Source organism: Streptococcus sp. SP8, from assembly GCF_030440045.1.
GTDB lineage: Bacteria > Bacillota > Bacilli > Lactobacillales > Streptococcaceae > Streptococcus > Streptococcus parasanguinis_I.
Map to the genome: position 1 here is coordinate 456,955 of NZ_JAQFJL010000001.1, position 57,671 is coordinate 514,625.

Annotated in this window: 46 protein-coding genes (2 of these 46 only partly in view); 8 read left to right on the forward strand and 38 right to left on the reverse strand. The window is 41.7% G+C overall.

What is annotated here, in order from left to right; translation table 11 throughout:
* The 12 genes from atpA to PCY11_RS02470 all read right to left on the reverse strand — a co-directional run.
* Positions 1-1,205, reverse strand: the 5' portion of a protein-coding gene (atpA, locus tag PCY11_RS02415) for a F0F1 ATP synthase subunit alpha (RefSeq protein ID WP_003006447.1). It extends 301 nt beyond the left edge of the window; the window shows 1,205 of its 1,506 coding nt (coding positions 1-1,205); it begins with the start codon at positions 1,203-1,205; the stop codon falls past the left edge of the window.
* A gap of 15 nt (positions 1,206-1,220) precedes the next feature.
* Positions 1,221-1,757 (reverse strand): F0F1 ATP synthase subunit delta, encoded by a 537-nt coding sequence (locus PCY11_RS02420; RefSeq protein WP_301362419.1) that lies wholly within the window; start codon positions 1,755-1,757, stop codon positions 1,221-1,223.
* Positions 1,757-2,251, reverse strand: a complete 495-nt coding sequence (atpF, locus tag PCY11_RS02425) for a F0F1 ATP synthase subunit B (protein WP_004219970.1) — start codon at positions 2,249-2,251, stop codon at positions 1,757-1,759. Before atpF ends, PCY11_RS02420 begins: the two co-directional genes overlap by 1 nt.
* A 19-nt stretch (positions 2,252-2,270) precedes the next feature.
* The gene (gene atpB / locus PCY11_RS02430) at positions 2,271-2,984 is read right to left on the reverse strand and encodes a F0F1 ATP synthase subunit A (protein ID WP_024055550.1); all 714 of its coding nucleotides are present in this window, start codon (positions 2,982-2,984) and stop codon (positions 2,271-2,273) included.
* A 33-nt stretch (positions 2,985-3,017) separates the two neighbouring features.
* Entirely contained in the window at positions 3,018-3,218 is a 201-nt protein-coding gene (locus PCY11_RS02435) for a F0F1 ATP synthase subunit C (RefSeq protein ID WP_003006433.1), read from the reverse strand.
* A 227-nt stretch (positions 3,219-3,445) separates the two neighbouring features.
* Positions 3,446-9,400 (reverse strand): ZmpA/ZmpB/ZmpC family metallo-endopeptidase, encoded by a 5,955-nt coding sequence (locus PCY11_RS02440; RefSeq protein ID WP_070845435.1) that lies wholly within the window; start codon positions 9,398-9,400, stop codon positions 3,446-3,448.
* 233 nt (positions 9,401-9,633) lie between these two features.
* A complete protein-coding gene (glgA, locus tag PCY11_RS02445; RefSeq protein WP_070845434.1) occupies positions 9,634-11,061 on the reverse strand; it encodes a glycogen synthase GlgA in 1,428 nt (475 codons plus the stop codon).
* Positions 11,061-12,197 carry a glucose-1-phosphate adenylyltransferase subunit GlgD gene (gene glgD / locus PCY11_RS02450; protein WP_070465609.1) on the reverse strand — a complete coding sequence of 379 codons (1,137 nt, stop codon included), beginning with the start codon at positions 12,195-12,197 and terminating at the stop codon, positions 11,061-11,063. Before glgD ends, glgA begins: the two co-directional genes overlap by 1 nt.
* On the reverse strand, positions 12,187-13,329 hold the full coding sequence (locus PCY11_RS02455) for a glucose-1-phosphate adenylyltransferase (RefSeq protein WP_021152896.1): 1,143 nt from the start codon (positions 13,327-13,329) through the stop codon (positions 12,187-12,189). The genes glgD and PCY11_RS02455 overlap by 11 nt, the downstream gene beginning before the upstream one ends.
* 50 nt (positions 13,330-13,379) lie before the next feature.
* Positions 13,380-15,287, reverse strand: a complete 1,908-nt coding sequence (glgB, locus tag PCY11_RS02460; protein ID WP_070845433.1) for a 1,4-alpha-glucan branching protein GlgB — start codon at positions 15,285-15,287, stop codon at positions 13,380-13,382.
* Between the two features lie 327 nt (positions 15,288-15,614).
* Positions 15,615-17,348 (reverse strand): phosphoenolpyruvate--protein phosphotransferase, encoded by a 1,734-nt coding sequence (gene ptsP, locus PCY11_RS02465; protein ID WP_003006414.1) that lies wholly within the window; start codon positions 17,346-17,348, stop codon positions 15,615-15,617.
* Between the two features lie 4 nt (positions 17,349-17,352).
* On the reverse strand, positions 17,353-17,616 hold the full coding sequence (locus tag PCY11_RS02470; protein WP_003006411.1) for a phosphocarrier protein HPr: 264 nt from the start codon (positions 17,614-17,616) through the stop codon (positions 17,353-17,355).
* A 475-nt stretch (positions 17,617-18,091) separates the two neighbouring features.
* Here PCY11_RS02470 and nrdH point away from each other — a divergent pair, with 475 nt between their 5' ends.
* From nrdH to nrdF, 3 genes are all read left to right on the forward strand, one after another.
* Complete coding sequence (nrdH, locus tag PCY11_RS02475) at positions 18,092-18,310, forward strand: glutaredoxin-like protein NrdH (RefSeq protein ID WP_003006408.1); 219 nt, start codon at positions 18,092-18,094, stop codon at positions 18,308-18,310.
* A 114-nt stretch (positions 18,311-18,424) separates the two neighbouring features.
* On the forward strand, positions 18,425-20,584 hold the full coding sequence (gene nrdE / locus PCY11_RS02480; protein ID WP_031573442.1) for a class 1b ribonucleoside-diphosphate reductase subunit alpha: 2,160 nt from the start codon (positions 18,425-18,427) through the stop codon (positions 20,582-20,584).
* Between the two features lie 123 nt (positions 20,585-20,707).
* Positions 20,708-21,667, forward strand: coding sequence for a class 1b ribonucleoside-diphosphate reductase subunit beta (nrdF, locus tag PCY11_RS02485; RefSeq protein WP_023026617.1), 960 nt, complete (start codon positions 20,708-20,710; stop codon positions 21,665-21,667).
* Between the two features lie 371 nt (positions 21,668-22,038).
* Here nrdF and alaS read toward each other — a convergent pair whose 3' ends face one another.
* The 10 genes from alaS to PCY11_RS02535 form a co-directional block, all read right to left on the reverse strand.
* The gene (gene alaS, locus PCY11_RS02490) at positions 22,039-24,657 is read right to left on the reverse strand and encodes an alanine--tRNA ligase (RefSeq protein WP_070845430.1); all 2,619 of its coding nucleotides are present in this window, start codon (positions 24,655-24,657) and stop codon (positions 22,039-22,041) included.
* Positions 24,658-24,680: 23 nt separating this feature from the next.
* A complete protein-coding gene (locus PCY11_RS02495; protein WP_003012021.1) occupies positions 24,681-25,166 on the reverse strand; it encodes an LURP-one-related/scramblase family protein in 486 nt (161 codons plus the stop codon).
* A 253-nt stretch (positions 25,167-25,419) separates the two neighbouring features.
* Positions 25,420-26,364 (reverse strand): peptidylprolyl isomerase PrsA, encoded by a 945-nt coding sequence (prsA, locus tag PCY11_RS02500; protein WP_301362422.1) that lies wholly within the window; start codon positions 26,362-26,364, stop codon positions 25,420-25,422.
* 72 nt (positions 26,365-26,436) lie between these two features.
* A complete protein-coding gene (locus tag PCY11_RS02505; protein ID WP_301362423.1) occupies positions 26,437-27,156 on the reverse strand; it encodes an O-methyltransferase in 720 nt (239 codons plus the stop codon).
* Between the two features lies 1 nt (position 27,157).
* Positions 27,158-28,960, reverse strand: coding sequence for an oligoendopeptidase F (pepF, locus tag PCY11_RS02510; RefSeq protein WP_301362424.1), 1,803 nt, complete (start codon positions 28,958-28,960; stop codon positions 27,158-27,160).
* Positions 28,961-29,032: 72 nt separating this feature from the next.
* Positions 29,033-29,983 carry a competence protein CoiA family protein gene (locus tag PCY11_RS02515; RefSeq protein ID WP_070845428.1) on the reverse strand — a complete coding sequence of 317 codons (951 nt, stop codon included), beginning with the start codon at positions 29,981-29,983 and terminating at the stop codon, positions 29,033-29,035.
* 73 nt (positions 29,984-30,056) lie between these two features.
* Positions 30,057-30,638: a lipoprotein gene (locus tag PCY11_RS02520; RefSeq protein WP_070586536.1), complete on the reverse strand. Its 582-nt coding sequence runs from the start codon at positions 30,636-30,638 to the stop codon at positions 30,057-30,059.
* Between the two features lie 167 nt (positions 30,639-30,805).
* A complete protein-coding gene (locus tag PCY11_RS02525) occupies positions 30,806-31,978 on the reverse strand; it encodes an MFS transporter (RefSeq protein WP_070845427.1) in 1,173 nt (390 codons plus the stop codon).
* Positions 31,979-32,048: 70 nt separating this feature from the next.
* Positions 32,049-33,395 carry a DUF1958 domain-containing protein gene (locus PCY11_RS02530; protein ID WP_049490513.1) on the reverse strand — a complete coding sequence of 449 codons (1,347 nt, stop codon included), beginning with the start codon at positions 33,393-33,395 and terminating at the stop codon, positions 32,049-32,051.
* A 188-nt stretch (positions 33,396-33,583) separates the two neighbouring features.
* Positions 33,584-34,291, reverse strand: coding sequence for a glucosamine-6-phosphate deaminase (locus tag PCY11_RS02535; RefSeq protein ID WP_049499268.1), 708 nt, complete (start codon positions 34,289-34,291; stop codon positions 33,584-33,586).
* 307 nt (positions 34,292-34,598) lie between these two features.
* On the opposite strand from PCY11_RS02535, the gene queA reads away from it, so the two are divergent.
* Together queA and PCY11_RS02545 are read left to right on the forward strand one after the other, a co-directional pair.
* Positions 34,599-35,627: a tRNA preQ1(34) S-adenosylmethionine ribosyltransferase-isomerase QueA gene (gene queA, locus PCY11_RS02540; RefSeq protein WP_003006367.1), complete on the forward strand. Its 1,029-nt coding sequence runs from the start codon at positions 34,599-34,601 to the stop codon at positions 35,625-35,627.
* 11 nt (positions 35,628-35,638) lie between these two features.
* Entirely contained in the window at positions 35,639-36,109 is a 471-nt protein-coding gene (locus PCY11_RS02545; protein WP_003006364.1) for an arginine repressor, read from the forward strand.
* A gap of 479 nt (positions 36,110-36,588) precedes the next feature.
* On the opposite strand, the gene PCY11_RS02550 is transcribed toward PCY11_RS02545, so the two are convergent.
* From PCY11_RS02550 to PCY11_RS02615, 14 genes are all read right to left on the reverse strand, one after another.
* Positions 36,589-37,923 carry a dipeptidase gene (locus tag PCY11_RS02550; RefSeq protein ID WP_129299547.1) on the reverse strand — a complete coding sequence of 445 codons (1,335 nt, stop codon included), beginning with the start codon at positions 37,921-37,923 and terminating at the stop codon, positions 36,589-36,591.
* Between the two features lie 17 nt (positions 37,924-37,940).
* Positions 37,941-39,452, reverse strand: coding sequence for a YfcC family protein (locus tag PCY11_RS02555; RefSeq protein ID WP_049486413.1), 1,512 nt, complete (start codon positions 39,450-39,452; stop codon positions 37,941-37,943).
* A gap of 124 nt (positions 39,453-39,576) precedes the next feature.
* On the reverse strand, positions 39,577-40,521 hold the full coding sequence (gene arcC, locus PCY11_RS02560) for a carbamate kinase (RefSeq protein WP_045759240.1): 945 nt from the start codon (positions 40,519-40,521) through the stop codon (positions 39,577-39,579).
* An 85-nt stretch (positions 40,522-40,606) separates the two neighbouring features.
* Positions 40,607-41,623, reverse strand: coding sequence for an ornithine carbamoyltransferase (argF, locus tag PCY11_RS02565; RefSeq protein WP_003006350.1), 1,017 nt, complete (start codon positions 41,621-41,623; stop codon positions 40,607-40,609).
* 84 nt (positions 41,624-41,707) lie between these two features.
* Entirely contained in the window at positions 41,708-42,937 is a 1,230-nt protein-coding gene (arcA, locus tag PCY11_RS02570; protein ID WP_003006347.1) for an arginine deiminase, read from the reverse strand.
* Positions 42,938-43,173: 236 nt separating this feature from the next.
* A complete protein-coding gene (locus PCY11_RS02575) occupies positions 43,174-43,863 on the reverse strand; it encodes a Crp/Fnr family transcriptional regulator (RefSeq protein WP_003006344.1) in 690 nt (229 codons plus the stop codon).
* 159 nt (positions 43,864-44,022) lie between these two features.
* Complete coding sequence (locus PCY11_RS02580; protein WP_003006341.1) at positions 44,023-45,090, reverse strand: serine hydrolase; 1,068 nt, start codon at positions 45,088-45,090, stop codon at positions 44,023-44,025.
* A gap of 98 nt (positions 45,091-45,188) precedes the next feature.
* Positions 45,189-46,661, reverse strand: coding sequence for a helicase HerA-like domain-containing protein (locus PCY11_RS02585; RefSeq protein WP_301362425.1), 1,473 nt, complete (start codon positions 46,659-46,661; stop codon positions 45,189-45,191).
* A gap of 210 nt (positions 46,662-46,871) precedes the next feature.
* Entirely contained in the window at positions 46,872-47,477 is a 606-nt protein-coding gene (gene sodA, locus PCY11_RS02590) for a superoxide dismutase SodA (protein ID WP_301362426.1), read from the reverse strand.
* An 88-nt stretch (positions 47,478-47,565) separates the two neighbouring features.
* Entirely contained in the window at positions 47,566-48,600 is a 1,035-nt protein-coding gene (gene holA / locus PCY11_RS02595; protein ID WP_049474295.1) for a DNA polymerase III subunit delta, read from the reverse strand.
* Between the two features lie 23 nt (positions 48,601-48,623).
* Complete coding sequence (locus PCY11_RS02600; protein ID WP_049474294.1) at positions 48,624-49,226, reverse strand: DUF805 domain-containing protein; 603 nt, start codon at positions 49,224-49,226, stop codon at positions 48,624-48,626.
* A gap of 75 nt (positions 49,227-49,301) precedes the next feature.
* Complete coding sequence (locus PCY11_RS02605; protein ID WP_301362427.1) at positions 49,302-51,548, reverse strand: DNA internalization-related competence protein ComEC/Rec2; 2,247 nt, start codon at positions 51,546-51,548, stop codon at positions 49,302-49,304.
* Positions 51,529-52,197: a helix-hairpin-helix domain-containing protein gene (locus tag PCY11_RS02610; protein WP_049486406.1), complete on the reverse strand. Its 669-nt coding sequence runs from the start codon at positions 52,195-52,197 to the stop codon at positions 51,529-51,531. The genes PCY11_RS02605 and PCY11_RS02610 overlap by 20 nt, the downstream gene beginning before the upstream one ends.
* Before the next feature lie 67 nt (positions 52,198-52,264).
* Entirely contained in the window at positions 52,265-53,011 is a 747-nt protein-coding gene (locus PCY11_RS02615; protein WP_070660119.1) for a 1-acyl-sn-glycerol-3-phosphate acyltransferase, read from the reverse strand.
* Between the two features lie 173 nt (positions 53,012-53,184).
* Between PCY11_RS02615 and PCY11_RS02620 the strand changes: the two genes are divergently transcribed.
* Entirely contained in the window at positions 53,185-55,524 is a 2,340-nt protein-coding gene (locus PCY11_RS02620; RefSeq protein WP_301362428.1) for a cation-translocating P-type ATPase, read from the forward strand.
* Between the two features lie 31 nt (positions 55,525-55,555).
* Here PCY11_RS02620 and PCY11_RS02625 read toward each other — a convergent pair whose 3' ends face one another.
* Complete coding sequence (locus PCY11_RS02625; RefSeq protein ID WP_021152864.1) at positions 55,556-56,086, reverse strand: DUF4352 domain-containing protein; 531 nt, start codon at positions 56,084-56,086, stop codon at positions 55,556-55,558.
* A gap of 139 nt (positions 56,087-56,225) precedes the next feature.
* Between PCY11_RS02625 and PCY11_RS02630 the strand changes: the two genes are divergently transcribed.
* Positions 56,226-56,972, forward strand: coding sequence for a tRNA1(Val) (adenine(37)-N6)-methyltransferase (locus tag PCY11_RS02630; protein ID WP_070465559.1), 747 nt, complete (start codon positions 56,226-56,228; stop codon positions 56,970-56,972).
* The gene (locus PCY11_RS02635) at positions 56,962-57,225 is read left to right on the forward strand and encodes a GIY-YIG nuclease family protein (protein WP_045759230.1); all 264 of its coding nucleotides are present in this window, start codon (positions 56,962-56,964) and stop codon (positions 57,223-57,225) included. The genes PCY11_RS02630 and PCY11_RS02635 overlap by 11 nt, the downstream gene beginning before the upstream one ends.
* 16 nt (positions 57,226-57,241) lie before the next feature.
* Here PCY11_RS02635 and PCY11_RS02640 read toward each other — a convergent pair whose 3' ends face one another.
* On the reverse strand, positions 57,242-57,671 hold the 3' portion of the coding sequence (locus tag PCY11_RS02640; RefSeq protein WP_301362429.1) for an aldose 1-epimerase family protein. It continues 464 nt past the right edge of the window; the window shows 430 of its 894 coding nt (coding positions 465-894); the start codon falls outside the window, past its right edge; its stop codon occupies positions 57,242-57,244.

The following is a 57,671-nucleotide window of genomic DNA, read 5'->3' on the forward strand; positions in this document are numbered from 1 at the left end:
AAGTCACTACCAAATTTCGTGAAGGCTTCCAATTCACGGTATGAAGCGAGGTCGATACGAAGAGTACCCGCAACTTTCTTCATAGCCTTGATTTGGGCAGCTCCCCCTACACGGGATACAGAAGAACCTGCATCAATGGCCGGACGAATACCAGCATTGAACAAACTATCTTGCAAGAAGATTTGTCCATCTGTGATCGAAATCACGTTGGTTGCGATATAAGCAGAAATATCTCCTGCTTGGGTTTCAATGATTGGAAGAGCTGTAATAGAGCCACCACCCAATTCATCTGAAACTTTAGCTGAACGTTCCAACAAACGGCTGTGGAGATAGAAGACATCCCCTGGGAAGGCTTCACGTCCTGGTGGACGACGAAGAAGAAGGGACAATTCACGGTAGGCTACGGCTTGTTTTGACAAATCATCATAGACGATCAAAACGTGTTTACCGTTATACATGAACTCTTCTGCCATGGCAACCCCGGCATAAGGTGCCAAGTAGAGCAATGGAGACGGTTGGGAAGCCGAAGCGGTTACCACAATCGTATAATCCATGGCTCCGTATTTACGAAGAGTTTCTACTTGCGTACGAACTGTTGATTCTTTTTGACCAATCGCCACATAGATACAGATCATGTCTTGACCCTTTTGGTTCAAGATGGTATCGATGGCAATCGAAGTTTTCCCTGTTTGACGGTCCCCGATAATCAATTCCCGTTGGCCACGTCCGATTGGAACGAGGGCATCAATGGCTTTCAAACCAGTTTGTAGGGGTTCTGAGACAGATTTCCGTTGCATAACACCAGGAGCTGGTGTTTCAACTGGACGGAATTTATCTGTTACAATCTCACCCAAACCATCTACTGGTTGGCCAAGTGGGTTGACAACCCGACCAATCAAGGCATCCCCTGCAGGGACTTCCATGATTTTACCTGTACGACGGACAGAGTCTCCTTCACGAATATCCGTGAAATCACCCAAGATGATGATACCGACATCCGTTGTCTCTAAGTTTTGGGCCATCCCGTATGAGCCATTTTCAAAGATCAACAACTCACCACTCATGGCATTTTCAAGACCATGAGCACGGGCAATCCCGTCACCAATGTAGGTTACAACACCTGTCTCAGTGACGTCAAAGTTTGGCTTGAAATTTTCAATTTGTTGCTTAATTAAAGCGCTGATTTCTTGTGCGTTAATCGCCAAAATTCACACCACTTTCTATTTCAATTTAGATTTTATAACTTGCAATTGGTGTTTGAGACTGGTATCCAACGTTTTATGATTGGCTGTCACGACAAAGCCACCAATTAAATCTAGATCGATCTTTTGTTGGATCGAGCGAACTTGAATCCCAAATTTTCTTTCGATAATGGGGATTAGCTTTTGCTCTTGAACAGGATCCAAACCAGCAACCGTCGTAACAGTGACGACAAAAGCGTTGCTCAACAGTTGAATCTGATCCAAACAAATCGTTACAATGTCATAAAATAAGGCTTCACGATGATTGAGAATAACCACTTCAATCAAATGGTCGAGTAATTGTGAATCCGAGGGTTGAAAAAGTCTGAGACTTTTTGCTTTCTCTTCATCCTCTACACCGATATGAGCTAAGAAGTTAGCAAGTCCAGTCTCTTCAAAAATACCCTTGATTTGAGTCAATTTTTCAAAGACTAGGTCTTGTTCTCCTTTTTCAAAGACCAATTGAACAAAAGGCTGGGTATATTTCTCAATCACCATCAGTTGCTTTTTGTCCATTAGGCTTCTCCTAATTCATCAAGATAGCGATCGATCAGTTGGCGTTGACCTTCAGCATCCAGCTGTTGGCTCAACAATTTGCTGGCAAGATTGACAGTGAGATCTGCCACATCACCTTTGATACTGTTCAATGCTTCTTCTTTGTTATGCGCAATTTCTTGTTGCGCTTTTTCTTTCAAACGTACTGCTTCTTGAGTGGCTTCTGAAAGGATCTGAGATTTATTCTTTTCTGCAGTTTCCTTTGCATTTTCGACGATAGACGCAGCTTCTTTGCGGCTACCTGCCAACTCTTCTTCACGTTTACTTGCTAGTTCCTCAGCTTTTTGACGAGCTGATTCTGCTCCATCAATATCATCTGTAATCTTTTTGGCACGCGCTTCTAAAATTCCATTGATATTGTTCCATGCAAATTTCTTTATTAAAAAGATTAATAATAGGAAGGAACCAGCAATGAGAATAAAGTTACCAATAATTTCACTCATTGATACATGCATTCTTCTACTCCTCCTCTACTTACTCTTCACCATTAATTTTCTTACCAATATAAATTGATGACAACATGGTAAACACATAGGCTTGGATACATGAAATGAAAATCGAAAACGCTGTCCACGCCATGCTTCCAATAAAGGCAAATGGATACCAATAAACAGCTTGATGCGACAAAGTCACAAGCAAGCTTGCTAGTACCTCACCCGCAAAGATATTTCCGAAGATCCGAAGTGCCAAGGAGGCAAAGTTCGTTAATTCTTCCAAAATATTCATGGGGGTCATAAATCCGGGTGTCACAAAAGCCTTTAAATATTCCTTCACACCACGTCTGCGAATTCCTTCTACATGGGCGATTAAGGTGATCAAAAATGAAAAGGCAAAGTCATAACCCAGGTTAGCGGTTGGTGATGTCCACAAATTGTAACCATTGGTCGTTTCGATTTTAGCCATCAATCCAATGTTATTGGCTACTAAAAGAAAGAGGAAAAGAACAAACAAGAACAAGGAATAGTCCTTTATGTAATGTTCCCCAATATTTCCTTTTGTAAAGCCTACGACAAAGTCATATGCGTATTCCAGCACATTTTGTTTGCCTTTTGGTCGGATCGACATTTTTCGACTGGCCCAATAAATGAAGCCAAAAACGGCGAAAACAGAAATCAGGGTCATAGCAAGTAGGGTCAAATTAAAAGATACAGGTCCAAGAGTAATCGTTGGATTGATACTTTCTTCCAAGGTTTGACACCTCCTTTTCTAAAATAGAAGCGTCTATTTGATAATGAAGGCCATAACCAAGGTTACGAAGAAAGTACCTTCGACAAAGGCAACACCAAGAATCAGGAGGCTACGCAATTGACCAATAATTTCTGGTTGACGAGACGCAGATTTCAATAAGCTGCTCATCATCAAACCTTCTGCCAGTGATACACCAAAACAGGCTAAACAAAGACCTAAAAATGTTAAATTCATGATGAATTCTCCTTTTATTAATTTTACCTCCTTAGTTTACTCCTAAAAGATATAATAGTCAAATATTTCCTAGAAAAGAAAGCGTTTTTGTTAAATTACGTTATTTTTTAATATGATAAATTTTCAGATCTACGATTGATTTCTTTTAATTTTTAGATACTTTGTCCACCTCTATTCATTTTTTCTTCTAAAAAACTCTCACCTGCTCAGCAGATGAGAGAATTCAATTATTTAAAGATAGACGTTTTAAAACTATCTGTTTGTTGGAGCAATTTCTTAAAGATTTTTTCTTTCAGTGCAACCGTATTGTCAAATTTGACAGAACCGTTACTTAGAGTAGCCTTATCTTTATCCACTGCTTCAGCAAATGCACGTTTCAAGTCTTCATAGCTATTGTAGGTCTTCCCATCGATATCAATAGCCTGAATTCCACTTTTGGCACTTGTCACAACTTCATTGAAGTAAGCTTTCTTCCAGTCTTCAAGGGTACTGAATCTTCCATCAGAAATCTTCTGAATGACGAAGTCATCTCCTAGAGTGGCAAGTCCAGCTTGTTTGGACTCTTGTTTATACTTGTTCGAAGCATAACCTAGGAAGCCTTTTTCATAGCCATAATAGCCCCAAATCCTGAAAGTATTGTGTTTGAAGGACATTGCTCCAGGAGCCCCTTCACTGGTATTCCCACCATAGATCCCTGTCATCATCGGCACCGTCACATAGGCGGAGCCAAAGTCAGATGGATTATAGACGCCATTTCCAGGACCACGGTTGGTCATAAAATTATTGGTGATGAGGTCATCTACTGTATGTAAAGCAATCGCTTTTTCCTCATCACTCAAAGGACGCACCTTATCGAATTGATTCTTGGTGTTCGCTCCTCGGTATTGTTTATCAACCTTCTTGAACCAAGCATTGTTTAAGTCCTTACTATGTTTGTCCAATACAGCTTCTCCTTCAAGATAATCCAGAAGCATGAGCGTATCGTTATAACCTTTCATGTAGCGATCAATCTCATCACGTGATTGAAGATCGTTTGGATTGGTATTGTACCATTGATTGCCATCGTTAGGACGTTCATAGGCCATGTTGAGCCCTAAGGCTTTGTATTCCCCATTTGGATTGGATACAGATGGTGTTTGGAGCATTCCTTGGGCAAAGGCTTCAATATCTGTTCCTTCGCGGTGTCTCCAACCACCTAAGTAAACCATACGGTCATTGACGTGCGTCGTTTCGTGCGTGAAGGCAGAAACGCCAAAGTCACTGATCATATCGGTCACCATGAAGAAGACAGAGTCATCTTTATATGGATTTCCATAAATTCGCGCCACAGCCCCCATGCGCCAATCTGTCGCATGGTAACGATCGGTTGGACCATACAATTCACGGATTGGAGCCACATCTTTGCCACTGTTGGTATGTCCATAACGGTCTGTACTAATACCCTTGTAGTTTTGATTATCAAGGACAGGGGTCGGCACCATATTATTGCTCTTCAAGAGTTGATTGCGAACCTTATCCGTTGCTAGACGTGACCAGAAATCTAGGTAATTCTGTTGTCCTTTTGCCACCTTATCAATTTCGGCTTTGAAGGCATTGCGTTCTGCTTCCGTGTTCTTGCCATATTTCTCGAAGGAACTATAGGCCATGGTATTGTAGGTTGAAATCAAGAACATATGAGCATCTTTTAAGTTCAAGAGTGGCAAGATCATTTTACCGTGAACATCATTGTTTAAGCCCTCATAGGCTCTGTGTTTAGCAGACGCGAATGCTGGATTGGTCGTCTCAGGTTCCACAATATAGACATTGTCTTTGGTTGCTTTGATGAACCAATCATTTAAGTCTCTATCACTTGTAAAGAGCTCCATATTGTATTTCAGGAAGTCATTTAAGTTACCAGAAAGAGTCGATTTAGCCACAACTTCACGGAAGGCATCGTGGGTACGAGTCCCTTTGATGTAGTCTTCTTTTGAACCAATTTCAATCAAACGGTCTAAGACATCAACATTCTTCCCATAGAAGTCTGGCTTGAACAACATGAGCTGCTTAAGATTGACATCATCAAACTTCACTCCATAATAGCGGTTGAGGTAAGAGAGACCCAAAAGAACAGCGGCCTTGTTGTCATCAACTTTCTTGATAAGGGCCCGTTTGGCAGACTCATCTGTATTTAATTGATGGTCTTGGTTTTCAACCAGTTGTTTGACAAAGTGAGTCAGATTGTCCTTGACTGCTTGGAAACTTTCTTCAAGGTAAAGGTTCTTAATGGCATTGACTTTGTTAGGTCCTGTTCGACCTAAGTGAGTGTAGATTGGATCTGATTGTAATTCGACAGGGCTTAATTTTTCAACGATCGCACCAATGAGATCGCTCCGGTCTTTGTCCACCATATTTGGCGTGTAGACCACTTCACCGAGCTCCGCTACACTGTACTCTTTGACTTGTTTAACTTTAGAGTCTTTCGGTGTCATGCTAAAGATATCTTTTGTCTTATCGGCATAATGGATCAGGATGTGATCAGCATCAGCTAGTTCCGTGACAAAATCATTGCCCTTCATAGCGGTCACAGACAAGACTTCCTTGGTCAAGAGAGGACTCGTTGCAGCCAGTTTATTCCCCTGGTCGACAATCCATTCTTTGTTGTAGAATGGTTGCAATTTAGCAATATTGCGGTAAGCTAGCTCACGAGTCGCATCGTAAGCAGTGATGGCCTTGTATTGATCGTCTTTGCTAACAAGGTGATTGAGCGTATCTTCAATCGGTTTGCTGCTGGTGAATTTATCAGCAGTTATTCCCATTGCTTCGATTTTCTGCTCAGCTTCTGCCAGCGAGATGCTTGGGATTTTACGGGAGTTGTTAAAGGTTTTCTTCCCTTCACTCACGCCTTCCACACTGTAATTGCGCTTGGTTCTTGAATAGGTGAAGTAATCATCAGCGTCGATATCCGAATGTCCAAAGACCATCTCACCAGTTTTGACTTTCATCATGGTGATGTTGTCTTCAATAGTCCCCAAGGCCCAGTTGGTCCCTAGTAATCCACCAGATTGAACCGCTTCTTTGAGTTCAATTGAACCTTTAGCAACTGAATTTCTAAGGACTCCTTCTTTACCTACTGTGTGGTTATTTGCTCCATTTTGAGAGGAATAAACTAAACCTGCAGCTTTGGCTTTGTTCCCAGTGATTTCAGCATCAACGTAAGCTTTTTCAACAACACCTTTCCAGTTCTCGCCAACAACACCCGCTAGATAGCCACCTTTGTTACCCGCAGCGTGCAGTTTCCCGATAAAGGCGACATTACTTACTTTCCCACTGCCATCAATTTTATTGACAATTCCTGCTACGTCATTGTTCCCGACAACACTTCCTGTTACTTTAACGTTCTCAACAGTTGCATTGTTTTTGATGACACCTGCGATTGGTGCTACTCGATCTGTCCCAGGTAGATCAATATTGACATTTTCAAGCAAGAGATTCTTAACCGAGCCACCTTCGATGTTCCCAAATAATGGTCTTGTAATGTTATGGATGGCAAATTTATTTCCATCCATACTTTCCAAAATTCCCTTGAAGGCATTGGTCACATAGGATTTCCCTGCTGGCTGGACATTAGCCGCATTCATATTGCTACCCAGTTTAAAGGTACCAGTCGGATTGGCTTGCATAGCTTTTACAAGTTCGTTGAAATTGTAGTAGATATCACCTTCATGTGCTTTGGGTTTCGCAATATAGTGGACATAGACCTCACTGAACTGGTTGTCCGCAGTCCGTTGAATGAGATCAGGAGCTTTGGCTGTTACTTTGTAGAGGGTCACGCCATCTACCGTTACTTCTTCAATTTTATCAACGGCTAGTTTTGTAACCTTATTATCATAGGTAGTGACCTTTAAGTAGTAAGGCTTCACATCTGATGGTGTTTCAGACAAGAGGCTGCTATCGGTCTCAAGACCTTGGTCATCCACGCTAATCAGACTGGTTTCCTTGATATTTTTGATTTCAACTTTTTTAAGATCAATTCTCAGTGGTTCTTCCTTGAGAACTTCTTCTTCATCCCCATTTCCACGGTCATAGACCATGGTCGTTGCGAGCGTATAATCCTTGTAGTAGTCCAAGTCCGCTAAAGCAGCTGCCAAGTCCGTCTCTGAAAGGGTCAGGGTTTTCACCACTTGATCACCCTTCTTCAATACAGCCTGGATGGACTTGATGGTCACACCGTCTGGTTTATCCAAATGATAAGTAGCTTTAGCACTGCGCTTCAATTCTTCCTTATCGACCTGGGTCAAAGTCAAGGTTGGCTTGTCAAGTTCTTTGGTCCCTCTTTGAATGATCTGATCTTGGGCTTGTTCAACTACTTCCTCAGAAACAGTAGGAGCATCCGCCGTTTTAACCCCCTTGATGGTCTTGTAAACCTTGGTGATTTTCTTCTTCCCATTTTTACCGGCTTGAGAAACCCTTTCTGATCCTTTTAGCAAGGTGGCATCTTGTTCGGTTACCGTCTTAAATGGAATTTCCTCATACGAAACATCCTCTGTTTGGCCTTCAATCGCCTTAGTCCCACGACTAATTTTTTCTGTCACAGGAGCTTTTACCGTTTCAGTTGTCGTGCTCACGGGCTCGCCAATCTTCTCACCATTGACCGTCTTATAAACACGACGAATCTCCTGACTACCAGCCTCGCCTTTCTGAAGAAGGCTTTCTTCATCTGTGTAATGATTGGCATCCGCTACATACTCGGTTTCATATGGAAGGATTACCGTTTCTGTCTCTGTTACCGTCCCTTCCGTTACTTGATAGGTTGGGTTCTCCGGTTGAACAGGAGCTTCTCCCACATGGCCTTCTTCTTGTGTCCCTTTGGCTTCCACCACACCTGTATAGGCTGGGTTCTCCGGTTGAACAGGGGCTTCGCCGACATGGCCTTCTTCCTGTGTCCCCTTGGCTTCTACTACACCTGTATAGGTTGGGTTCTCCGGTTGAACAGGAGCTTCACCGACATGACCTTCTTCCTGTGTCCCCTTGGCTTCCACCACACCTGTATAGGTTGGGTTCTCCGGTTGAATAGGGGCTTCGCCGACATGACCTTCTTCTTGTGTCCCCTTAGCTTCCACCACACCTGTATAGGCTGGGTTCTCTGGTTGAACAGGAGCTTCGCCGATATGGCCTTCTTCTTGTGTCCCCTTAGCCGTTACAACTGGAGAAGGGCTGGGTTGAGGGGTTGGTTGGGCATCTTCTTTTGTCCCGACAGCAAGAATTTGTGAAACTGGTTCTTTAGTGACCTTGCTTTCAACGACTCTGCGAACTTCTTGTCCATCTACCACACTCACTTCCGTCAATAGGGTCCGCTCCCCATTTTGGCCAGCAGTCAGCACCTTGGTTTGCCCTTTAGGTAATGTAGGATCAGCTTGCTTGACGGTTTCAAATGGTACAGGCTCAGTAGAGACTTCCAGGCTTGGTTTTTCAACTTGAGGAAAGGCTGGAGCGACTTCTGGGGTTACACGCGCTTGTGCTTCCACTTGTGGAATCCCTGTACTTGTTTTGATCGTTCCTTCTACAGAAGGTTTCGTTTCCTGCATAGCCTTTGGCTCTTGTAAGCTCGTCTTTTGGACTGACGGGTAGCGCAGATAGCCAACATAGTCATAGCCGTCAATTTGAATCACACCATTTGCAAGATCTTTGCTCGATGCGATCGCAAGATCCTGGTTATAAGCGCGCAAAACTTGATTTTGTAGGGCTGCGACTTCAACTGGAAGTAGAAGACTTTGTCCCATGGCTCCAATCAAAAGGACGCCCATGACCTTCTTCCGGTGCTTTTTAGAGAGTAAGAGGACCGCAAAGGAAGCAGTGGCTAGACTTAGCCCAAAAAGGGCGACTTCCTGATTTCCTGTTTGAGGAAGAACCGACTGAATTGCTTCCTTCTTCTTATAGACGAGATAGAAAGTATCTTCATTTTGATACTCTTCAGGGATTGCATGAATCACCTGTGCTTTTTCTTCAGCGGTCAGCTCTTCTTCTGTCACATATCCTAAGTGCACATGATCAGGTAGGGTCACCTGATCTGCTTGGACAGGACGAGCTCCTAACAAGCTTCCTCCTAATAAAAAGGCTCCAATGGCTACCGGACCAACACCGACAGATAATTTTCGAATCGAATATTTGGTCATTTTTTCAAACGTTTGTTTCGCTTTTTTCATCCTAAAATTCCTATATAGTAATATTTAACCCTCGAGCAGGGACCTGATTATTTTTAGAGAGGATGGGATCCTTTCCAGAAATAAGAACCTTCCCGGGATTTTTTACCTTTACCTATCTTATCTTTTTTCTTCTATTTTAGCAAGCTCTAAAACTCAAAAAAATAAACCGTTTTCTTTATAGGAAGAAAGCAACACAAAAAACGCCTCGAAAGGCGTTTGTATTATAGATCTATTTATAAGGATTGGTACAAATCATTGTATCGTTGACTAGCCGTATCCCATGAGAAGTCACGCGTCATAGCTTGCTCTTGGAGACCATACCAAGCCTGTTTGTCATTGTAGTAGACAGCCAAGGCTTCATCAACCGCCCAGTTAAACCAATAACCAGACAAATTATTGAAGCTAAAGCCTGTTCCACTTCCATCAACAGCATTAAACGGTTGAACGGTATCACGAAGTCCGCCGACTTCATGCACCAAAGGAAGGGTTCCATAACGCATGGCCATCATTTGAGAAAGGCCACACGGTTCAAAGCGACTTGGCATCAAGAAGACATCCGACGCTGCATAGATTTCTTGAGCCAATTGGACATCAAATGTGATATTCGCTGAAAGTTTATCTGGGTAGGCTTGACCAAACCAAGCAAAGGCATTTTCAAATCCAGGATCTCCTGTACCGAGCAAGACAATCTGAATATCCTTTTGCAAAAGTTGATGCAACTCTTCTACCACCACATCAAAACCTTTTTGACGTGTCAAACGAGAGACGATCCCAAACAAAGGAACATCATCGCGAACAGATAGACCAACACGTTCTTGAAGAGCTCGTTTGCTGGCTGCTTTACCTGAAAGATCTGAGAGACTGAAGTGATGAGTCAAGAGTGGATCCGTTTCAGGATTATACAGATCCGCATCAATCCCGTTAACAATTCCGGTCACCTTGCCAGACTCCATTCGAAGGATCTGATCCAAGCCACAACCATATTCAGCAGTCATAATCTCATGCGCATAGCTAGGAGAAACGGTTGTTACACGGTCAGCATATAGAATACCGGCTTTCATCCAGTTCAGGCAATCATTCCATCGAAGTGTTCCATCTGCATAGCGTTCAAATCCAACTCCGAAAAGATCCCACAACATTCCTGGGTCGAACTGACCTTGGAATTCCAAATTATGGATGGTCAACACTGTCTTAATTCCATGATAAGCTTGAATCCAACGGTATTTTTCCTTCAGCAAGAAAGGAATCATCGCTGTATGGTAATCATGGGCATGAAGAACATCTGGAATGAAATCAACCCGTTCCATCGTTTCTAAGGCCGCGAGCTGGAAGAAGGCAAAGCGTTCGCCATCATCGAAGTCACCATACACATGGCCCCTAAAGAAATAATGTTGGTTATCAATAAAGTAAAAGGTGACTCCATCGCGCACAATGCGTTTCACACCAACATATTGACTTCTCCAGCCAACCTTGGTCTCAAAATGCAAGACATCTTCGATTTGATCTCCAAACTTAGCCTCTACCATATCATAGTAAGGGAGGATCACGCGCACATCATGACCACTTTTCGCTAAGGATTTAGGAAGAGCGCCAATAACGTCTCCCAAACCACCTGTTTTAGAAAACGGTGCTCCTTCAGCTGCAACAAATAATAGTTTCATTAGACAATATCCTCTGTAACAATCGTTCCTTTTTTAACCACGACAGGTGTTTCCTCTGTACCACGAATCGTCACGCCAGCAGCCACTTCGACCCCCTTATCCAGGATAGCATGTTCAACGATTGCATTTTCACGAACCACTACACCAGGGAAGAGAAGACTACTGCGGACCTCTGAACCTTCATGAAGGCGTACCCGACGTGAAACAATGGAACGTTCAACGGTTCCTTCTACAATACTACCTGAAGCAAATTGAGACGTTTTAATATGTGATGTCTTGGAATAATACGTTGGTTCTTCATTCTTCACTTTCGTATACACTTTTTGATTTGGTGAAAAGAGCTTCATGAATTTTTGGTTTTCCAACATATCCAAGTTTGCATGGTAGTAAGATTCAACTGAATGAATATTGGCTAAGTAACCTGTATATTCAAAGGCAAAAGCATTGTATTCCACCGCCAAATCACGCAAGATATAGCGCAATTTTTGTGGGTATTCTTTCTTAGCTTCTTCTTCAATTTTTTCAATCAACCAAGGAGTGTCCACAATAAAGACATCTGTTGACATGTTGTAGACTTCATCCGGATTCTTACCATCAAAAAGTTTTTGATCTGTAACATGGTCTGATTCATCAATTTCCAAGACAGCATTGACTTCAGAGATATTTTGAAGATGCAACTTCTTATAAACCACTGTAATCGGACGATCGATGGTATTATGAAGGTGGAAAATCTGATTGAGGTCAATATTCATCAAAACATCACAGTTTAAAGCAACTGTTTGGTTGGAACCAGACCGTTTCAAATAGGTCAATAATTGTTGGTAGTATTCTGGCCCTACCGTTGTATTTTCAACTGGAGTATTATAGATTCCGAGGTAATAGTGGCTCAATAAAGTAGACAAGCCCCATTCACGACCTGAACGAATATGGTCAAAGACCGAACTAATATTTTCTTGTTGGAAAATCCCAAAAACACTACGAATACCAGCATTCGCAAGACTAGACAACGGGAAGTCAATCAAGCGGTATTTCCCATCAAATGGTAGGGATGCTACCGGACGATGGCTGGTCAAAGTGGACATATCATGATACCCAACTGTATTTCCTAAAATGGCTGAATATTTATCAATCTTCATCTGTTGCTACCCCCACTTTTTCATTGTAACCGACAACTTGTACTTCCTCTGTTCCATCAATCACGACACCTTCTGCAATGACTGCGCCTTCTCCGATAATCGCGCGTTTCACAACAGCTCCTTTACCGATAATGGCATTGCTCATCACGACAGCATCTTCGACAACTGCTCCTTCACGAACTTGAGCTTCTGTTGATAAGATGGAGTGTTTGACTGTACCGTCTACCGAACAACCATCGACGACAAGAGAATCTTCGATGTGGCCATGTTCCCCAAAGAAGTTCGGTGGAGAAATGAGGTTGCGTGAATAGATTTTCCAGTGACGATCGCGACTATCCAAGGCATTATTTGGATCGATATATTCCATATTGGCTTCCCAAAGAGACTCAATTGTACCAACGTCTTTCCAATAGCCGTTGAATTCATAAGCATAAACACTTTCGCCTGATTCTAGATAAGTTGGAATGACATTTTTACCGAAGTCTGACATATCGATATCACTCTTTTCAGCAGCAACCAACATATTGCGCAGACGAGCCCAGTCAAAGATGTAAATCCCCATTGAAGCCTTAGTTGATTTTGGTTCAGCTGGTTTTTCTTCAAATTCGACAATCCGATTATTGGCATCTGTATTCATGATTCCAAAACGGCTTGCTTCCTTCAAAGGTACATCTAGGACTGCAACAGTCAAGCTTGCGTTATTATCCTTGTGTGCTTGAAGCATGTCATCGTAATCCATCTTGTAGATATGATCCCCAGATAGAATCAAGACATATTCCGGATTGATGCTGTCGATATAGTCGATGTTTTGGAGAATCGCATGACTAGTTCCTTCGAACCACCGATTTCCTTCACTAGCTGAATAAGGTTGGAGAATAGACACACCCGTATTGATTCCATCCAAGCCCCAGCTGGAACCATTCCCAATATGGCTGTTAAGGGCAAGTGGTTGATACTGTGTAATCACACCAACATTGTGAATTCCTGAGTTGGCACAGTTTGAGAGAGCAAAATCGATAATCCGATAGCGCCCACCAAATTGAACCGCAGGTTTCGCGATGTTTTTGGTTAATTTTCCAAGACGTGTTCCTTGCCCTCCGGCAAGAATTAAAGCGAGCATTTCATTCTTCATTGACTACTTCCTCTTTTTAAAGCTTGGACTCCCTTAGAGTCAACCGATCATCATTTTTTATCTGATGTTTTAGATTTCGTTTTGCGAACCTTCCGTTTCACCTTCCAAATGCTAGCTCCTAAAGCCGGCAAAGTAAAGGTCAAAGTTTGTTCATAATCCTTCCACAGTCCATCTTGAGACTGAACTGTCGGATTGTGCTCTTTCCAGACACCTCCCCATTCTTCTAATTCTGTATTCCAAATTTCTTCATAGACCGCTGATATAGGCACACCAATCGTAAAGTCCTTGCGTTCTACTGGTGCCATATTAAAGACGCACACCAAAAGATCGCCTTTACGATTTTTCCGGATCATAGACAAGACGCCCTGATCCCGGTTATCTGCATCAATAATCTCTAAGCCATCAAAGCTATCATCAATCTCCCACAATTCCTTGTGTTCTTTGTAGAAATGATTGAGCTGAGAAGTGAAACGACGCATCTTCGCATTCATTTCATCCTCTAGATTGCCCCATTCCAGTTGCTCTTCTGACTTCCATTCCAAAAATTGACCAAATTCTGAACCCATAAAGAGTAATTTCTTACCTGGATGGCAAATCTGATAGGTCAAGAGGTTACGGAGTCCAGCAAATTGATTGTAACGATCTCCCCACATCTTATGCATCAAACTCTTCTTACCATGCACCACTTCATCATGTGAAAATGGTAGTAAGAAGTTTTCAGAAAATGCATACATGAAACTAAAGGTTACCAGGTTAAAGTCAAATTTCCGGTAGATGGGATCTTCTTCGTAGAATCGAAGGATATCATTCATCCACCCCATATTCCATTTATAGTCAAAGCCTAGACCACCTTCTTCTTCAGGACCCGTGATCTTTTGACCAGCAGAACTTTCTTCTGCAATCATCATGACATCTGGGTGTTCGTTCTTGATAATCGCATTCAAACGTCTAAGGAAATGAACGCCTTCGTAGTTGAGGTTTCCACCATCAATATTTGGTGTCCATGGACCACTATCGTAGTCAAGATAGAGCATATTGCTCACAGCATCGACCCGAATCCCATCTAAATGATAGGTATCAATCCAAAACTTCAAACTAGAAATCAAGAATGACTGGACTTGATTCTTCCCTAAATCGAAGTTCAAGGCTCCCCATCCGTAGTTATGCGCACGATGTTCATCCTGGTATTCAAAGGTTGGTGTTCCATCATAATAAGCCAAGGCATCATCATTGATAATGAAATGTCCGGGTACCCAATCTACGATCACTCCGATATTGTTGAGGTGGCATTCTTCCACGAAGTCTTGAAACTCTTCTGGGCTACCATAAGTCTGCTCGAGTGCAAAATATCCCATGAGCTGATAGCCCCAACTCAAGCCCAATGGATGAGCCATCACTGGCATAAATTCCACGTGGGTGTAGTTCATCTCCACCAAATATGGAATCAATTCTTCCTTTAGTTGTTTGAAGGTATAGGAACTGTGATCCTCATTACGTTTCCACGATCCTGCGTGAACCTCATAAATATTAACAGGTCGTTCCTTAAAACCAAGTTTTTTGCGGCGTGCTCTCCAGAGACCATCTTTCCAGTTTTTCTCTGGAATGGTCTTAATAATAGATCCTGTATTGGGTCTCTTTTCCATCCATAACGCTAGAGGATCGATTTTTTGCACCTGATGACCATTTTGTCGAGTCACCAAATACTTGTATATATCTCCCTCTTTTGCATCGGAACAGAAGACTTCCCAGACGCCTCCTTCATTACGAACCATTGGAATTTTACGAGCTTCCCAATCAGTGAAATCACCAATCAGATCCACCGCCTGAGCATTGGGAGCCCAAACACGGAAGGTAAAGCCTTCTTGTTCCCCCCTTGTTTCCTTGTGAGCTCCTAAGTACTCTTGAAGATGGAAATTATCCCCTCTTCCAAATGTCCATAAGTCTGTGCTTCTATCCATATACTCACCTCTTTGCTTTTGAAAGCGTTTTCTATTTGTTTTTATTTTACTATAAAATCACTTAATTTTCAAGTTGATTCCTGTAAAATCATGTAAAATTATCAGGAAAAGTTTTTCCATTTTCTTTCCCGAACCTTTTCTATCCTTCCTTGGTCATCCTCCTTATCTTACTTACGATTATACTATATATACGAGGAAAATCAAACAAAAACCGAACATTTAAATCACTATTTTTATTACTAACTAGTTTATTACGAATAAAATGAACATTTTTATGAACAATGTAAAAAAAGACTAAGACAGATTTGTCTTAGTCTTGTTGAATTCTTAGTCTACGTTCACGTATTCTTTTGAAAGTTCAAGAACTTCTTCCATTGTTGAACATTCAGTAAGAGCACGGTTAGCGTATTCTTGCATTTTAGCTGTGTCGAGTTTCTTCATCAAGCTACGTGTACGAAGGACAGATGTCGCTGACATAGAGAACTCATCCAAGCCCATTCCGACAAGAAGTGGAACGGCAGTTTGGTCACCGGCCATTTCACCACACATACCTGCCCATTTGCCTTCAGCGTGCGCCGCTTTGATCACGTTGTTGATCAAACGAAGGATAGATGGGTTATATGGTTGGTAAAGGTATGAAACTTGTTCGTTCATACGGTCAGCAGCCATTGTGTATTGGATCAAGTCGTTTGTACCAATTGAGAAGAAATCAACTTCTTTAGCAAATTGATCCGCAAGCATTGCTGCAGCTGGGATTTCAATCATGATCCCAACTTGGATATCGTCTGCAACAGCAACACCTTCCGCAAGCAATTTAGCTTTTTCTTCTTCAAGAATACCTTTAGCTGTACGGAACTCAGTCAACAAAGCAACCATTGGGAACATGATCCGCAATTTACCGTGAACAGATGCACGAAGCAAGGCACGCAATTGTGTACGGAACATTTGGTTACCTGTCTCAGAGATAGAGATACGCAAAGCACGGAAACCTAAGAATGGGTTCATTTCTTTAGGAAGATCAAAGTAAGGGAGTTCTTTATCCCCACCGATATCCATTGTACGAACAACCACAGGTTTACCATTCATACCTTCAAGAACTGCTTTGTAGGCTTCGTATTGGTCATCTTCAGTTGGGAAGTCTTGAGAATCCATGTACAAGAATTCAGTACGATAGAGACCAACAGCTTCTGCACCATTATCGTTTACACCTTCAACGTCTTTAGGTGTACCGATGTTGGCAGCCAATTCGAAGTGTTTTCCATCAGCAGTCACTGTTTTCGCATCTTTAAGGAGAGCCCATTCAGCTTTTTGTTTGGCATAAGCTTCACCAGCTGCTTTGAACTCTGCGATTTGTTCTTCAGTAGGGTTGATCACCACTTCACCAGTGATCCCTGAAACAGCCAAAACATCGCCATCTTTGACAAGTTCTGTGATGTTATTTGTACCAAGAACAGCTGCGATTTCAAGTGTACGAGCCATGATAGCTGAGTGACTTGTACGTCCACCGATATTCGTGACAAAAGCTTTTACATACTTTTTGTTCAACTGTGCTGTATCAGATGGAGTCAAGTCATGCGCAACCACGATTGCTTCTTCATTGATAGAAGCAGGGTTTGGCAATTTCTTACCAAGCAAGTTGGCAAGGACACGTTTGGTAACGTCACGAATATCTGCTGCACGTTCTTGCATGTAAGGATTGTCTTCCATTCCTTCAAAGATCGCAATGAACATGTCAGTGACTTCTTTCAAGCCAGCTTCTGCATTGATTTTTTTCGTACGAATCGTTTCTTTGATCTGACCAATCATTTCAGGGTCAGCAAGAACCATCATATGCGCATCAAAAACTTGCGCTGCTTCTTCACCAAGGCTTGCTACTGCATTCTCCCGAATAAGAGAAAGCTCGTTTTGTGAAGCTTCAAGAGCTGCATCCAAACGAGCTTCTTCTGCACTTGTATCTTCGACTGAAACAGTCTCAAATGATAAGTCTGGTTGAATGAGCAAATATGCCTTAGCAACAGCAACACCGTCAGATGCTGCAATTCCTTTTAGCATTTTTGTCATATTTTTAAGCCAATCCTTCTTTAGTCATTGTTTCTGAGATAGCTGCGATCGCATCATCAGCGTCAGCACCTTCTGCAGAGATTACAACGTCTGCTCCTTGACCAACACCAAGGCTCATAACACCCATGATTGATTTCAAGTTAACTGATTTACCTTTGTATTCAAGAGTAATATCTGAAGCAAATTTGCTAGCAGTTTGAACCAACAAAGTTGCTGGACGTGCGTGGATACCTGTTTCTGCCACGATGTGGAAATCTTTAGAAGCCATAGTTTGACTCTCCTTTTTAAAAATAGTTTTTGAGTTACCTTTTGATAACCCTTACAATTTGGTATTATATCATCTTTTGAAATTTTTTTCAAGATTTTTATCACTGACTTACAGAAAAAGACTGCGAAAAATCCCAATTTAGATACATTTTAAGAAGCACCTGAAGAATAGAGAAAATATCTTTTCAATTTTCTACTATATTATAAGTAACATTTTCCTCCGCTTTCAATGAAAAAAAGCTCTTGAACCACAGGATATTGATTCACCAAAAAATTATAACTAATTAAAGATGCTTTAAAGCCTATTCCTATCCCATTTCTTCGATTTTCACACTTTTCGCTCACCACAATATATTGTGCTTTGAAAACTCAATTTCATCTCTTTGCACAATATTTAGTTTTATTTTGTTGACAAGTTGCTGGATTTTGTTTATACTGTTTACAGATTTATATTTCGATAGGAGAACGAAAAAGAAATGGTAACCATTTATTCAAAAAATAATTGTGTTCAATGCAAAATGACCAAGCGATTCCTCGATAGCAATCATGTGGAATACCGCGAAATTAACTTAGATGAACAGCCAGAATTTGTAGAGCATGTTAAGAACCTTGGCTTCAATGCTGCTCCAGTTATTCAAACACCGGATGAAGTATTTTCTGGTTTTCAACCAGCTAAGTTGAAGAAACTTTCTTAATAAACACAGTATTTTGCTTAAATAGGGTCTAGCGTTAGCAACCTAACACTAGACTTTTTACTTGGAAAGAGAGGACTTCTCCTCTTCATTTTTTTGAACTAGAAAAGGATTATTATGGGATTAAAATCTCTTGAAGATGTGACGTATTTTCGTCTTAACAATGAAATCAACCGTCCAGTAAACGGCCAAATCATGCTTCATAAAGATAAAGAAGCTTTGGATGCGTTCTTTAAAGAAAATGTTGTACCAAATACTAAAACCTTTGACTCGATTACAGACAAGATTCAGTACCTTCTCGAGCACAATTACATTGAGAGAGCTTTTATCGAGAAATACCGTCCTGAATTTTTAGAGGAATTGGCCCAATTTATCAAAGATCAAAACTTCCAATTCAAGTCCTTCATGGCGGCCTACAAATTCTATAACCAATACGCTTTGAAAACAAATGATGGAGAATACTATCTTGAAAGCATGGAAGACCGTGTCTTTTTCAATGCTCTCTATTTTGCTGATGGAAATGAAGCTATCGCGCGAGACATCGCAAACGAAATTATCCACCAACGCTACCAACCAGCTACTCCTTCTTTCTTAAACGCTGGACGTGCCCGCCGTGGGGAATTGGTATCATGTTTCTTGATCCAAGTAACCGATGATATGAATGCGATCGGACGTTCCATCAACTCTGCCCTTCAACTGTCTCGTATCGGTGGTGGGGTTGGGATTTCTCTCAGCAACCTTCGTGAAGCTGGCGCACCGATCAAGGGCTATGAAGGAGCCGCTTCTGGAGTGGTTCCAGTTATGAAACTCTTCGAAGATAGCTTCTCTTACTCTAACCAATTGGGACAACGCCAAGGGGCTGGGGTGGTTTACCTCAACGTCTTCCACCCAGACATCATCGCCTTCCTTTCAACTAAGAAAGAAAATGCTGATGAAAAAGTTCGGGTGAAGACTCTCTCACTTGGGGTCGTCGTGCCAGACAAGTTCTACGAGTTGGCGCGTAAGAATGAAGAAATGTACCTCTTCAGCCCATACTCTGTGGAACGTGAATACGGAGTACCATTTAACTACATCGACATCACTGAAAAATACGATGAGTTGGTTGCTAATCCAAATATCCGCAAGACTAAAATTAAGGCACGTGATTTGGAAACTGAAATTTCTAAATTGCAACAAGAATCTGGCTATCCATATGTAGTCAACATTGATACTGCTAACCGGGCAAACCCTGTTGATGGAAAAATCATCATGAGTAACTTGTGTTCAGAGATCCTTCAAGTTCAAGAACCAAGCTTGATCAACGATGCCCAAGAATTTGTTCAAATGGGAACAGACGTCTCCTGTAACCTTGGTTCAACCAACGTAGTTAACATGATGACTTCACCTGATTTTGGTCGTTCGATTCGTGCCATGGTTCGTGCTTTGACCTTCGTTACAGATAGCTCTCATATCGTAGCCGTTCCAACTATTGACCACGGAAATAAACTGGCGCATACCTTTGGTCTTGGAGCCATGGGACTTCATAGCTACCTTGCCCAACAATTGATCGAATACGGATCACCGGAGTCTATTGAGTTTACGAGCATCTACTTCATGCTCATGAACTACTGGACTCTCGTAGAATCAAACAACATTGCGCGCGAACGTGGTGTTACCTTCCACAACTTCGAAAAATCTGATTATGCCAATGGTACTTACTTTGATAAGTACACGACTGGAGAATTTGTACCAAAATCTGATCGCGTCAAAGAACTCTTTAAAGATATCTTTATCCCAAGTGCTGAGGATTGGGCAGAACTGCGTGCTAAAGTTCAAGCAGATGGTCTTTACCACCAAAACCGCCTAGCTGTCGCACCAAATGGATCTATCAGCTACATCAATGACGTATCTGCTTCTATCCACCCAATTACACAACGGATTGAAGAACGCCAAGAGAAGAAAATCGGTAAGATCTACTACCCTGCAGCAGGATTGTCAACGGAAACGATTCCTTACTACACTTCTGCCTACGACATGGATATGCGCAAAGTCATCGATGTCTATGCGGCTGCAACTGAGCACGTAGACCAAGGACTCTCACTCACTCTCTTCATGCGCAGTGACATTCCAAAAGGGCTTTACGAATGGAAAACTGAAAACAAACAAACGACACGTGACTTGTCTATCCTTCGGAACTACGCCTTTAACAAAGGTATCAAGTCTATCTACTACGTCCGTACCTTTACTGATGATGGTGGAGAAGTTGGCGCAAACCAATGTGAAAGCTGTGTCATCTAAGACACTCTGATCCATTGCTACCAAAAAGTCGGTTCGCCGACTTTTTGTGCGGTATTCTAACAATTGTGTTAGAATAATAATGATTGTATGATCGAATGAATTAGAAAAAGAAAGAGATTTCAAATGGAAACTTACTACAAAGCCATTAACTGGAATGCCATCGAGGATGTCATCGATAAATCGACTTGGGAAAAGCTAACCGAACAATTCTGGTTGGATACACGTATTCCTTTGTCAAACGACTTGGACGACTGGAGAAAGTTATCTCTCAAAGAAAAAGACTTGGTCGGTAAAGTCTTTGGTGGATTGACACTCTTGGATACCATGCAGTCTGAAACGGGTGTACAAGCCCTTCGTGCGGATATTCGTACTCCTCATGAAGAAGCCGTCTTTAACAACATCCAATTCATGGAATCTGTCCATGCTAAGTCTTACTCTTCCATCTTTTCGACCTTGAATACCAAGTCAGAAATCGAAGAGATTTTCGAGTGGACCAATACCAATCCTTTCCTTCAAAAGAAGGCAGAGATCATCAATGAAATCTACCTCAATGGGACTCCTCTTGAAAAGAAAGTAGCCAGCGTCTTCCTTGAAACCTTCCTCTTCTATTCTGGTTTCTTTACACCACTCTACTATCTTGGAAACAACAAATTGGCCAACGTCGCTGAAATCATTAAGTTGATCATTCGGGACGAATCTGTTCACGGAACCTATATCGGCTACAAGTTCCAACTTGGTTTTAACGAATTACCAGAAGAAGAACAAGAAAAACTCAAAGAGTGGATGTATGATCTTCTCTACACCCTCTATGAAAACGAAGAAGGCTACACAGAGAGCCTCTATGACGGTGTGGGCTGGACTGAGGAAGTCAAGACCTTCCTTCGCTACAACGCCAATAAAGCCCTCATGAACTTGGGACAAGATCCGCTTTTCCCAGACTCAGCAGATGACGTTAACCCAATCGTCATGAACGGAATCTCAACCGGTACCTCTAACCACGACTTCTTCTCTCAAGTCGGAAATGGTTACCTTCTCGGTGAAGTAGAAGCCATGCAGGATGACGATTACAACTACGGCCTATAAGACAAAAACCTTTCCAGATGGAAAGGTTTTTAAATATAGACAACCTATTGTTTTACATAAAACAGATAGATGATTTTCAAAAAGTGACTTTTATTTTTTGAAGATTAAAAACTTTCCGCCGTGAGAAAAGTGCTAGAAACAATCATGTTTCTAGCACTCGGGAGTTTTGGAACCTTAGGTCCAAAACTAAGTCATGGAACTTCTTTGAAGTTCGCTGACGTCCGTACTCACCTAAGGAAAGTTTTTTAGAAGACTTTATCTTCAATCTGAAACCTTTCCAGACGGAAAGGTTTTTTTGCTGCAATCTTTTTCTAATTGGATCTGCTTCTTTTTTAAAAAAGAGGTTGGACAAACATCCAACCTTTCCATTATTACAATTTACCTGATACGGCATCCAACAATTCTTGGATTTTCGCTTGGTTGCTTCCTCCTGCCATGGCCATGTCTGGTTTACCACCACCACGTCCATCGACGATTGGAGCCAATTCTTTAATCACATTACCTGCATGTACCTCTTTTATCTTGCTGGCTACAAGGACATTCACCCTGCCACCGATTGCTGCGACAAGAACAAGGACATCAGAGTAGTATTTTTGTTTCCAGTTATCCGCAAAGGTACGAAGAGCAGTTGCATCTGAAACTGAAACTTGGCTAGCAATGTAACGGTGACCGTTTGCTTCTTGAACATTCTTGAAGACATCACCTGCTACAGCTGCTGCTGCTTTTTCCTTCAATTCTGCATTTTCTTTTTGCAATTGACGGAGTTGTTCTTGAAGTCCTTCAACCTTATGAGGTACTTCTTTGAGTTGAGGAGCTTTCAAGGTTGCTGCTACTGCTTTCAGAGCGTCTTCTTGTTCACGATAAGCTTCAAAGGCTTCCTTACCGGTCACTGCCAAGATACGACGAGTTCCTGATCCGATCCCTTCTTCTTTGACAATCTTGAAGAGACCAATTTCAGAAGTATTGCCTACGTGGGTACCACCACAGAGTTCAACGGAGTAGTCACCGATCGTGACAACGCGGACTTCCTTTCCGTATTTCTCACCAAAGAGGGCCATGGCTCCCATTTTTTTAGCAGTATCGATATCTGTTTCAATTGTTTCTACTGCGATTGCTTCCCAGATCTTTTCATTGACTTGTTGCTCAATAGCGCGTAATTCTTCAGGAGTTACGGCTTGGAAGTGGGTAAAGTCAAAACGAAGGAATTCTACTTCATTGAGAGATCCAGCTTGGGTTGCGTGGTTACCAAGAATATTGTGAAGAGCCGCATGGAGCAAGTGAGTTGCTGTGTGGTTCTTCATAACACGGTGACGACGATTGGTGTCAATGGCCAAGGTGTATTCTTGGTTCAAGGCAAGAGGAGCAAGAACTTCAACCGTATGGAGTGCTTGTCCATTTGGTGCTTTTTGAACGTCTGTCACAGTCGCTACGACATTTCCTTGAGCATCCAAGATTTGACCATGGTCCGCAACTTGTCCACCCATTTCAGCGTAGAATGGAGTTTCTGCAAAAATCAGTGATGCAGTTCCTTCTGAAACAGCTTCTACTTCAGCATTGTCTGCTACGATAGCCACCAACTTAGAAGGCAATTGACTAGCATTGTAGTTAAAGACACTTTCAACTGTGATGTTTTGAAGGGTTTCATTTTGCATACCCATAGATCCGCCTTTGACAGCTGATGCACGCGCACGCTCTTGTTGTTCCTTCATGGCTGCTTCAAAGCCTTCACGATCGACCGTCATGCCAGCTTCTTCAGCGATTTCTTCCGTCAATTCTACTGGGAATCCGTATGTATCATAGAGTTTAAAGACATCTTGACCAGCAATCACTGTTTGGCCTTTGGCTTTCAAGTCTTCTACGATGGTTTCTGCAAAGTGTTGACCTGAGTTCAAGGTACGAGCAAATGATTCTTCTTCACTCTTGATAATTTTTTCGATAAAGTCTTGTTTTTCAAGTACTTCTGGGTAGTAGCTTTCCATGATCTTCCCAACGGTTGGAACCAATTTATACAAGAAGGTTCCTTCAATCCCCAATTTTTGACCATGCATAGAGGCACGACGGAGGAGACGACGAAGAACGTAACCGCGTCCTTCATTACCAGGAAGAGCCCCATCTCCAATCGCAAATGAAAGCGAACGAATGTGGTCAGCAATCACCTTGAAGCTCATGTTGTCGCCATCTGGATCATAGGTTTTACCAGACATCTTTTCAACTTCACGAATGATTGGCATGAAGAGGTCTGTTTCAAAGTTTGTCTTCGCCCCTTGGATAACCGCCACCAAACGCTCCAAACCTGCACCCGTATCAATGTTTTTGTGTGGCAATTCCTTGTATTCGCTACGAGGAACAGCTGGGTCCGCGTTAAATTGTGACAAGACAATGTTCCAGATTTCGATGTAACGGTCATTTTCTATATCTTCTGCAAGAAGACGAAGACCGATATTTTCAGGGTCAAAGGCTTCTCCACGGTCAAAGAAGATTTCTGTATCTGGTCCAGAAGGCCCTGCACCGATTTCCCAGAAGTTGTCTTCGATTGGGATCAAGTGACTTGGATCTACCCCAACAGCGATCCAACGGTTGTATGAATCCTTGTCGTCAGGATAATAGGTCATGTAAAGTTTGTCTTTGGGGAAGTCAAACCATTCCGGACTTGTCAAAAGTTCATAAGCCCAGGTAATGGCTTCATCTCGGAAGTAATCTCCGATAGAGAAGTTCCCCAACATTTCAAACATGGTATGGTGGCGAGCAGTTTTCCCTACGTTTTCGATATCGTTGGTACGGATGGCTTTTTGAGCATTGGTAATCCGTGGATTTTCAGGTTTGATGGTTCCATCGAAGTATTTCTTAAGAGTGGCAACCCCTGAGTTAATCCATAAAAGTGTAGGGTCGTTTACAGGAACCAAGCTAACAGATGGTTCTACAGAGTGACCTTTGCTTGCCCAGAAATCAAGCCACATTTGACGGACTTGTGCACTAGATAATTGTTTCATATTTGTCTCCTAATTTTTTAAGATTAATTTGCGCCAGCTTCTAACATTTCGACATAATCGATGGCGACACAAAGTGAGATGACTAAATCAGCGTATTCATCCTCATACACCGATACTTGGTAGGTAGAGGTTAGATGAAAGAGTTCCTTGCTAATCTCAGCGACGATTTGATCCCGATCATCAAACAATTTGAATTCTAGGTCCCAGATATTTCCTTGTACCCTCAGTCCCAAATCTTCGATATCGTATTTGTCTCTAAAGAGCGTCAGTTTTTTATGGATAAAAAAGCGGTCCCCATCCTTCAACTCAACCACAAATTTGGGAAGAAAGCTGATTGTTTTTTTAGTAATGTGGCTCACTTCTTGTCCATTCTTATCATAGATGGTAAAAGTCTTGGGAATCTTAAGAAAAGATCCCTCAACCTGGTACTCAACATTTCCCAACTCATCTTTGATATCGAACCGCTCGCCACCCAATCGAAATTTTTGTTTCACTTGATAGGTTCGCATCTTTTGATCTCCTTTAAAAAGCTCCAGACAACTGCCCACAAACAAAAGACAAGCCACTAAACGAAGGGCGAGAAACCGCGGTACCACCTTCATTCAATGAACTTGCCATTCTTCATTTTATATGCAATTGTCTCAGCCGAGTAGCAAAATCATTTCTCTTCCATGGCTCGCACCCCCGCCACTTCTCTGATTCCGAGTAACAATGATTTATTCTCAACTATTTCATTATACAAGTTCCAAATGGAACCGTCAACTATTTTTTAGATGATGAGCTGCTATCACTTGTTTGAACACCGATATTTTGCAAATATTGGTTAAATGTTGATTTGAAAGCATCATCTTTGACCTTGATATTGGCATTGGTCATCGCTTTTGCAATAACGCTACGGATGAAATTGGTATCTTGCTTACGACCGTCAACAATGATCTCTTTCAAACGTTTTTCGTATTTCTTCCAGTCAGAACCTTTTTCTGTCTTCTTATTCAATTTGACAATATAGTAGCTAGCAGAATAGTTTTGACCTGCTGAAACTGTGATCACATCTGAAATGCCGTTTTCATCCAATTTAAAGGCAGCTTCTTTGACTTGAGATGGGATACCTGATGTTCCTGAATCGAACTTGACTTCGCCACCTTTATCTTTTGTAGCAGTATCTGTCGAATTGTCTTTGGCGATTTGGGCAAAGTCTGCACCTTCCGCTTTAGCAGCTTCCAACACTTCTTTTGCTTTATCTTCTGAATCTAACTTGATAATTTGTGCTGTTACTTCTGGTGTGTAAGATTCAAAAGCTGCCTTGTAGTCAGACTCTTTGATATCTTTCTTAGCCGCTTGGTTGACTGCATACTCCAACAACATATTGCTACGGATTTGTTTCTTCGCTGTTTCTTCCGTCAAGCCTTGTTGCGCCAAGTAAGCATCGAATTGGTTGCCTAATTGTTTCTTTTGTTTAGCCAATTCTTTATCGACTTCTTTATCAGAAACTTTTGATCCATATTCTTTTTCAAAGACTTTATTGATGGTCATTTGGAAAAGAACTTGTTGAGCACCTTGGTTGGTTTTGATTTCATCATAGAAATCAGAAACTGTAATCGTGTCCCCTTTCATGGTCACGATATCTTTGTTTGTGCCATTGGCACACGCTGCTAGTGTTACGACTGATAGCAAGGTCACAGCACCTGCTACAAGTTTTTTCTTCATGAAAATTATTCTCCGTTCCTTTTTAAACTTCTTCTATTTTACCACAAATTAGAGAGAATACCTTAAATTTACCTAAAAAGAGCTAGGATCTGGCAAGGTTACCGTCTCTGCATTTTTCCGAATCATTAAAATACCATCTCCAAGTGGCACCAAACTAGCGGTCAAATCTGGATGATTGAGAGTCGCATGAAAGAGGTTCTGAAGCCCCCGGTAAATGGTTCGTTGCCCACGACGCACTTCCATGATGTCCTTGGCAACATCTCCTCCTTGGAAAATATCATCCAATACCACGACTCCCCCAACCTCTAAGAGTTCGAGAATTCGTGGCAAAAAGACGATGTACTTAGACTTAGCAGAGTCCATAAAGACAAAGTCATAGGTCTCTGTTAAATCCTGCAATACATCTACTGCATCTCCTTCAAGCAAGGTGATTTGCTTTCTCTGATCGTATTTAGCCAGATTTTCCTTAGCAAAGCCAATCATCTCTTCATTCCGATCAATAGTGGTAATTTGTGCATCGGGAGCATTTTCAGCCATTAAGAGCGCTGAAAACCCAATTGCCGTCCCAATTTCAAGGATTTTCTTTGGTTGTAAAGCTTGCAAGAGTAGTCTAAAGTATGCTACCGTTTCATGCGGGATGATGGGAATATTTTCCTTGCGGGCGAATGCTTCTAATTCCTTCAAGGCACCAGCTACCGGCTTTTGACGGGTCCGCATAAAGTCAACGATCTCGTCTTTAACGACTGGGCGACGCATATTGTGGTTGGCGTTTTTACTATAAGACTCTACCACCTTATGCGAGTCCTAATTTTTCTACTAGGGCTTCAAATTCATTCAAACGACGTTCAAAGACTGCAAAGGCTGCGTCCAAATAGTCTTCTTTTTCCATATCCACGCCTGCTTTGCGGATGACATTGAGTGGATAATCAGAGTTTCCAGCCTTCAAGTAGTCGATATATTTATCACGATCTTCTTGTGTTCCATGAACAATCTTTTCAGCTAAGGCTGAAGCTGCTGCAAAACCTGTTGAATATTGGAAAACGTAGTAGTTATAGTAGAAGTGAGGAATCCGAGCCCATTCATATTGGATTTCAGGGTTGTCATCTTTTGAAAGACCGTAGTATTTCTCATTGAGTTCTGCATAGAGGTTATTCAAGAACTCACTAGTCAATACCGTACCTTCTTGGTCTGCTTTATGAATAGCATGCTCAAATTCGGCAAACTGGGTTTGACGGAAGACGGTTCCACGGAAACCATCCAAGAAGTGATTCAAAATAGCAAAACGAGTTGCATCGTCTTCTACTTCTTCTAACAGACGTTCGGTCAGGATATTTTCATTGGTTGTAGAGGCGATTTCGGCAAGGAAGATGGAATAGTCCCCATAGACATAAGGCTGGGTTTCACGGGTATAGCTAGAATGCATACTGTGACCAGTTTCATGCACCAAGGTGAAGAGATTATCCAATGTATCTTGCCAGTTCAACAACATGAAGGCATTGGTATCATAAGAACCACCTGAATAAGCACCTGAGCGTTTTCCTTGGTTGACATGCACATCAATCCACCGTTCGCTGAAGGCACGTTTTACACGAGAAAGGTAGTCCTCACCCAAAACAGCCAAGACTTCTTCTGCTTTGGCCAATGATTCTTCATAGGTAAACTTGTAGTCTGTATCAGATAATGGGGTATACATATCGTACATCTTCAAGTCTGAGATTCCAAGAATTTTTGAGCGCAATTGCACATAGCGTTGCAAGAGTGGCAAATGTTTGTTCACCGCTGCTACCAAGCTATCATAAACACTTTCTGGTACAAAGTTTTCAGAAAGGGCCGCTTCACGAGCAGATGAGAATTTGCGAACTTTGGCATTAAAGTTATGAACTTTCACATTGGTTTGCAAGGTTTTAGCATAGGTATGTTGGTACTGTTCATAGACCTTGTAGAGACCTTCGTAAGCTTCTTTACGAACGGCACGATCTTTTGATTCTACCAAAGAAATATAGTTCCCATGGGTTAATTGAACTTCTTCGCCCTTGTCATCATGTACAGTTGGGAAAACAATATCTGCATTGTCCAAGATTTCAAAAGTTTCTCCACCAGCCGCAAAGATCTCACCAGCTCCTGCAAGTAATTCCTCTTCTTTTTGAGACAAGACATGTTCTTTTTTCTCAAGCAAACGATCAAAATAATGACCATATTGCTCCAAGTCTGGAACCTCACTCAAAAAGGCTTTGTACTGCTCATCCGTAATGGCCATGAATTCAGGCTCATAGAAGGCAAAGGTTTCGCCTAACAAGCTATAAAGAGACATCCCTTTTGATTGGTACTCTTGGTATTTAGCTACTCGTGTATCTTGGTCATTTTTCATATGGGCATAGACGTAGACCTTTTCTAAGCGACGGCTCAATTCCAAATATGCATTGGTTGTATCCAAAAGTGTTTGCGCTGAATCCAACAAATGACCAGCATAGTGGCTTGCTGCTTTAATATCTGCAGCTAAGCTTGCTGCTTCTTCTTCCCAAGCTTGATCTGTCGCAAAAATTGTCGACAAATCCCATTGGTATTTTTCATCAATTTCATTACGTTGTTTTACCATTTCGATTAATCCTCCAATGTTACTATTTTAGCATAAAAATGAACATTTCGGGAGGATTTCTATCTTAGAAAGTTAGCTTTTCTGCTGATCATAAAAACGTGGGGGATAGAGGATCTGAACAGGTTGGATCCCTTGCGACTGATAATAGGTCATAAATTGCTGGTAGTAACCTTCTACATCCTCTTCAATTTGAAGCAAGTTCTGTGAAAGGATCGGACGACAAAGAGGATAAAAGAAATCCAGCCCCAGTTCCATCAGATGGTGTCCCTGCAAATAGAGTTCTTCCTGAAGCTTCAGCCACCTTGGGTGACGATAAAAGAGCTGCTGCTGTATATACGTTAAAAATGTACGATCGAGCTCGACTGCCATTTGCTGCATGGGTTGCGAAAGATAAGGGGTTCGTAAGACTTCTAGTAAGGACCTTTGACCAAAAGGGAAAATTTCTGTTTGATAATGCAATCGCCCTCGTAAATCCTCATGGATGAGGTATTGCAGACGTAACTCTTTCTTTGTCAGATCCAATTCCCAAAAATGGAACCCGTGATTCTGACTAAAATAAAGAAAGCCAGCCTGCAGCTTTGTTAGTCTTTTCTTGAGCCACAACTTTTTACCAAGTAACCAATAGACCTGGTAACCATGGGATCGATAAGCATCGCTTCTCTCCTTCAAGCGTTCTAAAGATAGGGAGCTACACTGCACTTCCAAAGCTAAATTCTTGTCTACTACCAAAAGATCGGCAATTTGTTGAAAATCTGCTAAATAACTTTCTACTTCTGTATGAGACTCCTTAGAGGCCCAATCATAAAGACTGGCTTTCAATTCCAGATGTTCAAAACTCTCAGCTTCGTGATGGTAGGGACAATGCTGTAATTTTACATGAGCAAAATGAGCCCGTAGAACCGAGCCATTTTTTAGACGCACTGGACTATGACAAGCTAAGCAATAGAAGGGACCTTCTGTCACAGCTGGGATCTCTTCCATACAGTTCCACCGCTTTTGATTGTTATCCATAGCAATAAACATAGCCCCACCTCCTCATCTATATCATTCGAAAAAAATAAGAAAAAGGCTGGAAATTTCCAACCTTTTTTTGCTATTATTCGTCAGAATCTGAGTCTGAATCGTCACTAGAATCATCAGCAACAGGAGATTTACTCAATTCTTTCTGCATATCTTTCATTTCTTTACGAGTACTTTCCAACTCTTCACGAGCATCTTTCAAGATTTCGATCAAAGCTTCACGGTCTTCTTTAGGAACGACTGTGCTATCTGAACCGATGCTTTCCAAGCCTTCATTAAAGATATCTTTTTGGTTTTCTAATCCTTGCTTTAAGGTACTAATCATTGCATCGTATTGTTCTTTTGCAGAACCTGTCACAGAAGTACCTGCTTCTTCAGTAATAGAAACAGATTGATCCATTAATTTTGCAAACAACTTTTTAAAGTCTCCAACTGTTTTAGCCTTGCTGATTTCAGCGTCTGTTAAGAGGCTAGAAGATGAAGTCTCTTCTGAATCTGTTGAAGTATCCTTGCTTTTTGAAGTGTTGGCAGATTTGCTCGTCACTTTAGTAGTTGATTGACTATTTGAAGTTTCCTTCTTTGTGTCTTGTTTATTTGAACAAGCAGCAAGGGAAACAATCGTCAAAAGAGCAGCTGTCGATAAGATCATTTTTTTCATAAAATGGTCTCCTTTATATTTATTTTACCTCATTCTACCATCGAATACTTTGACTGTCAAATTAATCACTAGTTCTTAATAATAGCAAAAAAGTTGGACAAAACACTGTGAAATCAGTGTTTCTGTCCAACTCCTCGATGATTAGTCATACAATTTTAACAATTTCATTAGTCTACTTTGCCACCAAAAAGTCCGTGAGCTTTCCCTTGGGGCATTTTTAAGGCAAAGCTCAGCAAAAAGACGATCCCTACAACCCCTGCTAAAAAGAAACTCATGACTTGGTAACCACCTCTTTCAATACAGAGGGCTGCGAGGGGTTGTAAAAGAATGGTTCCTAAATAACGAGCTCCTTGGACAATGGCCATGGCAAGAACCAAGTCTTTGCCATTCACCTGTTGGGCAATAAACCGTAAGGAGACCATAATCAAAACCATCCCTGTTGTATGCTTGGCTAAGAGAGTCATTATCACTTTTAAGAAGACAGGACTTGGAAAAGCATAGACAGCATATTGAGCGAAAATAATTCCAATTGGAAGAGCGATCAAAACCCGTAAAGGCCAGTGGTCCATGAATCGATCAGAGAAAAAGATCAAGGGGGCTTCCACTACGACGGAGATAGCCACAACTGTTGAGGCAATATGAACTGGTAGACCACTATCCATGAGTAGCTCAGGAATATAGGTATGACCAATATTTCCAACCCCTGAAGCCAAGCCAATCAACACAATAAAGAAGAGATAAGGTCCATTGTGAAGAAGAGGACGAATAGAGACAGGGTGTTTTTCCTTTTCTACGACTGTCTCTTTTTTCTTCATTCGAACCGCACTTAGACAGAAAATGCTGAGTAAAATGGTGATCAAAACCGTATAATAAACAGCTTGGGGGCTAAACTGATGATAGACCCAGCCGGCTATTTGGACACCGACCGAGTAGCCAATGGTTCCCCAAACGCGAATCTTCCCAAAAGCGTATGGACTTTGCGTTGCAAAAACTTCCATCATGGGAGCTGTCCCATTCAAACAGACTAGAACAATTCCGTAAAAAACGGTCAGCCAAAAGAGATTGGGGGCCCAAAGAAAACCGAAGACACCACCAATGATCACACTCAGACTGAGGGTCGTCATTTTTACGATTCCAAATCGCTCATTGATATACCCAAAGAAGGGTTGGGCTACCATGGATAAGAAAAAAGCAACCGATACCAAGGTCGACACTTGGGTTGCACTATAGTGCTTTCCCATCAAATAGACGGAAATGAGGGTCGTAAAGAGAGATGTGGACATAAAATAAAAACTATAGAGCAACATATAAGCCGCATAAGAATTTCGGAATTTTTTCATATGAATCCTTTCTAAAAATATCGGAATGAGACAATGACAAAACCCAACTGACAATCAGTTAGGTTTTATTTTACTCTTTATTATAGCGCTTTTGAGCCTCTTTTTTGCGTCTCTCACGACTTTGTTTTTCAATCGAGAGAATGATGACAAGAATGAGAATTGGAATCAAGATCAGGAAGTGATCCAGCGAAAGCCATTTACTGTGCTTAGCCGTTGTCTTTTTCCCACTTGCTGTTTCTTTGACAAGCTCTGGCTTGGCCCCTTCTTCTACCTTCATATCATCTCGGATACCTTCAGACAACGTGTAGAGATCATTATCTACTGTCAGATAGCCATCTTTTACCGCAAGGGTCGGTTCTTTAGCACCTTTTTTGACCGTTGCATAGAAGGGTTTTTCAAGTGTATAGGTCTTGCCGTCAATCTTCTGGACACCTGCATCTAGCAATTTTTTATAGCCAAAATCTTTATAGGCTTTTTCGATCAAGGCATTGCCAAACGGGTGACGGTAATATTCCCCATCTTGGTCTGCCCAATCTCCTACGCCCATAATGACAGCAATTAAGCGCTGATTGCCCCGTTTGATGGTCGCGATATAGTTGAAAGCTCCACGAGGGCTTGAACCAGTTTTCAAACCATCCACACCTTTCAAGGCATACTTGGCTCCTGGCAATGAATAATTGTAGGTATCAAAGGTTTCCTCATATGGAGTCCCTTTTTTGACCGTGACTTGTGCTTGATTGGTATAGTTTAAAATATCTGGGTATTGATTGATAAAATGATAAACCAGAATCCCTAAATCACGCGCAGTTGTCTGGTTGGCCGCATCATTTGGATAATTGTTGACCTGATAGTAGCCCTGCAAGGTGGAGATGGCCGCCCCACTCGGGTTATTCCAGACCGTATTGGTCATCCCTAATTCCTTAGCCTTGGCATTCATGCGCTCGATAAAGGCATCTGGATCATTGTTGGACATGAGATTGGCCAACATGAGGGTCGATACATTTGAGGATGGAACCACTGTCATGGTAATCAACTCAGGAATTGTGTAGTCTACCCCAGCAACAATATTATTGTTGGAGATCTCATAGATCTTTCCGATCGCTTGGTCTGAAGCGGTCGCCTTGATCACTGTATCCTTACTGATCTTGCCATTTGCCATATCTTCAAACAAGAGATAGAGCGTCATGAGCTTACTCATGCTGGCAGGATCTCTGACTTCATCGATATTGTCTTTCCAAAGAACATTGCCCGTATTGCCGTCAATAATAAGCGAAGAATGTGGACGGTTAATGGCTTGGACATTGTCATTTGGATACATCTTTTGCGCCATATCCACCAATTCATCCGCACTCGCTAGAATTGGCTGGCATAAGAGACTCAGAAGGAGGCAAATATGGATCAAATATTTTTTTATCATAAACTTTTCCTTTATAACAGACTAATCAGCTGGAGGCTAAAATAAGCTTCTAGCCCTCATGCCCTTTCCTCTTGTCTCCCAGTAGATGAAAAGAGCTAATCCCAGCAGATAATTACTTGTATTGTACCATATTTTGAAGCAGAAAAAAACCTATCTGGCCCGAATAAATCGGCGATAGGTCCTGTTTTTTATCGATTTAACAAGCTCAAGGCTTCCTTATCCGCAATAATGGTCACATTTGGATGTCCTTGAAGGGCACTAGCTGGCACTTTTTCTGTCCTTTCACCCTCTACTGTACCTTTGATTGCTTGGGCTTTTGATTCCCCATAAGCAAACAAGACAATTGATTTCGCAGCTAAGATATTGGCAATCCCCATCGAAATGGCTTGGGTTGGTACATCTTCGATCTTATCAAAGAAACGAGAATTAGCTTCAATGGTAGAGGCATCCAACTGAACTAAGTGGGTCTGACTATCAAAGGATGTCCCTGGCTCATTAAAACCGATATGCCCATTGCGTCCGATTCCCAAGATTTGAAGGTCCACTGGATGCTCTTCGAGTATTTTGTTATAACGGATCACTTCTTGATCGGCAGATTCTTCTACACCCGATGGGAGATAGCTTTCTTTGAATGGTTTGGCATCAAAGAGATTTTTCTCCATGAAATACCGATAAGATTGAGGATCATCTCCCGTCAACCCTACGTATTCATCTAAGTTCACACTGATTAGATTAGACAGATCCAAATCACTTTCACGAATTTGTTTATAAAACTCAAGGGGACTGCTTCCAGTCGCAAGACCTAAGGTTTGAGCACCTTCCTTTAAGGTTTCTTTTAATATATCAAAGGCAACTTTTCCACCTTCAATTTGGTCCTTTACTTCAATAATTTTCATTGGATAGACCTCCTATTTCTCTATGCTTTTATTATATGGTATAGACCAATTTTTGTCAAGTGAAACCGCTATCTTTTTCTGGCATTTTTTTCTTTTTCAAGTCGATTCGTGATATAATGAAAGGTATGATTGTATCACTATTATTCATCATTTTTTTGATCGGACTCCTTGTCTTTCTCTTATCTTTCTTGATTCATCAAAGAAAGATTCTCAAGGTCCTGATCTTTTTGATGGGAATCAGCCTGATGCTCTTAGCTGTCGGGACTACCATCTATCTACTCACAAATTTATTATAAAAGGAGCGCAAATGAATACTAACGACTTTGACTTTGATTTGCCTGAAGAACTGATTGCTCAAACCCCTCTTGAAAAACGAGATGCCTCTAAACTCTTGATCCTTGATCGAAAAACAGGGCAATTCCAAGACCGTCATTTTGATGCAATTTTGGATGAATTGGAGCCAGGAGATGCTCTTGTCATGAACAATACGCGCGTTCTACCAGCCCGCCTTCATGGAGTCAAACCAGAAACAGGTGGTCACGTCGAATTCCTTCTCCTTAAAAATACGCAAGATGACTGTTGGGAAGTCTTGGCAAAACCTGCAAAACGCTTAAAGGTAGGGGCCACAGTCAGCTTCGGAGATGGTCGTTTGACCGCAACCGTTGAGGAAGAATTAGAGCACGGAGGCCGTATCGTTCGCTTCCACTACCAAGGGATCTTTTTAGAAGTTCTAGAAAGCCTTGGTGAAATGCCACTTCCTCCCTATATTCACGAAAAACTTGCTGACCGCGAGCGCTACCAAACCGTTTACGCCAAAGAAAATGGTTCTGCTGCAGCTCCAACGGCAGGTCTTCATTTCACCCAAGAATTGCTCCAAAAGATTGAAGCAAAAGGGGTTCACCTGGTCTATTTGACCCTTCATGTGGGCCTAGGAACCTTCCGTCCAGTATCCGTGGACAATCTTGAAGACCATGAGATGCACTCTGAATTTTACCAACTTTCTGAAGAAGCTGCCGCGACCCTTCGTCAGGTAAAAGCTGCAGGAAAACGCATCGTGGCCGTCGGAACGACTTCTATTCGGACCCTTGAAACGATTGGCAACAAATTTGATGGAGACATCCAAGCTGATTCAGGCTGGACCAATATTTTTATCAAACCAGGTTATGAATGGAAAGTTGTCGATGCCTTTTCAACCAACTTCCACCTTCCAAAATCAACTCTGGTCATGTTGGTTTCTGCCTTTGCTGGCCGTGAATTAACCCTCGAAGCATACCACCATGCTATTCAAGAACGCTACCGTTTCTTCAGCTTTGGGGATGCCATGTTCATCAAGTAAAGGAGTCTCTCATGAATAAAATTGAAAGTCGCCACCGCTTGATCCGCTCGATCATTTCTGAGCGTAGGATTCATACCCAACAAGAACTCCAAGAAGCCTTAGAAGCCAATGGCGTTCTCGTTACCCAGTCCACCCTTTCACGGGATGTCAAATCCTTGAATTTGGTAAAAATTAACGAGGGGGATAGTTCCTACTATGCCATGAACACCATCGCTCCTTCCCGTTGGGAAAAGCGCCTGCGGATGTATATGGAAGATGCCTTAGTCATGTTACGGCCCGTTCAAAACCAGGTCGTTGTAAAAACTCTTCCAGGTCTTGCCCAATCCTTTGGAGCTATCTTAGATGCATTGGAACTCCAAGAAATTGTAGCCACCATCTGTGGAGATGATGTCTGTTTGGTTATCTGCGAAGACAACCAAGGAGCTTTGGATTGCTTTGAAAAATTAAAAGAATTCACCCCACCCTTCTTCTTTAGTAAATAAAAAGTTTGGAAACCAAGTTTCCAAACTTTTTAAAATGTAGACAAACTATCTTAAAATAAGGTGAGCGATTCTGCAAAAAAATTAAAATGTGTTCTAATTTTTTGAATGAATGAAGAAAACACTGAAACTTTCCGCCGTGAGAAAAGTGCCTGAAACAAAATTGTTTCAGGCACTCGGAATTATTGAGAGTAAAACAGTTTGGGAAACTGTTTTAGCCTGATCCCAGAAATTAAAGAGCGAGGGGGCTCAATACAAATTGAACACGGGCTGCGGATTGTGTCAAAAAGATAAGTTCTCCTAGAATCGAAAGATTCCGCGTCAAACTTCCTATTTTGACTTTATCCGCAGACGCCCTTAGTATCTTGATTTAGTCTTGGAACTTCGTAGAAGTTCGCTGACGTCCGTACTCACCTAAGGAAAGTTTTTAGTATAACTTTGTCTTAGTTATGAAAGTTTGGAAACCAAGTTTCCAAACTTTTTTATATGGTGGCTAAGCGTTGAATGGCTTCTCGATAGATTTCCATCGCAGCATAGAGATCGTTAATTTTTGCTCGTTCATTTGCTTGATGCTCAGTCTGTTCTGCACCTGGGAAAAGAGCCCCAAAAGCGACACAATTTTCCATGGTCCGCGCAAATGTCGCACCACCAGAAGACATAGCGGGCGTCCTATCACCAGTTTCTTCCTGATAAACTGCCATCAAAGAGCTGACTAAAGGACTATCCAAAGGAACATATAAAGGAGCCAAATAATCAAACTCTTCATATTCCAACTGATAGCTGGCTGCAATTTCTTGCAAACGAGCTACCAAGGCATCCTTGTCTGCTAAGACCGGGATCCGAATATCAATTCCGATTTCCGATTGTTCTTGATCGATCACAAGGGTCGCAAGATTGAAGGAAAGATCCCCACTTGGTTCATCTGAAATAGGGCCAAATAGCGCTTCTCCCGTTGCATCCTCACCAACAGCATCTGCAATAAAGAGCAAGGCTGGATGGGGTTGAATGAGGGACAGACTTTCCGCTAAACCGACAATGGCATTGACTCCTTCGGCTGCATCTTTGGAGTGCTTTGAAACTCCCATAACCGTTACAGAATCTTCTGTTTGGCTATACTGAACCCTACTTTGATCCAAAACAGGAAGCAATTCTTCTAAACGATGACCTGCATAGGTCGCTTTATCTGGAACAACATTGAGGGCCTGACCAGCCTGTAAAGGAAGATCATCCCAACCTGGGCCATGCAATTTCACTTGTAACAAGCCTTTTTCAGCATAGGTTAATGGGAAAGAAGAATCCGGTGCAAACCCAAGATCTGCTTGTTCTTCAATTTGATTGTAGCGGTTCATACAGCGCCACAAGGTTTCTTCATCCGTCCCAAAGATAAAGCGGATTCGTTTGGTAAACTGGGTGCCATCATCCAGCAAACTCTTAACTGCATAGAGAGCAGCAAGTGACGGCCCCTTATCATCCTGCACACCACGACCTACTAGATAGTCACCGACAACAGTCGCTTCAAAGGGTGGCGTTTGCCAATCTTTTAGATCACCGGCTGGAACAACATCCAAGTGACAAAGAACGGCCAGGAGTTCTTCCCCCTGACCGATCTCTGCATATCCATAGTATCCTTCAGGATCTATATATGTTTGAAAACCTAATTCTTGAGCAAACTCTAAGGTTTTTTCTAGGACATCTTGGATAGCTTGTCCAAACGGTGTTCCATTTTCCCCTTCATTTAACACAGAAGGGTAAGAAATGATGGTTTGAAGAGAGTTTAAAAACTGCTTTTTCACATCGTCCTTAATTCTTTTTTTCATGAAACACCTACTTTATTCTATTGCAAGAATGGAACCACAGTTCCTAGTAGAAGAAGGGCAATGGTGATCACAACAATAGCTACGACCAATTTACCCATGAATTTCCACCATGCACTCAAGTCAACACGTCCAAGAGCAAGAGCTCCCATTACGATACCTGAAGTTGGTGCGATCAAGTTCAAGACACCAGATGCAGATTGATAAGCTGTGACAATCAAGCTACCTGGTACATTGACGAATTTACCAAGAGGTGCCATGATACCCATTGTTGCGCTGGCAAGACCAGATGATGATGGGATCAAGAATGACATTGGCAAGTAGAAAATGTAAGTCAAGACAATGAACAATTGAGATGAAAGACCTTTCAGTCCTTCTTCACCCCAGTGAAGAATTGTCGCAGTGATCATACCGTCGTTCATGATGACTTGGATACCACGTGCTACCGCTACGATAAGAGCAACACTCAAGAGGTCAGCTGCACCATTCATGAAAGATGAAATAATTTTATCTTCTTTCAAGCCATAAATGATACCAACGAGGATTCCCATGAAGGCAAAGAGCATAGCTGTTTGAGGGAAGTACCATGTACCAAGAGCATCTGTGTTACCGATCAATTGACCAAGTACTGGAATTTTATGGAGAGATTCGTTAAAGTTGTTAAAGAATGTAATACCCAAATCTTTGAATGGGATAAATCCAGCAACCATGATAACGAATGTTGAGATGAAGACGACCAAGACACGTTTTTGTTTCTTGTTCATTTGTGAAGGAATTTCTTCGCCACTATCAACATTGAAGTGTTTCAAATCTTCTTCACGAGTTGCATAGGTGAGAGATTTGGTTGGGTCTTTTTGAACCTTATCTGCATAACGGTATACATAGTATGTGCTAAGTCCTGTCAATACGATCCAGAAGATCACACGAAGTAAGAGACCTGAAGCACTTGAGATACCTGCAGTATCAGATGCGATAACTGTCGCAAATGGGTTCAATGTTGACGCCAAACATCCGATTTGTGATCCTAAAAGGATAATAGCTACCCCTGTCAAGCTGTCAAAACCAACGGACATCATAACAGGTACAAGAAGTGGATAGAAGGCCATGGTTTCTTCACCCATACCATAAGTTGTACCACCAAGGGCAAACAATGGCATCAAGATCAAAATCAACATTTTTTCGCGGCCTTTGTATTTACGAACGATAGAAGCAATCCCTACATCAAGGGTACCTGTTTCGTTCACAACTCCAAGGAAACCACCGACCATCAAGATAAAGAAGGCTACGTCAATCGCTGCACTAGTTGGTGCTTTACCAAGCATGGCATTGATTGGGGCCATCAAAACATCCCAAATTCCTTGAGGATGTGCTTTTACAGATTCATAACTACCTGCAATGATAGCACCTGCATCGTCAACCTTGTATTGACCAGCTGGAATAATCCAAGTTAACACTGCCATAATAGCAATGATAATTAACAATACGGAAAAAGATGAAGGCATCTTAAATCCTTTTTTCGTTTTTTCACTCATTTGTCTTCCTCCTAACGCAACAAAGTGTGAGTGATGTTTTACAAGAGCATCTTGTAAAACGCTTACCTATAGATTTATTCTATCACAATAAGCTTTAAAATACTAGTTTTTTCCTAATTTTTCATTAGTCTTTTTGGATGATTGTTCCACTTTCAGACTCAATCAAAGCTCCAAGGTTTTCAAGTGATGTAATAACTGCTTTTCCTTCTGGGCGACCATTTACAAAGGCAATCGCAGCTTCCACTTTAGGAAGCATGCTTCCTGGTGCAAATTGGTCTTGTTTGATATATTCTTCCAATTGAGCCACATTAACATGTTCCAATTTTGCTTGGTCTGGTTTGTTGTAGTTCACAAAGACATAATCGACACCAGTCAAGACGATGAAGAGGTCTGCTTCTACTAATTCAGCCAAACGTTGAGAGGCGAAGTCTTTATCGATAACAGCTTCAACACCAGATAAGCTACCATCTGCTTCTTTCACAACTGGGATACCGCCACCACCGGCTGCCACAACGACTTGACCGTCGTTCAACAAAGTACGGATGGTATTGATTTCTTTGATATCCACTGGTTTTGGTGAAGCAACGACTTTACGCCAGCCACGACCAGCATCTTCTTTGAAAGTTGCTCCTGTTTTTTCAGCTTCTGCTTTTGCTTCTTCTTCTGAGTAGAATGGACCGATTGGTTTGCTGAGGTTGACAAAAGCTGGGTCGTTCTTATCAACAATGACTTGTGTCACAACAGAAGCCACATCTTTTTCGATTCCTTCTTCATGAAGAGCATTTTGAAGAGCATTTTGAAGCCAGTAGCCAATGCTTCCTTCGGTCATAGCAACTAATGAATCAAGTGGGAAAGCAGGGTTCTTTTCAGAGTTTGCTGCCAAGTGTTGGAGCAAGAGGTTCCCTACTTGAGGACCATTTCCGTGAGTGATGATCAAGTCATCCCCGTTTTTGATTAATTTGACTAAGTGTTTTGCTGTTTCTACAAGTGCTTCTTGTTGAGCTTGAGCAGAAGGATCAGATGAGAGTATAGCATTTCCTCCCAAAGCAACGACGATTTTTCTTGACATAAGTTTTCCCTTTCTATAAAAAATAGGGGCAGGACTAAAGCTAGCAGTCCAGCCCCTATAGCTGTTGGTATACGGTTATAAAGTCTTAAACTTTTGGAATATACAAGTTACCAAGAGTAGCTGCCATAACCGCTTTGATAGTGTGCATACGGTTTTCAGCTTGGTCAAAGTGACGAGCATATTTGCTGCGGAACACTTCGTCAGTAACTTCCATTTCTTCTACGCCGAATTTTTCAGCAACATCTTTACCGTAAACAGTATTTGTATCGTGGAAGGCTGGCAAGCAGTGCAAGAAGATCAAGTCTTCGTTATCAGCTTTCTTAATCAAATCCATATTTACTTGGTAAGGTTTCAAAAGGGCAACACGTTCTGCAAATTTGTCTTCTTCACCCATTGATACCCAAACGTCAGTGTAAAGTACATCTGCACCTTTCACTGCTTCGTCAGCATCTTCAGTGATCAAGATATGAGCGCCACTTTCTTTTGCAAATCCTTCTGCCAATTCAACGATTTCTTTTTCTGGGAAGAGTTCTTTTGGTGAGAAGATGTGTACGTTCACACCAAGGATAGCACCTGTTACAAGAAGGCTGTTCGCAACGTTGTTACGTCCATCACCACAGTATACAAGTGTCAAACCTTCCAAACGTCCAAAGTTTTCTTGAACTGTCAAGTAGTCTGCAAGCATTTGAGTTGGGTGCCATTCGTCAGTCAAACCATTCCATACTGGAACACCTGAGAATTCAGCCAATTCTTCAACCATACGTTGGCTGAAACCACGGAATTCAATACCGTCAAACATACGTCCAAGAACTTTAGCAGTATCTTCTGTAGATTCTTTTTTACCAAGTTGGATGTCGTTTGCACCTAAGTATTCTGGGTGAGCACCAAGGTCGATAGCTGCTGTTGTGAAGGCAGCACGAGTACGAGTTGAAGTTTTTTCAAACAAAAGCGCAATGTTTTTACCAGCAAGATAGTGGTGTTCAATGTTGCGTTTTTTAAGGTCTTTCAAGTGAGCTGAAAGTCCGATAAGGTATTCTAACTCTGCACGTGTAAAGTCTTTTTCTGCCAAGAAGCTACGTCCTTGGAACACTGAATTTGTCATTCTATTTGTCTCCTATTTTCTTTCTAGTATTGATCAGTAAGAAGAAAGAGCTGATCCCCAAAGACCAGCTCTCAGTCTTCTCTATTAGATTTCTTCACGTTCAAATGGCATTGACATACAACGAGGTCCACCACGACCGCGAACTAATTCACTTCCGCGGATCTTAATCAAACGAAGTCCGTATTCTTCTAATTTCTTGTTGGTAACAGTGTTACGGTCGTATACTACTACCACACCTGGTGCGATTGTAAGAGTATTTGATCCGTCGTTCCATTGTTCACGTGCAGCAGCAACGACGTTGCCACCTCCACATGGAATCAATGTAACTTTTTCAACACCAAGGTTTTCAGCAAGCAATTCAGCCAAATCACCTTTTTCTTCAACGATCTTCAATTGTTCGTTTTCATAAGTTACAGAGAAGACGCGAAGGTTACCTTGGATTTCTGGGTGGATTGTGAATTTATCGTAGTCCACCATTGTGAATACTGTATCCAAGTGCATGAATTTACGGTTGTTCGCAAATTCGAAGGCCAATACTTTCTTGAAGCCAACGTTCTTCTTGAAGATGTTTACCAACAATTTTTCGATTGATGCAGCATCAGTACGTTGTGAGATACCAACTGCCAATACATCTTTAGAAAGTACCAACTCATCTCCACCTTCGATACGAGTATCTTCTTCACGGTTGTAGACAAGTTCAACTTTTCCACCGTAAACTGGGTGGTATTTGAAGATGTATTTACCATACAAAGTTTCACGGTTACGTGTATCTGCGTACATGTGGTTCAATGATACTGCATTACCAATTGTTGCAAATGGGTCACGTGTGAAGTACAAGTTTGTCATTGGGTCGATAGCAAATGGATAGTCAGATTCAACAAGGTCTGTCAATCCTTTTGCTTCTTCAGGAATTTCTGGAAGTTCAGCTTTTTGAACCCCTTCCATTGTTTTTTCAACCAATTCTTGGTTGTCTTCAATGCTGTGAAGCAATTCACGGATCGCAATTTTTGTTTGGCGTCCACGAATGTTCGCTTCTTCAAGGTATTCTTCGATGAACTGATCACGAATTTCTGGAGAAGTCAATGATTCAGCAGCCAACTGCTCAAGATAAAGTACTTCGATTCCTTCGTTACGAAGTGCTTCAGCAAATGCGTCGTGTTCTTTTTGAGCATCTTCCAAGAATGGAATATCATCAAAAAGAAGACGTTCAAGATAGTCAGGCATCAAGTTTTCCAACTCTTTACCTGGACGGTGCAAACAAACTTTTTTCAGTTTTCCAATTTCTGAGAAAACATGAATTGGGTGTGTAGACATCTATAGTCCTCCTTTTTTCTTTGAGCTTGTTCACAAGCTTATTACAATTGTTATTATATTCTTTATTGGTACCGCTTTCACAAAGGATTCTACTTTTTGAATGCAAAGAATTTGGCGTTTTTTTGAATCCTTCCTATTTTTTAGTTAATATGAAGCGTTTTCTTTGCATATTTTGCCTTTTATATTATTTTTATGAATATATATTTTTTTGTAAAAAATAAAAAAAGATCAACGAATTAGTTGATCTCTTCAAAACTTTTTAAAAAGTAGGCTGTATCTAGAAAAGTTAGTTGTTTTCTCTCATACTGGATCTTATGAGAATCGATGAGTTTCTTTAAAACTTGATTGACGGTTTCTCTAGTTGTGGCTGCTAATTTGGCCATTTCCTTCATACTAATTGGAAATGGAAGCTGATTTCCTAGACCTTCATAGTCCTTGCACAGAATGGCTAAGGATTGAATCACGCGCTCACTGGCACTAGCTGTCACGACATTGCGCAAGCGCAACTCTTGAAATTCTAAGATGGAGGAGAGCTTTCTCATAATAAAGAGCAACTGCTCCTTGCTCTCTTGGGCATATAATTCATAGAGATTGACGGGAATCACGAAACAACGCAAATCCGTCACCGCACTAGCTGTATAGTGGTAACGCTCATCCTGGAACATCCCACCATAAGGGAACAGAGCCCCCTTCTTAATATAATCCATATAGGAGAATTGGTCAGACGAATCAAATTGCTCAATACGAGCAAAGCCTTTTGCCAGAAGAAAAATGCGCTCCCGCCTATCTCCTGCATAAAATAAAATTTGTCCTTTAGGGATATCCCTGGCATGAATTTCAACAGCTAATTTATCAAATAGCTCCACTGGTAGCGCAGAAAAGGCTGGATGCGAGCGGAGCAACTGGTAATCTTCCTTTGTAATCATGTCTATACTTCCTCTTATTACTATTAGTAGTATAACATACTTTTTATAGAAAAGGGAAAGAAGTCTCTTTAGAACAGAAAAGTAATTCGAAACACCAAGTGAATTTCATCCTACTTTGATAGAATAAAAGGCCTGAGCAACCCTCAGACCTTCTGTCGATTATTCATTCATATTGACACGATGCCATTCATTGATAACATAAGCCAATTGTCCCAATTGATAAAGACCAACGCCACTGATTTCAGAACTTTCTGGAGTCGTCCCTCCAAGTCCTGCAGTGTAGATAGCAACCAAATAAGGAGTCGATTCACGGACAATCGCATCCACATTAAGTGCTTCAGCAACATATCCTGGTTTTTGTTGAATCACCAAATCTGGCAAGAATTTTTTATAGTACTCACCTGGGAAAGACTCCCCGATCAGTTCTAGTAAATCCGCATATTTTTCTTGATGATTCCAAAGATATTCCAAGACATGGATGTAATAATCCGTTGTCGTTTTATTATCTTCGCTAAAGGTTTTAACCTCTGGTGAACGAGATTGACCATAGCGACTGAACAACTTACGCGCTTGCTCCATCCCCCCTAAACGATCTGCCAAAGCATAGGCTGGGGTGTTTTCAGAGTAAACCAATGAATAGCGCTGCATATCAGGAATAGACATGGCTCCATCAAAGGCAGCAACGTAATTGTCATGCTCTCCTACATATTCATAGTAAGTATTGGTAATGTCAAACCGGTCTGTTAAATTGAGTTTGCCCTTTGCGACTTCATCCACCACCAACATGTTCAACGGTAGCTTATAGGTACTACCTGCCGTCATTGGTTGAAGATCATTCATGGCAAATTGCTCTCCTGTAATGGCATTGCGATACGTGAAGGCAACTTGTGACGGATCAATTCCACTTTCTGCTAGGAAATCCTGGACAACCTCTACTAAACCTTTATTAGCATAATCATAGACAAGGCCATAAGCGCTCATCGTTTCCATGTCTGCATCTACTACTGCTTGCTTAGCTTCAGGAGATTTGACACGCGGTTTTTTCGTCTCAGGGGTAGACTTTTCGATATCTTGTTCTTTTGCTTCTTTTGTTTTCTTTGCTTTTTTTTCAATTGCTGATGCTGTTGGTTGCGTAACATGCAAGTAGCCCAGTGCGCTTGTTCCCACTAAGCACAATAAAATACTGACCGCAATCATGATCGAGCGTAGATTAAAATATTTTTTCATACGAGATTAATTATAAAAGATTCTACTGAAAATAACAAGAATTATCAGAAAGAGAAAACGGTTTCTTTTTAAAAAGTTTATTTCTTTTCATCAAAGGCTTATTTTCGTTTAAAGGAGCCCATAATTAGCTTAGCGATCTCACGCGCAATCGTCCGGAATAAGGAACTCAAGAAGGAATCTTTTGCCTTTTCAAGACTAGATTTTCTTGGACGACCTGGACTACGTTTTTGAGCCGCCTTATCTGCTGCAGCCTCTTCCTTTTCTGCTTCTTTTTGCTCTTTTTCTTGTACTTCCTTGCTTGCTTTAGCTGCTAATTTTTCATAGGCAGATTCCCGATCAATCGTCGTCGCATACTTTTGATGGACGGGCGATGTCGTGATCAAGGCCAATTGTTCACTCTCATTTAAGAGGTCAAAACTCGATTGAGGAGAGAGAATATAAGCACGCTCAACCACACTAGGCTGTCCCTTTTCATTGAGGAAAGAAACCAAGGCTTCCCCTGTCCCTAACTCTGTGATCACTGTTTCTGTATCAAAATCTGGATTCGGACGAAAACTTTGGGCAGCAACCTTAATCGCCTTCATTTCTTTGGGTGTATAAGCTCGAAGTGCATGCTGAACACGATTTCCAAGCTGTGCCAAAACAGATTCTGGAAGGTCTTGAGGATTTTGGGTAATAAAGTAAATCCCTACACCCTTCGAACGAATCAGGCGTACCACTTGCTCGACCTTCTCAAGAAAGAGCTTGCTTGCATCCTTAAAGAGGAGATGCGCTTCATCAAAGAAGAAGACCAGTTTTGGCTTTTCAGGATCCCCAACCTCTGGAAGTGTTTCAAAAAGACGAGACAGCATCCAAATCAAAAAGGTTGAGTACAATTTTGGTGAATTAAAGAGCTTTGTAGCCGAAAGAATATTGATATACCCACGACCAGATGCATCGAGTTGCATGAAATCATTTAAATCAAGTGCTGGCTCTCCGAAAAACTGATCTGCTCCTTCTTCTTCAAGAACCAAGAGACTTCTTTGGATGGCTCCGACAGATTGTTTGGTGATATTGCCATATTGGGCTGAATAGTCTGAACTGTGCTCATTGACTTCCTTTAAAAGGCTTTGTAGGTCCTTCAAATCAATCAAGGGCCAATCTTTCTCTTGGGCCACTTTAAAGACAATTGCGAGAATTCCTGATTGGGTTTCATTCAAATCAAGCAGACGAGAAAGAAGCAATGACCCCATCCCTTCGACAGTCGCCCGAACAGGATGACCAGCTTGGCCAAAGACGTCCCACAATCGAACAGGGAAAGCTTGTGGCTCAAACGGATCTGTGATCCCAAGAAGCTTGTAGCGTTCTTCCAGTTTTGGCGTCCATTGCCCGGCTTTGGCTAAGCCAGATAAATCTCCCTTGATATCGGCTAGAAAGACCGGAATACCTTCTTTGCTTAATTTTTCTGTTAGGACCTTGAGAGTAACCGTTTTTCCTGTTCCTGTTGCACCTGCAATCAAGCCATGACGATTCAACATCCGCAAATAGATAGGCGTCTCAACGGCTCCTTTAGTAATGGTAATACTAGTCATTTCATTTCTCCCTGAATGTTTCAGTTTTCATTTTAAGGTTTATCTTTTCCTTGCCTAGGCCCTTCAAACCAGGCTTCAGACAAGTAAGACACACTCCTACTAGTGTATCATTTTCCTGACCAAACGCAAGAAATTATACTCCGATTTTTCGGATGCAAATAAAAAAATCTATAAGAGCCAATACTTGCTCTTATAGATTCCTTCATTTTATTATTTTGCTGCTGCAAACAATTCATTCACTTTATTCCAGTTAATCACTGAGAAGAAAGCTTTGATGTAGTCAGGACGTACGTTACGGTATTTCACGTAGTAGGCATGTTCCCAAACATCCAAACCAAGGATTGGTGTTTTACCTTCAGAGATTGGTGTATCTTGGTTTGCTGTTGAAGTCACTTCGAGTTTGCCTTCTTTGTTGACAACCAACCATGCCCAGCCAGAACCAAAACGTGTCGTTGCTGCTGCTGTGAAGGCTGCTTTGAAGTCTTCAAATGAACCAAATGTAGCATCAATCGCTGCAGCAAGTTCTGCTGAAGGAGCTGTTTGTTCTGGAGTCATCAATTTCCAGAAAAGAGCGTGGTTCAAATGACCACCACCATTGTTGATCACAGCTTGGCGAATGTCAGCTGGAATGGATTCAACATCAGCTAACAAGCTTTCAAGGTCTTCTCCAATTTCAGGATGTTTTTCAAGAGCTGCATTCACATTGTTTACATATGTTTGATGGTGTTTATCATGGTGCAAATGCATGGTCTCTTCATCGATATAAGGTTCCAATGCATCATAAGCATATGGTAATTCTGGTAAAATGATAGCCATTTTATGGTCCTCTTTTCTTTATTACTGACTTGATAATAACGTAAACAGCTAAATTATTCAACTAATCTGCTTGCGATTTCATTCATCGTTAGACGTTATTCGCTACTTTCAACAGGGCCAAATCAAATAAGTAGTCTTTTTCATATGTTCCACTTTTAATCGCATAATCCGTCTCGATGAAGGTTATCATAGCTTGCTTCAAAAAGGACAAGGAAAGCCTGCGGCTATCCCGTAAGGCAAACTTCACCTGATAAGGATTGACCTTGCGTCCTGACAACTCCGACAAGCTCGCTACAATTTGGCTTTCGGATTGGCCTTCTTCTGAGAAAATTTTAACTTGAGAAAACATTCGGAATTGTCCCAACAAAATAGCGATCAATTTTATTTCATCTTCTCCTTGTAAGCGGAGATCCTTAACCAAATTCCGGGCTTGATCGATTTGGCGTTTGAGAATCATCTGTGTCAGATCAAAAATATTATCTTGCAAGGACTTTGGAACAACCTCCTTGATATCTTGGAGGGTAATCTGACCATCTTCTTTATAAGCCTGCAACAGAGCGAGATTCTTCTGTAACTCTCCAAAATCATAGCCAGATTTTAAGAGTAGCTGGTCCAAGGAATCGCCCACAAACTGCAAGCCCAATTCTTGGGCCTGACTTGCAAAATAACGCTTTAAATCTTGCTCTTTAGGTGTTGTTGCTTCAATGATCTGGGCATCCCGTTTTAGGAGTTTGACTAAGCGACGCTTACTATCTAATTTTCCTTCTGCAAATATCACCAAACGGGTTGATTCAGAAGGATTTTCCAGATAATTTTCAAATTGCTTCAGATCTTCATCGGTTAAATTGCGTTTTTTGGCAGTGGTCAAATCCAATAAGTGATCCAAAATCACGATTTTTTCATCTGCAAAAAAGGGAAGACTGACCAAATCCAGTTCGACCTCAGCATAGGAGGCTTCCTTCATATCGAAATAAGAATAATTCAAATCTGAGGGATCATAGCCTATTTTTTTTAAAATGTCTTTTTTTAACCATTCAAATTGACCTACATCCTCACCCGTCAAGACAAGAATAGGAGGCAGAGTTTGAACCGTCAGATGTTTAATGTCGGTAATTGCTTGCATGAAACTCTCTTATCTCTATCAGTCTAGTGTATTTCGTGTTCAGCAGCCATTTTTTGTTCCAATGGTGGTTTTTCATCAGACAAATCAGGTGCTGCTACAAAATTTGGAATTTGCTCAAAGGAGTTGCCTCCAAAGCTTCCCCCTGTCGCTGTGACCTGTGGTTCAGAAGCCACTCCCATAGGAGTTTCTACTGGTTGTGGGAAGGTGTTTTTCCCTGGAAGCATCATGAGAATCAAGAGAGAAATAACTGTAATCCCCCAAAGAAATAGGAAAATATCTAGCCCCGTCAACAAATAGAGCAGAACCGGACCAAGATTCAAAAAGATCCAAGACCAATGGATTCCCGCATCCCGCAAGCGACGTACACAAATGGCTTGACTGGGTACTAAAATGAGGAAGTAAAAGAATGCTAAGAAAGCGAGCGCCCATAAACCTGTCTTAGAATGAACAGTTGAAAAATTGAGCGTTTCTTGAGCATTTTGATGGGATAAAGAGGTCACGATGTAAAAAACCCAAAGAGGCAAAGAAATCAGGGAATTCCAGAAAAAAGCTAGCCAAAAATGGGCCCGACTGGTCTTACTTGAAAAATCTGCATACTGTATCCAAAATTGCTTAAATGCGTTCATACGATTCTACCTTTACATTGATTTCACTTTCTATAATAGCAATTTTCAGCATAGAAAGCAAACCTCTCCTCGTCTCTAGTGGACCGTTTCTACCCTCCAATGGTCCCACCCAATCAAGCGAATTGCTCCCCTTTCATCGGTACGAAGATAAGAAATAGAGCGTTCCTCTAGACGATCGAGCAATTCTTTATGGGGATGTTGGTAGCGATTTTTCTTTCCAACAGAGATCAAGGCCAACTGAGGATGTAACTGATCTAAAAACACATCACTAGAGGAACCTTTAGAACCGTGGTGGCCTACTTTCAAGACATCTACTTGTAATTGTGGATCGTTTTTCAATAGTTTTTTCTCTCCAGCTTCTTCCAAATCACCCGTGAACAAAAATCGTTTCTGAAAGAACTGCCCATAGAGGACAATCGAATCATCATTTTTACCATCCCCCACTTCATCAGGGGATAAGACTTCTAAATGATCATCAAAAATAGGTAGTTGATCTCCTCTCTGGACTACTTTAATCGGACTATGAAGCTGTTTCAATTTCTCTTGAAATTGAGAATTGGTGAGACTGCCTGGACTGACATACACTTTTTTAACCGGGATTTGTTTGGCAACCTCCACCATATCGCCCATATGGTCCTGGTCTGTATGAGTCAAGACCAAAGCATCGAGTTTTCCAACACCTCGACTCTTGAGATAGGGAATCAAGGTTTGATCCGCATTGGCAGATTGACTGCGCTCTTGCCACTTTTCTCCACTTTTAAAAGTGACACGTCCTCCGACATCAATCAATATGGTTCTTCCTTTCCAATCGCGTAAAAAGATACTGTCTCCTTGACCGATATCCACCATGGTAATCTCATTTTCTAAAGGATGCTTGGTCCAACAAAAGATGAGTAGAATCATGCCTATTAACAGGAAACGAAGTTTTTTTTGCTTTCGAAGATCATACAAGATCCCTAAAAGAAGGAAGAGAGCGATCAGAGCTGGTCCCGTCGGCTGACCAAATACCAAAGGTAGCGACGTGAGCTTTGAAATCCAACGAATACACTCCTCTATGAGAAGAAAGAAACTGTTAAAAATTGTAAGGGGCTTTAGAATCGATAAGATAAATAGCACCGTTAAACCTGGAAGAAGGACAAGGTCAAATAAGAAAGAAAAGAGGAAGGTTAAAGGGAGTGACCACGGTTGAAAGACACTAAAGTAATAGGTCAAAAGGGGCAAAATTCCCAGGCTAATCCAGAAACTTTCCACTAGTAGCTTTTTAAGTCCTGAATAAGAACTGGTATCTACCAAGGTCAAAATAAAGGCGTAGGCACAACTCAAGACCCCTCCAGCTGTCAGAAGAAACTTGGGCATGAGCACCATTAAGAGCATCAAGGTCATCGCCATATTCTCCATCCCTCGGATCCCCTTTTGAGAGAGGATCTTCTGCAAGAGACTACGAACCACTGAAACTGAAAAACCTGTCAAGCCAGCATACACCAAAGAAATTGGAAGCATCCAGATATCGACTGTCTCTTGCAAGATTCCTAGACGTAAGAGAGCTTTCCGGATCCCATTGATGAAAAAGCCGACCTGCATCCCAGATAAGGCGAATAAATGGATGATTCCTAAACTCGTGTAAAGCTGGTCCATCTCTTCAAAATCCGTATCTAAATAGCCAAAAAGAAGGCCGGTCATATACTGGTTCATTGGTTGCGGAAAGTGCTCCTTGCTCCAAACAATAGCTTGGCGCCTCCATTGAGATAGCCAGTCAAAAACATTCCAAGTCTGTATAGGAAGTGCGGATTGGATTGCTTCAATTTTTATTTGATAGTGAATCTCCTGTGTTTGCAAATAAGACCGGTAGTCAAATCCTCTAAAATTTCGCTGCCCTTCTGGTTCTTCTATAACACCTTTATATGTCAACTCCAGCAAGTGAGTTTGACTTTGCCACTGCTGTTTTTCTTTTTCTGATTTTAAAGTGTAGAAGACTTGATAGGTTCTTCCCTGATTTTTAGCACGAAAAGACAGGGCGTCCCCATTGATCTTGATGGTATCTGGAATCAGGCGTAAGTGGGATGGGGGCTGACTTTCTGCTTGTACTGGATGATCCTGTAGTCGCTGAAAGACAAAGAAGGCTGCAAAACAAAGGGTTGCTAAAGCAAGCCCTAGCAAACTTGAGCGATCCTCCTTATAGTGATGAACCACTAAACATATCAACACTATTAGACCGCTGATCGAAAGCCAAGATGGTTGATAAACACTAAAATACAACCAAAGAAGTAAAAAAGCGAGGTGTACAAGCGAAAAAGGGAGCTCTTTAATCCACCGTGAAAGCATCTCTTAGTTTCTCCAGTGTTTTCTCCCCGATTCCTGAAACATTCTTCAGATCATCCACTGATCGAAAAGGGCCATTTGCGTCGCGATAGGCGATAATGTCCTGGGCTCGTTTCTGACCAATTCCTGATACCGTTTGGAGCTCTGACTCGGTCGCTCGATTTAAATGGACCTTGCCTGTTTTTTCTGCTGATGCTGACGAAGTTGCAGGACTTTCTGAACTTCCAAGTGCTGGAACATCCTCCCCTTCTTTGGCAACATAAATCACTGCTTCATCAGAGAGTTTTTGCGCCAAGTTGACCGATTGGCTATTGGCTTCGGCAGTCATTCCACCCGCCTTATGAATGGCATCGTGGACTCTGCTATCTGAGCGCAACTCATAGACACCTGGTTGTTTAACAGCCCCTTTGACATCGACCGTAATGATTTCGGGCGCATCAGACACTGAAGCAGCTGGCTTTTCTTCTCTTGAACTAGAAGCAGATGTCTTTTCTTTGCTCGAAGTTGAACGGGAAGTCTGATAGAGATCCGGTATTGTTGATGTACTCGACTGAGGTCGATGAAAAAGAAAATACCCTCCAAGTAAGAGTCCGATAGCTGTAAGTGCTAAAAAGAGCTTATATTCTTTGATTTTTTCGATGATATCCTCCATAAGAAACCTCCTCTCACTTTTATTATTCGTAAAAATAAAAAAAAACTGAGAAAAACTCTCAGTTTTTTTACTTGTTTTTTCGATGTTTGTCCGGATCCCATACAAAGCTGGCTAGGTAACTAAAGAGCAAGGTCAAGATGGCCACGACTAAGACAAGGGGAATCAAAAGGATTTTTAACAAACGAATCAAGATAAACGGTTTTGTTGGGGTGTTGATCGCTTGCGCTTCCGCATCCAAACGGTCAAACTCCTCTTGAATACGACGGGCAACTTCTACCACTCCTTCGTCATTCATCTTTTTAATATCCGAAATATCAATCGGATGTCCAAAGTTCATATCAATGCGTTCACCCGTTGCCAACCCTTTCAAGTCTCTTGGACCAGTATATGTCACTGGCATGATACGGACCTTCGCCATTTTGGCAATGATGGCAACACCGCCTTTGACGTCTTGAGAATGACGGCTTCCACTTGGAAACATAATCAAGGAACGGTTGCTCTTTTTCAGCATATTGACAGGATACTTAATGGCTTCTGCTCCCGGATTTTCACGGTCGATCGGAAAAGCCCCACACATACGAATCCACCAGCCAAAAATACGATTGGTGAAGAGTTCTTTTTTCGCCATAAAGATAAACTGCTTTGGCTTGGTCGCAAAGGCCATATAGACTGGATCCCACCAGGTCCGGTGAGGCGATACCAATATGTAGTTCTCTTCCTGATCTGGAATATTGTCCTTATGATGGTAATGGGCATTCCCATTTAAAACCCAAAGAATAAAGGCAACAAGGCCACGTAAATAGGTATAAAACATAGTTGTTCCTCAAATCCATTTCATTAATCTCTACAAGATATTCAATCCTGTAAAACGTTCTTTCTTATTATACCGTATCCTGATTTTGACCGCAAACTTTTTTTAGATAAAAAATGTCTCAGCGGACCGATTCTAGATAGTCTTTTTCTCAAAAAAATGATATCATATTGTCTATGGAAACGAATGAATTAAAGGGGTTATCCCTCAGTGAAGTCCGCAAGAAAATGGATCGCGGACAAACCAATGATTTTACAACGAATACAAGTACCAGTACCTGGCAAATCATCAAGCGCAACGTCTTCACCTTGTTTAATACCTTAAACTTTGTGATTGCCGTAGCCTTGGCTGCTGTACAGGCCTGGAGCAATATGATCTTTTTCGCGGTTATTTGCTTCAATGCCATTACAGGAATCATGACCGAGATGCGCGCCAAGCGGATGATTGATAAACTCAATCTCATGAGTCGTGAGCTGGTGACTGTCATTCGAGACGGGGAAAAAGATGCGATTCCACCAGAGAAGCTTGTCCTAGGTGATCTAATGCTTCTGTCTTCGGGTGAGCAGATTCCTAGTGATGCTGAAGTCATGTCCGGTATTGCAGAAGCTAATGAGGCTATGCTGACTGGTGAGAGTGATCTGGTCTTAAAAGAAGTTGGTGATGAACTGCTTTCTGGTAGTTATATTGCCAGTGGTCAAGTCTATGCCCGTGTCAAGCGAGTTGGAGCAAACAACTATGCCAACAAACTGATGATGGAAGCTAAAACCTTGAAGCCTATCAATTCGCGTATTCTTTATAACTTAGCGAAAATTTCAAGCTTCACTGGTAAAATTATCATCCCATTTGGCCTTGCCCTCTTCTTTGAAGCACTGTTGATCAAGATGCTGCCAATCAAAGATTCTGTCGTGAATTCTTCCACAGCTCTCTTGGGAATGTTGCCAAAAGGAATTGCCCTACTGACGGTTACGTCTCTTTTGACAGCGGTTATTAAGCTCGGTATGCGCAAGGTTCTTGTCCAAGAAATGTACTCAGTAGAAACCCTAGCGCGTGTGGATACCTTGTGTCTAGATAAGACCGGTACCATCACTCAAGGGAAGATGACAGTCGAATCTCTCCATAGCTTATCTGATCATTTTTCGGAACAGACGATCCAGGTCATTCTCTCTGCTTACATGCAATATAGCGAGGACACCAATCCTACTGCTCAAGCTATTCGCAAGGCTTATGGGGAGTTGGAGCATGCTTATACTGCGGAAAACATTATTCCTTTCTCAAGTGATCGGAAATGGGGAGCCATGCACCTATCTAACCTTGGAACTGTCTTTCTCGGTGCTCCTGAAATGCTCCTTAAAGAAAATCCAGCTGCTGTCGTCGAAGCACAAGCTCGTGGATCGCGCGTGCTCGTCTTGGCTCACAGTTCAGAACTGATCAGCATGCAGGAATTGAAACTGCCTGAAAATCTTGAAGGGATTGCAGTTATTGAGATTACAGACCCCATTCGTGAAGGGGCTTCAGATACTCTTGAGTATTTGCGCTCTCAAGGAGTGGATCTCAAAATCATCTCCGGTGACAACCCTGTGACAGTCTCTTATATCGCTCAACAAGCTGGCTTCAAAAATTATGAGAACTACATCGATTGTTCAAAAATTTCTGATGACCAATTAGTGGATCAAGCAGAAGAAACAGCTATCTTTGGGCGCGTGTCTCCTCACCAGAAAAAACTGCTCATCCAAACCTTGAAAGCAGCTGGTCGGACAACTGCTATGACAGGAGATGGGGTCAATGATATCCTTGCTCTTCGCGAGGCAGACTGCTCCATCGTGATGGCAGAGGGAGATCCAGCAACCCGTCAAATTGCCAATATTGTTCTTTTGAACTCTGACTTTAATGACGTTCCAGAAATTCTTTTTGAAGGCCGTCGTGTGGTGAATAACATTGGACGAATCGCTCCAATCTTCTTTATCAAAACGATCTATTCCTTCCTCTTGGCTATCATCTGTATTGCCAGTGCTCTCTTCTTTAACGTCAACTATTTGCTGATTTTCCCTTTCATCCCTATTCAAATCACCCTGATTGACCAATTCGTCGAAGGATTCCCACCATTTGTTTTGACCTTTGAACGCAATATCAAACCGGTTGAAAAACACTTCTTGAGACGTTCCCTTCTGTTAGCCTTACCAAGCGCCTTGATGGTCGTCTTTAGTGTCTTGTTTATTCGCCTTTGGGGAGCAAGCCATGGTTGGTCTGCAGCCGATATGTCTACTGTATCCTACTACTTACTTGGCTCCATCGGTTTCCTATCCGTTATCCGTGCTTGCCTGCCACTAAATATCTGGAGGGCCCTCCTCATCCTCTTCTCTGTAGTAGGATTCTACGCATCTGCGGTCGTGTTGAAAAACTTGATCGAGATTTCCCTCCTTACAGCCACTACTTTCCCAGTTTATCTGGCATTGATGGCTATCTTTACAGGAGTCTTTATCCTCACTACGATTCTCCAAAAATATGAATTTGATTAAAAAAAGTTGAGAGTTTTACTCTCAACTTTTTTTACGGTGCATCAAAAGCAACAATCGCAGGTTTTTCATTAAATGCAGCAAATGGTTTTATTTCCAGTTCTAATTTGCCATCCCCTTTTACACCAAAATGTTGTACAGCACCTTCCATTGATCGACCCGGTGAAATTGACCCCATTGTATTTGTATTAGGATAAGTCTCCATTTTATTTCCACCAACAAATAGATCAATGTCAACCCCAACTGCTAGATCACTATCTGATAGATTTTTCACATTATAGGTCACTTTTAATACTTTATCGGGATTTGTTTTATCAAAATCATTCCGTTCATCAGTCCATTCAACATTTGTAATAGTGTACTCAGCTTGTTTATCAAAAACAATCTTATCACCAATTGCATAGGTTGATTTCTTTTCACTACTCTTCTCAGTAGATGCCTTTTTCTCTGTTTTAGCTTCTTTTGAAGTATCATCAGACTTACTACTAGAATTTCCACAGGCTACTAGTATACTTGCTGAAAGCAATGTTACCCCCAAGCCAAACCATTTTTTCGTTTTGTTCATTTACAAAACCTCCCACTTTTTTTAATATATAGTAACATATTTAAACAAGAAAAGAAAGCGTTTTTACAAAAATATATCATTTTAATATATTAAAAATTATCATCTTTCCCCAAGCCTCTTTTCATGCTATAATAGAGCCATGACAGATATCGAATTAAAAGACGGCGAGCGCGTCAATCAACTCTTTTCAAGTGATGTGAAAATTATACAAAATCGGGAAGTCTTTAGTTACTCCGTGGATAGCGTCCTGCTATCGCGTTTTCCAAAATTACCCAAGCGAGGATTGATCGTGGATCTCTGCGCTGGAAATGGAGCTGTGGGACTCTTTGCGAGCACTCGGACAGAAGCTCAGATTATTGGTGTCGAAATTCAGGAACGTTTGGCGGATATGGCTACCCGCTCGATTGCCCTCAATGGCTTGAACCAGCAAATGTCCATGATCACCGATGACCTCAAGCATTTGCCTCGACATATCAAGGGGAGTAAGGTGGATATTATCCTCTGCAATCCTCCTTATTTCAAGGTGGATGAGCATTCCAATCTCAATGAGAGTGAACACTACCTCTTAGCTCGGCATGAAATTACGACCAACTTAGATGAGATTTGCCATGTGGCCCAGCGGGTTCTCAAATCAAATGGTCGCTTAGCGATGGTTCATCGTCCAGATCGCTTTTTAGATATCATCGAAACCATGAAACGTTACAATCTTGCACCTAAGCGGATCCAGTTTGTCTATCCCAAAGTGACCAAAGAGGCGAATATGTTATTGATTGAGGCGATCAAGGATGGCTCACTGGATGGCTTAAAAATTCTGCCTCCTCTCTTTATTCACAATGAAGATGGCAGCTATACAGACGAGATTCATGAGATCTACTATGGAAACTAAGGCTTACATGTATGTTTTAGAGTGTGCGGATGGCTCTCTCTACACTGGCTATACCACTGATGTCGAAAAACGCCTGAAGACTCACAATGCTGGAAAAGGGGCCAAATACACACGGGCTCGCCTCCCCGTTAAACTTCTTTACCAAGAATCCTATCCAGATAAACCCTCTGCTATGTCTGCCGAGTCTCTCTTTAAAAAGAAATCGCGCCAAGCAAAGCTAAACTATATCAAAAAGAACCGTCGGACTCCATAGTCCAACGGTTTTTCATTTACAAAATGGTGATACGGTACTGGTGACTCCGTGTTTCTTGAGGAGCCAACTGGATCACACCTTTTTTATCTTCGAAGAAATCGCCCTCTTCTGCAGATGTGGAAATACCCGTCCAAGGCTCCAAGGCAATGAAAGGCCCCTTGTTATTGGTAGACCAAAGGACGAGATTCTCAAAATCTGCAAAGGAAAATTCCAAACCTTTACCGGATTTTTTCGAGAGGAGCTGCACAGATTTGGAGGCTAATTGATCTAAAATAATGGCGTCTTTTTCAAACAGTTCATGGCGCAAAGGTAAGCTACGACTATGGTCTAAAAATGGTGTCCGCTGCAGGCGATCAACCAAACCGGTTTCTGTGAACAAGAGAGGAACGCTACAGCTTTCTTCTTTTTCAAAAATCAACTCGTAGTCTTCATAGTCTTCATCTGCT

What these genes read in the sequence shown, in the direction of transcription:
- sodA (WP_301362426.1), bottom strand. Translation starts at nt 47,477, where the DNA reads ATGGCTATCATTTTACCAGAATTACCATATGCTTATGATGCATTGGAA.
- PCY11_RS02575 (WP_003006344.1), bottom strand. Translation starts at nt 43,863, where the DNA reads ATGATTACAAAGGAAGATTACCAGTTGCTCCGCTCGCATCCAGCCTTT.
- arcC (WP_045759240.1), bottom strand. Translation starts at nt 40,521, where the DNA reads ATGTCAAGAAAAATCGTCGTTGCTTTGGGAGGAAATGCTATACTCTCA.
- PCY11_RS02420 (WP_301362419.1), bottom strand. Translation starts at nt 1,757, where the DNA reads ATGGACAAAAAGCAACTGATGGTGATTGAGAAATATACCCAGCCTTTT.
- PCY11_RS02585 (WP_301362425.1), bottom strand. Translation starts at nt 46,661, where the DNA reads ATGACTAGTATTACCATTACTAAAGGAGCCGTTGAGACGCCTATCTAT.
- PCY11_RS02550 (WP_129299547.1), bottom strand. Translation starts at nt 37,923, where the DNA reads ATGAAAAAAAGAATTAAGGACGATGTGAAAAAGCAGTTTTTAAACTCT.
- PCY11_RS02515 (WP_070845428.1), bottom strand. Translation starts at nt 29,983, where the DNA reads ATGTTTATTGCTATGGATAACAATCAAAAGCGGTGGAACTGTATGGAA.
- glgD (WP_070465609.1), bottom strand. Translation starts at nt 12,197, where the DNA reads ATGAAGATTGATAAATATTCAGCCATTTTAGGAAATACAGTTGGGTAT.
- alaS (WP_070845430.1), bottom strand. Translation starts at nt 24,657, where the DNA reads ATGAAACAATTATCTAGTGCACAAGTCCGTCAAATGTGGCTTGATTTC.
- glgB (WP_070845433.1), bottom strand. Translation starts at nt 15,287, where the DNA reads ATGGATAGAAGCACAGACTTATGGACATTTGGAAGAGGGGATAATTTC.
- PCY11_RS02535 (WP_049499268.1), bottom strand. Translation starts at nt 34,291, where the DNA reads ATGAAAATTATTGAAGTAAAGGACCAAATTGAAGGTGGAAAAGTTGCC.
- PCY11_RS02530 (WP_049490513.1), bottom strand. Translation starts at nt 33,395, where the DNA reads ATGATAAAAAAATATTTGATCCATATTTGCCTCCTTCTGAGTCTCTTA.
- argF (WP_003006350.1), bottom strand. Translation starts at nt 41,623, where the DNA reads ATGACAAATTCAGTGTTCCAAGGACGTAGCTTCTTGGCAGAAAAAGAC.
- nrdH (WP_003006408.1), top strand. Translation starts at nt 18,092, where the DNA reads ATGGTAACCATTTATTCAAAAAATAATTGTGTTCAATGCAAAATGACC.
- queA (WP_003006367.1), top strand. Translation starts at nt 34,599, where the DNA reads ATGAATACTAACGACTTTGACTTTGATTTGCCTGAAGAACTGATTGCT.
- PCY11_RS02435 (WP_003006433.1), bottom strand. Translation starts at nt 3,218, where the DNA reads ATGAATTTAACATTTTTAGGTCTTTGTTTAGCCTGTTTTGGTGTATCA.
- PCY11_RS02440 (WP_070845435.1), bottom strand. Translation starts at nt 9,400, where the DNA reads ATGAAAAAAGCGAAACAAACGTTTGAAAAAATGACCAAATATTCGATT.
- pepF (WP_301362424.1), bottom strand. Translation starts at nt 28,960, where the DNA reads ATGGTAAAACAACGTAATGAAATTGATGAAAAATACCAATGGGATTTG.
- PCY11_RS02495 (WP_003012021.1), bottom strand. Translation starts at nt 25,166, where the DNA reads ATGCGAACCTATCAAGTGAAACAAAAATTTCGATTGGGTGGCGAGCGG.
- PCY11_RS02605 (WP_301362427.1), bottom strand. Translation starts at nt 51,548, where the DNA reads ATGCTTTCACGGTGGATTAAAGAGCTCCCTTTTTCGCTTGTACACCTC.
- PCY11_RS02525 (WP_070845427.1), bottom strand. Translation starts at nt 31,978, where the DNA reads ATGAAAAAATTCCGAAATTCTTATGCGGCTTATATGTTGCTCTATAGT.
- PCY11_RS02555 (WP_049486413.1), bottom strand. Translation starts at nt 39,452, where the DNA reads ATGAGTGAAAAAACGAAAAAAGGATTTAAGATGCCTTCATCTTTTTCC.
- prsA (WP_301362422.1), bottom strand. Translation starts at nt 26,364, where the DNA reads ATGAAGAAAAAACTTGTAGCAGGTGCTGTGACCTTGCTATCAGTCGTA.
- PCY11_RS02520 (WP_070586536.1), bottom strand. Translation starts at nt 30,638, where the DNA reads ATGAAAAAAATGATCTTATCGACAGCTGCTCTTTTGACGATTGTTTCC.
- nrdF (WP_023026617.1), top strand. Translation starts at nt 20,708, where the DNA reads ATGGAAACTTACTACAAAGCCATTAACTGGAATGCCATCGAGGATGTC.
- PCY11_RS02615 (WP_070660119.1), bottom strand. Translation starts at nt 53,011, where the DNA reads ATGTTTTATACCTATTTACGTGGCCTTGTTGCCTTTATTCTTTGGGTT.
- PCY11_RS02630 (WP_070465559.1), top strand. Translation starts at nt 56,226, where the DNA reads ATGACAGATATCGAATTAAAAGACGGCGAGCGCGTCAATCAACTCTTT.
- PCY11_RS02600 (WP_049474294.1), bottom strand. Translation starts at nt 49,226, where the DNA reads ATGAACGCATTTAAGCAATTTTGGATACAGTATGCAGATTTTTCAAGT.
- PCY11_RS02580 (WP_003006341.1), bottom strand. Translation starts at nt 45,090, where the DNA reads ATGAAAAAATATTTTAATCTACGCTCGATCATGATTGCGGTCAGTATT.
- atpF (WP_004219970.1), bottom strand. Translation starts at nt 2,251, where the DNA reads ATGCATGTATCAATGAGTGAAATTATTGGTAACTTTATTCTCATTGCT.
- PCY11_RS02610 (WP_049486406.1), bottom strand. Translation starts at nt 52,197, where the DNA reads ATGGAGGATATCATCGAAAAAATCAAAGAATATAAGCTCTTTTTAGCA.
- holA (WP_049474295.1), bottom strand. Translation starts at nt 48,600, where the DNA reads ATGCAAGCAATTACCGACATTAAACATCTGACGGTTCAAACTCTGCCT.
- glgA (WP_070845434.1), bottom strand. Translation starts at nt 11,061, where the DNA reads ATGAAACTATTATTTGTTGCAGCTGAAGGAGCACCGTTTTCTAAAACA.
- PCY11_RS02470 (WP_003006411.1), bottom strand. Translation starts at nt 17,616, where the DNA reads ATGGCTTCTAAAGATTTCCACATCGTGGCAGAAACAGGTATCCACGCA.
- PCY11_RS02620 (WP_301362428.1), top strand. Translation starts at nt 53,185, where the DNA reads ATGGAAACGAATGAATTAAAGGGGTTATCCCTCAGTGAAGTCCGCAAG.
- nrdE (WP_031573442.1), top strand. Translation starts at nt 18,425, where the DNA reads ATGGGATTAAAATCTCTTGAAGATGTGACGTATTTTCGTCTTAACAAT.
- PCY11_RS02545 (WP_003006364.1), top strand. Translation starts at nt 35,639, where the DNA reads ATGAATAAAATTGAAAGTCGCCACCGCTTGATCCGCTCGATCATTTCT.
- PCY11_RS02635 (WP_045759230.1), top strand. Translation starts at nt 56,962, where the DNA reads ATGGAAACTAAGGCTTACATGTATGTTTTAGAGTGTGCGGATGGCTCT.
- PCY11_RS02625 (WP_021152864.1), bottom strand. Translation starts at nt 56,086, where the DNA reads ATGAACAAAACGAAAAAATGGTTTGGCTTGGGGGTAACATTGCTTTCA.
- ptsP (WP_003006414.1), bottom strand. Translation starts at nt 17,348, where the DNA reads ATGACAAAAATGCTAAAAGGAATTGCAGCATCTGACGGTGTTGCTGTT.
- arcA (WP_003006347.1), bottom strand. Translation starts at nt 42,937, where the DNA reads ATGTCTACACACCCAATTCATGTTTTCTCAGAAATTGGAAAACTGAAA.
- PCY11_RS02455 (WP_021152896.1), bottom strand. Translation starts at nt 13,329, where the DNA reads ATGAAGAATGAAATGCTCGCTTTAATTCTTGCCGGAGGGCAAGGAACA.